This is a genomic window from Bacillus sp. SD075 (assembly GCF_017355165.1).
Lineage (GTDB): Bacteria > Bacillota > Bacilli > Bacillales > DSM-1321 > Peribacillus.
Map to the genome: position 1 here is coordinate 288,358 of NZ_JADILK010000001.1, position 57,671 is coordinate 346,028.

General features: G+C 35.7%; 48 protein-coding genes, 1 pseudogene and 1 riboswitch (1 of these 50 running past the window's edge). Of the genes and pseudogenes, 42 read left to right on the forward strand and 7 right to left on the reverse strand.

The window, feature by feature from the left end:
* From IOC57_RS01350 to IOC57_RS01385, 8 genes are all read left to right on the forward strand, one after another.
* On the forward strand, window positions 1-147 hold the 3' end of the coding sequence (locus IOC57_RS01350) for an ABC transporter ATP-binding protein (RefSeq protein WP_207437021.1). 633 nt of this gene lie to the left of the window's left edge; 147 of the gene's 780 nt are visible here — the last part of the coding sequence; its start codon lies off the left edge, out of view; its stop codon occupies window positions 145-147.
* Window positions 147-854 (forward strand): ABC transporter ATP-binding protein, encoded by a 708-nt coding sequence (locus IOC57_RS01355; protein WP_207437022.1) that lies wholly within the window; start codon window positions 147-149, stop codon window positions 852-854. Before IOC57_RS01350 ends, IOC57_RS01355 begins: the two co-directional genes overlap by 1 nt.
* A gap of 548 nt (window positions 855-1,402) precedes the next feature.
* The gene (locus IOC57_RS01360; protein ID WP_207437023.1) at window positions 1,403-2,581 is read left to right on the forward strand and encodes an ABC transporter substrate-binding protein; all 1,179 of its coding nucleotides are present in this window, start codon (window positions 1,403-1,405) and stop codon (window positions 2,579-2,581) included.
* A gap of 165 nt (window positions 2,582-2,746) precedes the next feature.
* Window positions 2,747-3,625 (forward strand): branched-chain amino acid ABC transporter permease, encoded by an 879-nt coding sequence (locus IOC57_RS01365; RefSeq protein WP_207437024.1) that lies wholly within the window; start codon window positions 2,747-2,749, stop codon window positions 3,623-3,625.
* 13 nt (window positions 3,626-3,638) lie between these two features.
* Window positions 3,639-4,604: a branched-chain amino acid ABC transporter permease gene (locus IOC57_RS01370; protein WP_207437025.1), complete on the forward strand. Its 966-nt coding sequence runs from the start codon at window positions 3,639-3,641 to the stop codon at window positions 4,602-4,604.
* The gene (locus IOC57_RS01375) at window positions 4,576-5,358 is read left to right on the forward strand and encodes an ABC transporter ATP-binding protein (RefSeq protein WP_034308746.1); all 783 of its coding nucleotides are present in this window, start codon (window positions 4,576-4,578) and stop codon (window positions 5,356-5,358) included. Before IOC57_RS01370 ends, IOC57_RS01375 begins: the two co-directional genes overlap by 29 nt.
* A complete protein-coding gene (locus tag IOC57_RS01380) occupies window positions 5,358-6,065 on the forward strand; it encodes an ABC transporter ATP-binding protein (protein WP_207437026.1) in 708 nt (235 codons plus the stop codon). Before IOC57_RS01375 ends, IOC57_RS01380 begins: the two co-directional genes overlap by 1 nt.
* A gap of 700 nt (window positions 6,066-6,765) precedes the next feature.
* On the forward strand, window positions 6,766-8,649 hold the full coding sequence (locus IOC57_RS01385; protein WP_207437027.1) for a S8 family serine peptidase: 1,884 nt from the start codon (window positions 6,766-6,768) through the stop codon (window positions 8,647-8,649).
* 350 nt (window positions 8,650-8,999) lie between these two features.
* On the opposite strand, the gene IOC57_RS01390 is transcribed toward IOC57_RS01385, so the two are convergent.
* The 4 genes from IOC57_RS01390 to IOC57_RS01405 form a co-directional block, all read right to left on the reverse strand.
* Complete coding sequence (locus IOC57_RS01390) at window positions 9,000-9,473, reverse strand: VOC family protein (RefSeq protein WP_207437028.1); 474 nt, start codon at window positions 9,471-9,473, stop codon at window positions 9,000-9,002.
* 125 nt (window positions 9,474-9,598) lie between these two features.
* A complete protein-coding gene (locus IOC57_RS01395) occupies window positions 9,599-9,790 on the reverse strand; it encodes a hypothetical protein (RefSeq protein ID WP_207437029.1) in 192 nt (63 codons plus the stop codon).
* A gap of 201 nt (window positions 9,791-9,991) precedes the next feature.
* A complete protein-coding gene (locus IOC57_RS01400; RefSeq protein WP_207437030.1) occupies window positions 9,992-11,176 on the reverse strand; it encodes an MFS transporter in 1,185 nt (394 codons plus the stop codon).
* 441 nt (window positions 11,177-11,617) lie between these two features.
* The gene (locus IOC57_RS01405) at window positions 11,618-11,998 is read right to left on the reverse strand and encodes a helix-turn-helix transcriptional regulator (RefSeq protein WP_309487655.1); all 381 of its coding nucleotides are present in this window, start codon (window positions 11,996-11,998) and stop codon (window positions 11,618-11,620) included.
* A gap of 301 nt (window positions 11,999-12,299) precedes the next feature.
* Between IOC57_RS01405 and IOC57_RS01410 the strand changes: the two genes are divergently transcribed.
* From IOC57_RS01410 to IOC57_RS01425, 4 genes are all read left to right on the forward strand, one after another.
* Entirely contained in the window at window positions 12,300-12,419 is a 120-nt protein-coding gene (locus tag IOC57_RS01410) for a carbon storage regulator (protein WP_207437032.1), read from the forward strand.
* Between the two features lie 990 nt (window positions 12,420-13,409).
* Complete coding sequence (gene galU, locus IOC57_RS01415) at window positions 13,410-14,294, forward strand: UTP--glucose-1-phosphate uridylyltransferase GalU (protein ID WP_207437033.1); 885 nt, start codon at window positions 13,410-13,412, stop codon at window positions 14,292-14,294.
* A 144-nt stretch (window positions 14,295-14,438) separates the two neighbouring features.
* Window positions 14,439-15,035, forward strand: coding sequence for a serine O-acetyltransferase (locus tag IOC57_RS01420; RefSeq protein ID WP_286184419.1), 597 nt, complete (start codon window positions 14,439-14,441; stop codon window positions 15,033-15,035).
* A 152-nt stretch (window positions 15,036-15,187) separates the two neighbouring features.
* The gene (locus IOC57_RS01425) at window positions 15,188-18,154 is read left to right on the forward strand and encodes a CDP-glycerol glycerophosphotransferase family protein (protein ID WP_207437034.1); all 2,967 of its coding nucleotides are present in this window, start codon (window positions 15,188-15,190) and stop codon (window positions 18,152-18,154) included.
* Window positions 18,155-18,235: 81 nt separating this feature from the next.
* Here IOC57_RS01425 and IOC57_RS01430 read toward each other — a convergent pair whose 3' ends face one another.
* Together IOC57_RS01430 and IOC57_RS01435 are read right to left on the reverse strand one after the other, a co-directional pair.
* Window positions 18,236-19,438 carry a glycoside hydrolase family protein gene (locus tag IOC57_RS01430; protein ID WP_207437035.1) on the reverse strand — a complete coding sequence of 401 codons (1,203 nt, stop codon included), beginning with the start codon at window positions 19,436-19,438 and terminating at the stop codon, window positions 18,236-18,238.
* Between the two features lie 770 nt (window positions 19,439-20,208).
* On the reverse strand, window positions 20,209-20,400 hold the full coding sequence (locus tag IOC57_RS01435; protein ID WP_063232917.1) for a hypothetical protein: 192 nt from the start codon (window positions 20,398-20,400) through the stop codon (window positions 20,209-20,211).
* A 317-nt stretch (window positions 20,401-20,717) separates the two neighbouring features.
* On the opposite strand from IOC57_RS01435, the gene IOC57_RS01440 reads away from it, so the two are divergent.
* The gene (locus IOC57_RS01440) at window positions 20,718-21,548 is read left to right on the forward strand and encodes an SGNH/GDSL hydrolase family protein (RefSeq protein ID WP_207437036.1); all 831 of its coding nucleotides are present in this window, start codon (window positions 20,718-20,720) and stop codon (window positions 21,546-21,548) included.
* Window positions 21,549-21,652: 104 nt separating this feature from the next.
* Here the strand turns inward: IOC57_RS01440 and IOC57_RS01445 are convergent, their stop codons facing one another.
* The gene (locus IOC57_RS01445; protein ID WP_207437037.1) at window positions 21,653-21,952 is read right to left on the reverse strand and encodes a helix-turn-helix domain-containing protein; all 300 of its coding nucleotides are present in this window, start codon (window positions 21,950-21,952) and stop codon (window positions 21,653-21,655) included.
* A gap of 478 nt (window positions 21,953-22,430) precedes the next feature.
* On the opposite strand from IOC57_RS01445, the gene IOC57_RS01450 reads away from it, so the two are divergent.
* The 29 genes and pseudogenes from IOC57_RS01450 to IOC57_RS01585 all read left to right on the forward strand — a co-directional run bounded on the left by IOC57_RS01450 (window position 22,431) and on the right by IOC57_RS01585 (window position 57,308).
* A complete protein-coding gene (locus IOC57_RS01450) occupies window positions 22,431-23,111 on the forward strand; it encodes a YveK family protein (RefSeq protein WP_207437038.1) in 681 nt (226 codons plus the stop codon).
* 28 nt (window positions 23,112-23,139) lie between these two features.
* Window positions 23,140-23,826, forward strand: a complete 687-nt coding sequence (locus IOC57_RS01455) for a CpsD/CapB family tyrosine-protein kinase (RefSeq protein ID WP_207437039.1) — start codon at window positions 23,140-23,142, stop codon at window positions 23,824-23,826.
* 144 nt (window positions 23,827-23,970) lie between these two features.
* Window positions 23,971-24,735, forward strand: coding sequence for a tyrosine-protein phosphatase (locus IOC57_RS01460; RefSeq protein ID WP_207437040.1), 765 nt, complete (start codon window positions 23,971-23,973; stop codon window positions 24,733-24,735).
* Window positions 24,736-25,045: 310 nt separating this feature from the next.
* Complete coding sequence (locus IOC57_RS01465) at window positions 25,046-26,866, forward strand: polysaccharide biosynthesis protein (RefSeq protein ID WP_286184426.1); 1,821 nt, start codon at window positions 25,046-25,048, stop codon at window positions 26,864-26,866.
* A 22-nt stretch (window positions 26,867-26,888) separates the two neighbouring features.
* On the forward strand, window positions 26,889-27,785 hold the full coding sequence (gene galU / locus IOC57_RS01470) for a UTP--glucose-1-phosphate uridylyltransferase GalU (RefSeq protein ID WP_207437042.1): 897 nt from the start codon (window positions 26,889-26,891) through the stop codon (window positions 27,783-27,785).
* 450 nt (window positions 27,786-28,235) lie between these two features.
* Entirely contained in the window at window positions 28,236-28,895 is a 660-nt protein-coding gene (locus tag IOC57_RS01475; RefSeq protein WP_286184427.1) for a sugar transferase, read from the forward strand.
* 66 nt (window positions 28,896-28,961) lie between these two features.
* Window positions 28,962-29,834 (forward strand): NAD(P)-dependent oxidoreductase, encoded by an 873-nt coding sequence (locus IOC57_RS01480; protein WP_309487656.1) that lies wholly within the window; start codon window positions 28,962-28,964, stop codon window positions 29,832-29,834.
* 26 nt (window positions 29,835-29,860) lie between these two features.
* A complete protein-coding gene (locus tag IOC57_RS01485; RefSeq protein ID WP_207437044.1) occupies window positions 29,861-30,676 on the forward strand; it encodes an aldolase/citrate lyase family protein in 816 nt (271 codons plus the stop codon).
* Window positions 30,677-30,692: 16 nt separating this feature from the next.
* The gene (locus tag IOC57_RS01490; RefSeq protein ID WP_207437045.1) at window positions 30,693-31,928 is read left to right on the forward strand and encodes a glycosyltransferase family 4 protein; all 1,236 of its coding nucleotides are present in this window, start codon (window positions 30,693-30,695) and stop codon (window positions 31,926-31,928) included.
* A 30-nt stretch (window positions 31,929-31,958) separates the two neighbouring features.
* A complete protein-coding gene (locus tag IOC57_RS01495; protein ID WP_207437046.1) occupies window positions 31,959-32,990 on the forward strand; it encodes a polysaccharide biosynthesis protein in 1,032 nt (343 codons plus the stop codon).
* Window positions 32,991-33,087: 97 nt separating this feature from the next.
* Window positions 33,088-34,197, forward strand: a complete 1,110-nt coding sequence (locus IOC57_RS01500; RefSeq protein ID WP_207437047.1) for a capsular polysaccharide biosynthesis protein CapF — start codon at window positions 33,088-33,090, stop codon at window positions 34,195-34,197.
* Between the two features lie 3 nt (window positions 34,198-34,200).
* Window positions 34,201-35,328 (forward strand): non-hydrolyzing UDP-N-acetylglucosamine 2-epimerase, encoded by a 1,128-nt coding sequence (gene wecB / locus IOC57_RS01505; RefSeq protein ID WP_207437048.1) that lies wholly within the window; start codon window positions 34,201-34,203, stop codon window positions 35,326-35,328.
* Between the two features lie 6 nt (window positions 35,329-35,334).
* The gene (locus tag IOC57_RS01510) at window positions 35,335-36,411 is read left to right on the forward strand and encodes a glycosyltransferase (protein ID WP_207437049.1); all 1,077 of its coding nucleotides are present in this window, start codon (window positions 35,335-35,337) and stop codon (window positions 36,409-36,411) included.
* 59 nt (window positions 36,412-36,470) lie between these two features.
* Window positions 36,471-37,598 (forward strand): glycosyltransferase family 4 protein, encoded by a 1,128-nt coding sequence (locus IOC57_RS01515; protein ID WP_207437050.1) that lies wholly within the window; start codon window positions 36,471-36,473, stop codon window positions 37,596-37,598.
* 277 nt (window positions 37,599-37,875) lie between these two features.
* Window positions 37,876-38,373, forward strand: coding sequence for an acyltransferase (locus IOC57_RS01520; RefSeq protein WP_286184429.1), 498 nt, complete (start codon window positions 37,876-37,878; stop codon window positions 38,371-38,373).
* A 7-nt stretch (window positions 38,374-38,380) separates the two neighbouring features.
* Window positions 38,381-39,712, forward strand: a complete 1,332-nt coding sequence (locus IOC57_RS01525; protein ID WP_207437051.1) for a lipopolysaccharide biosynthesis protein — start codon at window positions 38,381-38,383, stop codon at window positions 39,710-39,712.
* 318 nt (window positions 39,713-40,030) lie between these two features.
* Window positions 40,031-41,254: a hypothetical protein gene (locus IOC57_RS01530; protein ID WP_207437052.1), complete on the forward strand. Its 1,224-nt coding sequence runs from the start codon at window positions 40,031-40,033 to the stop codon at window positions 41,252-41,254.
* A 130-nt stretch (window positions 41,255-41,384) separates the two neighbouring features.
* Window positions 41,385-42,548 carry a nucleotidyltransferase domain-containing protein gene (locus IOC57_RS01535; protein WP_207437053.1) on the forward strand — a complete coding sequence of 388 codons (1,164 nt, stop codon included), beginning with the start codon at window positions 41,385-41,387 and terminating at the stop codon, window positions 42,546-42,548.
* 2,376 nt (window positions 42,549-44,924) lie between these two features.
* On the forward strand, window positions 44,925-46,796 hold the full coding sequence (locus IOC57_RS01540; RefSeq protein ID WP_207437054.1) for a pectate lyase family protein: 1,872 nt from the start codon (window positions 44,925-44,927) through the stop codon (window positions 46,794-46,796).
* A gap of 487 nt (window positions 46,797-47,283) precedes the next feature.
* Window positions 47,284-47,791, forward strand: a pseudogene (locus IOC57_RS26705) (IS3 family transposase); the annotation flags it as partial.
* A gap of 794 nt (window positions 47,792-48,585) precedes the next feature.
* A complete protein-coding gene (locus tag IOC57_RS01550) occupies window positions 48,586-50,526 on the forward strand; it encodes a lasso peptide isopeptide bond-forming cyclase (RefSeq protein WP_207437056.1) in 1,941 nt (646 codons plus the stop codon).
* Between the two features lie 15 nt (window positions 50,527-50,541).
* Window positions 50,542-50,673 (forward strand): paeninodin family lasso peptide, encoded by a 132-nt coding sequence (locus IOC57_RS01555; RefSeq protein ID WP_207437057.1) that lies wholly within the window; start codon window positions 50,542-50,544, stop codon window positions 50,671-50,673.
* Between the two features lie 126 nt (window positions 50,674-50,799).
* Entirely contained in the window at window positions 50,800-51,741 is a 942-nt protein-coding gene (locus IOC57_RS01560) for an HPr kinase/phosphorylase (protein ID WP_207437058.1), read from the forward strand.
* The gene (locus IOC57_RS01565) at window positions 51,731-52,015 is read left to right on the forward strand and encodes a lasso peptide biosynthesis PqqD family chaperone (protein WP_207437059.1); all 285 of its coding nucleotides are present in this window, start codon (window positions 51,731-51,733) and stop codon (window positions 52,013-52,015) included. The genes IOC57_RS01560 and IOC57_RS01565 overlap by 11 nt, the downstream gene beginning before the upstream one ends.
* A gap of 32 nt (window positions 52,016-52,047) precedes the next feature.
* Entirely contained in the window at window positions 52,048-52,530 is a 483-nt protein-coding gene (locus IOC57_RS01570; protein ID WP_207437060.1) for a lasso peptide biosynthesis B2 protein, read from the forward strand.
* A 236-nt stretch (window positions 52,531-52,766) separates the two neighbouring features.
* Entirely contained in the window at window positions 52,767-54,566 is a 1,800-nt protein-coding gene (locus IOC57_RS01575) for an ABC transporter ATP-binding protein (RefSeq protein WP_207437061.1), read from the forward strand.
* Between the two features lie 422 nt (window positions 54,567-54,988).
* A riboswitch (cyclic di-GMP riboswitch) is annotated at window positions 54,989-55,070 on the forward strand.
* 18 nt (window positions 55,071-55,088) lie between these two features.
* Entirely contained in the window at window positions 55,089-55,193 is a 105-nt protein-coding gene (locus IOC57_RS01580) for an anti-repressor SinI family protein (RefSeq protein ID WP_207437062.1), read from the forward strand.
* Window positions 55,194-56,124: 931 nt separating this feature from the next.
* A complete protein-coding gene (locus IOC57_RS25620) occupies window positions 56,125-56,256 on the forward strand; it encodes a YwzD family small protein (RefSeq protein WP_286184430.1) in 132 nt (43 codons plus the stop codon).
* A 593-nt stretch (window positions 56,257-56,849) separates the two neighbouring features.
* Window positions 56,850-57,308 carry a hypothetical protein gene (locus tag IOC57_RS01585; RefSeq protein WP_207437063.1) on the forward strand — a complete coding sequence of 153 codons (459 nt, stop codon included), beginning with the start codon at window positions 56,850-56,852 and terminating at the stop codon, window positions 57,306-57,308.
* Window positions 57,309-57,671 lie beyond the last annotated feature (363 nt).

Consider the following 57,671-nt stretch of genomic DNA (forward strand, 5'->3'; position numbering starts at 1 on the left):
ATCGAACATGATATGTCACTGGTCATGGGGGTATGCGAACGGATTTATGTCCTTGATCATGGACAGCTTATCGCGCACGGAAAGCCGGAAGAAATCCGCAACGATCCAAAGGTCATCGAGGCATATCTAGGGGAGGAGGTTTCCTGATGCTGAAAATAGAGGACATCAATGTTTATTACGGCAATATCCAGGCGTTAAAAGGGGTTTCCATGGAGATAAACGAAGGGGAGATCGTGACTTTGATCGGGGCGAACGGAGCGGGAAAAAGCACGCTGCTCAAAACGATTTCCGGCCTGTTAAAACCAAAGCAAGGAAAAGTCCTGTTCGAAGGCGATCCGATCGGAGGAAAAGCGGCACAGTCCATCGTGAAAATGGGCATATCCCATGTACCTGAAGGGCGGCGTGTCTTTGCCAATATGACGGTTGCCGAAAACCTGGAGCTTGGGGCTTATTTGCGAAAAGACAAAGAAGGTATCAATAAAGACATGGAAAAGGTCCATGAATTATTTCCAAGGCTGCTGGAGAGGATCAAACAGCAGGCCGGCACTCTTTCAGGCGGTGAACAGCAGATGCTTGCAATGGGGCGGGCTTTAATGGCGAAACCGCGTTTATTACTGCTTGATGAACCTTCGATGGGCCTTGCACCGCTTCTGGTGAAGCAAATATTCAACATCATCCAGGAGATCAGTGAGTCGGGCACAACGATCCTTTTGGTCGAGCAAAACGCCAACCTCGCATTATCCATCGCAAATCGGGCCTATGTAGTTGAAACGGGCCGAATCGTCCTGTCGGGCAATGCCGAGGAACTAACATCAAGTGAAGAAATAAAAATGGCCTATTTGGGAGGCCACTGAACCGCCATTTGGCGGTTTTTTATTTGATTATCGGGATATGCAAAATATACAGGAAGATAAAAAAGCTCAGGTGCTTCATGCATGATTTTATACATCCAGTATAGTATTATTCAATTTTGATATAGGAATTAAGACTAAAAAAGCACGAAAAAACTGGGTTTAATTCCCTATCAATACCCATCTATTTTGGTAAAAATGGTATTAATAGGATGAATGAAATGGGAGAATGAATAAAATTTTTTGATCAATAAATTAGGAATTTGTAATTTTAATATAATTTAATTATCAGTTTTTTCTGATTATATCGCCTATTTTCGCAATATTTAAAATATATAAAGATAAAAATGAAATAGTACTCCCTATGAGAATTCTCCCAGTCAGCGAAATCTTCCCGCAATTATTGTATAGACGGAATGAAAATTATGCGGTAAACTATTTTTCGAAATATTAATTTAATTTGAAACATTTCATCTAATCAATTTTTTTCTGAAGCATCATGAATAAATATTCATGCATCAGAGCTTGATTACAAAATGGGGGGATTATTTATGAAAAAGAAAAAATTAGCAAGTGCATTCCTTTCTCTAACACTTGCTGCAGGAGTGCTGGCGGGTTGTTCTGGCTCTGGTTCATCTGAAAAATCAAGCGTGGATGGAGATACGATCAAAATCGGCGTCAACCTTGAATTATCAGGCGGAGTCGCTTCATATGGACAATCGATTGCAGAAGGCCTGGAGCTTGCTACTGCAGAAATCAATAAAGAAGGCATTGACGGTAAAAAAATCAAACTAATTAAAGTCGATAATAAATCTGAAGCCTCCGAAGCGACAAGCGGAGCGATCAAGCTGACATCACAGGATAAGGTTGCAGCGATTGTAGGTGCAGCGACAAGCACGAACTCGATTGCCCAAGTACAGATTGCTCAAGATAATAAAGTGCCGGTCATCTCACCTTCTGGTACAAGCCCTGAAATCACTTTCAGCAAGGATAAATTGAATGATTACATTTTCAGGACAAGCTTCATCGATCCGTTCCAAGGTACGGTAGCTGCGAACTTTGCCACCACTGAAATCAAAGCGAAAAGTGCAGCCATCTATATTGACAGCGCAAGTGATTATTCAAAAGGGTTAGCCGCAGCCTTTAAAGAACAATTCGAAAAAAACGGCGGAAAGATCGTGGCTCAGGAAGCTTACATTGCGAAGGATACTGATTTCCGTTCCACATTGACTCGTTTGAAATCGGCAAAACCCGATTTCATTTTCCTTCCTGGTTATTATGAGGAAGCTGGTCTGATCGTGAAGCAGGCTCGGGAAACTGGACTTGACGTCCCATTCATGGGCGGCGACGGCTGGGATTCTCCTAAGCTAGTGGAAATTGCCGGTGCAGAAGCCCTAAATAATACGTTCATCACGAACCATTATTCTTCAGGTGACCCTGATGAGAAAATTCAGAATTTTGTGTCAGCATTTAAGGCGAAGTACAAAGATAAATCCCCGGATGCATTTAATGCACTAGGATATGACACAGGATACTTCCTTGCAGACGCGATTAAACGTGCCGGTTCAGCGGATTCAGAAAAAATCAAAGAAGCGCTTGAAAAAACGGCTGACCTTGAGCTTGTAACGGGTACTTTCACATTGGATGAAAAACATAATCCAATCAAATCTGCCACCATCCTTGAATTTAAACAGGGAAAACAAGTATTCAACACAAAAATCAATCCTTAATTTCGGAGAACAACTCCAACCCTTTCGCCGGCCCTTCATTCATTAAGAAGGTGCTGGCGAATTCTCATTTTTCAAGCATACCAGCTCGCTGAACATCCCCTAAGAGGAAAGCGAAGGGCCTGGACTTATCACTTATAAAATATAGATTTTCAAGGAGAGTCGAACATGGAATTGATACAACAGTTAATAAACGGGGTTTCACTAGGAAGTATTTATGCCCTTATCGCTCTCGGATACACGATGGTTTACGGGATTGTCAAATTGATAAACTTCGCACATGGCGATGTATTCATGGTCGGCTCATTCGTTGGGTTTTACTCGATAACGGTATTGGATCTGTCATTTCTGCCCGCCCTCTTAATCTCGATGACGGTCTGTGCGCTGTTTGGGGTATTGATCGAGCGTATCGCGTACAAGCCATTGCGTAACGCAACACGTATTGCCGCACTTATCACAGCCATCGGTGTTTCCCTTTTGATCGAATACGGATTCATCTACGTCCGCGGTGCACAGCCGGAAGCTTATCCGAATGATGTATTGCCGACAGACAAGTTCAATATTTTTGGAGTTTCCATCAATAGCCAATCGGTTTTGATTTTTGGAGTGGCGGTAGTCCTGATGATCATCCTTCAAATCATCGTTCATAAAACAAAAATAGGAAAAGCGATGCGTGCCGTTTCCTTCGATGCGGATGCAGCTAAGCTGATGGGGATTAATGTCAATAACACGATTTCTGCCACCTTTGCAATCGGTTCCGCTTTGGCTGGGGCAGCAGGCGTCATTTTCGGTATTTATTATATTAAGATCGAACCGCTCATGGGTGTGCTTCCGGGATTGAAGGCATTCGTTGCCGCCGTACTTGGAGGGATCGGGATTATACCGGGCGCGATGGTCGGTGGCCTATTGCTAGGTGTCATCGAAGCTTTGGTCAGTGCCGCCGGTTACTCATTATGGCGTGATGCCGTAGCCTTCGTCGTACTGATTCTTATCTTGATTTTCATGCCACAAGGCTTATTCGGTAAAAACAAAAAAGAAAAAGTATAGGGGAGACAAAGCAATGACTACAATTAAGCGAGCAAAAGGTTTTTGGCTCTCGATTTCACTATCATTGATCTTTTTCGCCGTAGTTCAAGTGTTAATCGGCGGCGGATCGCTAAATCCTTTTTATCAAAATACGCTCATGTTCATCGGGATCAACATCATTCTGGCAGCGAGCCTGCACTTGATCATCGGGATAACCGGGCAGTTCTCGATCGGACATGCGGGATTCCTGGCAGTCGGTGCCTATGCTTCAGCCGTTATGACGATGAAGCTGGAAATGCCATTTTATGCGGCATTGATAGTTGGCGGTTTGGCGTCAGCGTTGGCAGGTTTGATCATCGGAATTCCAAGCTTACGCTTAAAAGGTGACTATCTGGCGATTGCGACCCTTGGTTTTGGGGAAATCGTCCGGATCATGCTGTTGAATATTGATTATGTCGGCGGGGCGAGCGGCATGCAGGTTTCCCATTTGACCACTTGGCCGTGGGTATTCGCTTCCGTCATCATTACGATCATCGTCATCCGGAACTTTACTAGCTCGACCCATGGCAGGGCCTGCATATCGATCCGTGAGGACGAGACGGCTGCCGATTCGATGGGAATCAATACGACCTATTACAAAGTTGTCGCGTTTGCGATCGGTGCTTTCTTTGCCGGTATTGCTGGGGGGCTTTACGCTCATAACTTCTATATCATCCAGCCATCGAACTTCGGATTCCTGAAATCATTCGATATTTTGATCCTAGTCGTACTTGGCGGTCTTGGAAGTCTTTCCGGTGCCGTATTGGCCGCGATATTACTGACGGTTATCACGACTTTCCTGCAGGATTATCCGGAAACACGAATGATCATCTACAGTCTTGTGCTTATCGTGATGATGATCTATCGTCCACAAGGTTTAATGGGGACTAAAGAAATAACATCCATGTTCAAACGTAAAGGAGGAAGCAGCCATGAAAAAAATAAAAACACCGCTGCTTAAAGTCGATTCGGTCGGCATCCAGTTCGGGGGGCTCAAAGCCGTTTCTGATGTGAACGTCGAGTTATATCCAGGGGAACTAATTGGCTTGATTGGTCCGAACGGCGCTGGAAAAACAACTTTCTTTAACTTGCTGACAGGAGTTTACGTTCCGACAGAGGGCACGATTTCTTTGGAAGGTGAGAACTTAAGAAAACTGCCTCCATATAAAATCACGCAAAAAGGGATCAGCCGGACATTCCAGAACATTCGCTTATTCAGTGAATTATCCGTGATCGATAATGTAAAAGTTGCCTATCATTCGCTTTCTAAGCATGGCATTTTAAGTTCGATCTTCCGCATGCCGATCCATTTTAAAGGCGAAAAGGAAATGGATGAAAAGGCGATTGAGTTCCTGAAGATCTTCAACCTTGATCAATATAAGGATGAAAAGGCGAAGAACCTGCCATATGGTAAACAAAGACGTTTGGAAATCGCCCGGGCACTTGCAGCCAACCCGAAACTGCTTTTGCTGGATGAACCGGCTGCGGGGATGAACCCTCAGGAAACGCATGAGCTCATGAACCTGATTGCCCTCATCCGTGAGAAATTTGATTTGACCGTATTATTGATAGAACATGATATGCCGCTCGTCATGGGTGTTTGCGAACGCATATATGTACTCGATCACGGACAACTGATCGCTCAAGGAAAGCCAGAGGAAATCCGTAACAATCCAAAAGTCATCGAGGCCTATCTGGGCGAGGAGGTTTCATAATGTTAAAAATCGAGGACATCAACGTCTATTACGGAAACATTCAAGCCTTGAAAGGAATTTCGCTTTCTATTAACGAAGGCGAAATCGTAACCTTGATCGGGGCGAACGGAGCCGGGAAAAGCACGATGCTGAAAACCATTTCCGGCCTATTAAAACCAAAACAAGGGAAGGTCATATACGAAGGGCAATCCATCGGTGGAAAGGCAGCACAATCCATCGTGAAAATGGGCATCTCCCATGTCCCTGAAGGCCGGCGGGTCTTTGCCAACATGACTGTAGAAGAAAACCTTCAGCTTGGTGCTTATTTACGCAAGGATAAGGCAGGCATCAAGCAGGATATGGAGAAAGTCTATGAATTATTCCCGCGTTTGCTAGAGCGCCTGAAACAGCAATCCGGCACCCTTTCCGGAGGGGAACAGCAAATGCTCGCAATGGGCAGGGCACTCATGGCCAAGCCCCGGCTTCTGTTATTGGACGAGCCATCCATGGGACTTGCTCCACTATTGGTGAAGCAAATCTTTCATATCATCGAAGAAATCAACAAAACGGGTACAACGATTCTGCTGGTCGAACAAAATGCCAACTTAGCATTATCCATCGCGGACAGAGCCTATGTTGTCGAGACCGGCCGAATTGTCCTATCAGGCAAATCAGAGGAACTGACCGCAAGCGAAGAAATCAAGAATGCCTACTTGGGAGGACATTAAATTGCTTTATGGCGGTTTAGAGACTGCAGGGAAACTCGATGAATTTCGAGTTTCCCTGCAGTTTTTTTATAAAAAAAGTTCCAGCTTGATTTTTAGAAATCCGCTCCCTTTCCGCCGACTGCCTGCTAAGCCCCATCAAAGCAAGCGCCTGTGGGGGTCTCGGCTAGCCAGTAATTCGGCAGGAGCGCCGCGAATTTCTTCAATCTAGTGTTTCATCCATATAAAAAGTAAAAAACATGAAGGATAAACAAGTCTTCTTTTAAAAAAGGATTCGGGTGAGATACTTCGGCCCCTTTTTTAGACAAAAGTGTTTTTATCTGAATAAGTTGATTGGAACGGAAGGTACGAGACTCCTGCGGGAAAAGCGAGTCCAGGGGAGACCCCACAGGCGCGAATGCACTGCGAAAGCGAGTGCCTGGAGTGGAAATCAAAGTGCAAATTTTAAAGTAATCAATTATTATCAAGTTTGTCTACAGTCAACCGCTTTTTGGTTTAAAATTAGAAAGAACCCATTTTTGTCGACAAACGGAGACCGCTTTATAGCGGTTTTTTGTTTTTTAAATAAGCTATTTTAACTAGATAAAAAGGTTAGTAAAACCATATCACACGGTATACAATCTAGTTAAGGATAATAGTAGAATGGGTTCATGATCAAAATTCATCCATAGCTATTCTTAATCATATTTTTTGGAGTGATTGTATGCACAAACTTATTCAGGTTTTACTGCCGGTATTCTTGCTGTTTATGATTCTTCCAATCTACAAGCCAGATTCTGCTTCAGCAGAAGAGACGCCGCAATCTGATGGTATCATCGTCAAGTATAAAGAGACGAACGATGAGCCGATCAACGAGTTGATAGAAAAGGTGGAGGTTCCTAAAGGGGAAACGACAGACAACTTGATCGAAGAACTTGAAGACCAGAAGAATGTGGAGTATGCGGAACCAAACTATCTTTTCAAGAAGATGGACAGCCCGAACGATCCAGCCTACATAGACCAGTGGCATCATAAAAAGCTTGGTACGAATGCAGCGTGGACAAAATCAATGGGATCAAAAGAAATAATGGTGGCCATCATTGACGACGGCATCGATCGCAACCACGAAGATTTAAAGGGGAAGATCGTCAATGCCTATGATACGATAAACAATCGGAAACATATCCTGCCAAAAGGGGCGCATGGAACGCATATCGCTGGCATCATTGCCGGTTCTGCGAACAACGGCATAGGCGGAACGGGTGTTGCCCCGAACATTAAACTGCTGCCGATTAACGTTTTTGAAGGAGAGTATGCCAATACTGCCGATATCATTGAGGCGATACATTATGCTGTACAGCAAAAGGCAAACATCATCAATATGAGTTTAGGGGACACCAGTTATTCGGAGGCCTTGAACAAAGCCGTCCAAGAAGCCTATAAACAAGGCGTACTGATCGTTGCGGCTGCCGGGAATGAAGGGGACATGGGAAAAAATGTACAGCGTGTGTACCCAGCGGCATTCAGCCACGTCATTTCCGTTGCTGCCACTGACTCAAGCGACAAGCGTCCCAGCTATTCCAACTACCATTCAACAGTCGATATCGCGGCCCCTGGAGATGATATCCTTTCAACCTTGCCTTATGGTAAATACGGCTGGATGAGCGGAACATCGATGGCCACGCCGATGGTGGCGGGTGTAGCGGCACTGATTTGGTCGAATGAGCCCAAACTTAACAAAACGGAGGTCGAATACCGCCTCTATGATTCAGCCGTGGACCTAGGTGCAAAAGGGAAGGATATATATTATGGAAACGGGCGGGTCAATGCCAAAAGAGCACTGGAGATGAAGACGCTGACCAAGCCGTCCGTGACCGCGATTTCCGATAAGGATACCAAAATCAATGGGAAAATCCCGACCGATTTCAAAACGGGGACCGTCTCCATTTATACCGCTAACAAACAACTCGCCACAGTGAAGATCAACGGTGAAAGGACGTTTACAGCGACTATCGCAAAACAAACAGCCGGCACGACGATCTCCACTAGGGTCATCGATAAATCGGGAAATAAAAGTATACCGGTTTCATTTAAAGTGGCAGATAAAACGGCTCCTGCAAGACCGTCCGTCAATACGGTAGGTGACAATACTGTCAAGGTAACCGGCAAAGCGGAAGCGGGCTCTTCCGTCACCGTCAAAACAGGCAGTACGGCTCTCGGCAAAGCAAATTCCAACAGCGCAGGGAAATTCACCGTAACGATGTCAAAAAAACAAAAAGCCGGAAAAGTCCTATCCGTTACAGCAACCGATAAAGCAGGAAATATAAGCTCGACCAAAACCGTGACCGTCGCAGACAAAACAGCACCAAGTAAACCTACGGTCAACACAGTAACGACAAAAACAACAAAAGTAACCGGCAAGGCAGAAGCCAGCTCCACCGTCTCCATCAAAGCATCAGGTAAAGTGATCGGCTCTGCCACAGCAACGGCCAAAGGCACATTCTCGGTTAAAATCCCCAAGAAAAAAGCCGGGCAGAACCTATATACCTATGCCAAAGACAAAGCGAAAAACGTAAGCGAATCAAGAAAAGTAACGGTTAAAAAGTGATGGAAAACAGGAACAGAGGTTGGGACATAACTAAATAAACCATCCTCAAAGACGAATCATTCTTCAAGCTGTAAGAACAAGTTCGTTCCATTGCACTAGAGACACTCGCTTTCCGCGGGGAGGAAGCGGAGCCTCCTCGGCAAGCCTGCGGGGTCTCAGCCTTTCCTCTATTTCCCTTAGTAGTCGATCGTCTTCCGCTCGATTACGCTGGATTTTTAAAAATAGGATTCAAAAAGCAACAAAATCTATGGAAAAGAACCAATAAAGACCCGATCTATTCGTCGGAAATTCCGCTTATAGATCGGGTTTATCGTTGACTGAAATACTTATGTCCCAGCCCCATTCTTGCATCAATCTTTATTTCCATACATCAATTCCGTGCTTCGGCTGTAAAGCTCAATGATATTGCCGAAAGGATCTTCGCAATAAATTAAATAATAGGGCTTATTCTCCCATGTATTCCATATATCGCTGCGCCTTTTACCGCCAGAAGCAGCAATATCAGCAGCCAGTTTTTCAATATCATCCGTTATCAAGCAAATATGAAAAAAGCCCTCATAACCGTGACTTTCACCCTTAGGCATCTTCGGCTCCACAAACTCAAAAAGCTCGATCCCCACTCCATTATCCGCCATCAAATGAGCATTTCGCATCTTTTTAACAGCATCACCAAGCAGATCATTCGTCATATTATGTTCATTGTTCTCACTCGAATCAAACGAATAGGGACCCGCCAATAACCTGAATCCCAACACCTGCCCATACCACTTAATCGCCGCATCCAAATCAGGAACAGCCAAACCAATGTGAGTAATTGCTGTCATATATATCCCCCCTGATAATAAAATACCCTATAATGTCAGGGGCAAACGGCACCGTTTTGGGACAAAAAAAAGAAACAATAGCCAATATTGCTTCTGGTTTACATATATCGACTTCATGAAATTCTTTAAATCTCACCCTCTTCAAGCCTCCTATTATACTCAACTTTACTGATTAATCCCTTTGCATTACAGGTAAGGCAATCCGTATAAATATCGTAAGCACCTGTACCTGCACAAACATGGCATTTAACATGAGTTTCCGGTATATCCTTATGCATGAATGAAAAAGCTCTTCCAATATACTGCAGAATAATCATTCCCAAAACTCCTTTTTTTTCTATCATACAACGAAAAAGAGGGAAGGAAACAGGGAATACAATAACATTACTTAAAACTAATAAAACCATTACATAGTTTACATGGGGTTAAAAAATGTGCAGATGCGAATGCGATAAACTTTTCTACAAAATCACTTCTGCTTTCAGAAAAAAAGAACATCCATAAAGATGTCCCTCCATTTATCCTTCCTTCATTTTTCGCAAAATCCATAAGTAAGCCACTATTGAAATCCCCACAGAGACTGATGCCATTATGTAAATGCTTATATACCCAAACAGATAGCCGATTTGTCCGAAGAGGATGGCACCGAAACCGATCCCAAGATCAAAGAAGGAGTAGAAAGTGGCATTGGCCATGCCTTTTCGGTTTCGGGCAGCGTGTTCAAGAGACCATGCTTGAAGAGCCGGTTGGACGGCCCCGAATCCAATCCCATAAAAAATAGCAGCCATATACAGAATCAGGTTACTTGGCATCCAGGCCAGCAATAGCATCGCCACTACGATAAAAAGGGTAGACGGGATGAAGACAGCTTGATGTCCTTTTTGATCATAGATCTTTCCAGCAAACATACGAGTGAAAATAAGCGCTAAAGCGTAAAGAAAAAAGTATCCTTGAATACCTGTCAGACCTTTTTCGATCGTATAAAGCGGTAAGAAGGTAGCAGTCCCGCCAAAAGTTACTGTAATAAAAAAAACAAGAACGGACGGGGCAACAGCGCTTTTTTCATAAATGTCGAACCGATTAGTTTTAGCTGATGCAGGAGCATGATCTACTTTTGTATAAGTGATTGTTGAAGCCATGATCCAAGCTGCCAGGCTTAATACTCCGCAAAATAAAAACAAATGTTGAAAGGTTAAAACATCCGCTAAGAAAAGCCCGAATGAAGGACCAAAAGCCATCGCCAAATTACCCGATAAAGTGAAGTATCCCATCCCCTCACCCCGACGCTTTGCTGGGATAAGATCGGAGGCAATCGTACCTGATGCCGTGGTCGCATATCCCCAGCCAATCCCCTGTACAATCCTTATGGCGCATAGAAGGAAAATACTCATCATAAATCCAAACGAGCCAATCGCTACAGCCAAAAGAGCTAGACCGAACAGGAAAACAAAACGTCTACCTTTTGTTTCCAGGGCCTGTCCAGCAAAGGGTCGGACAATCAGGGCAGAAAATAAAAACATGCCCGCAACCAACCCAATATACCGTTCATTTCCGCCAAGCTCTTTTACAAAAAGCGGAAGGGTCGGGGTAGTCATCTGAAAGGATAAAAAAACAAAAAAGTTAGCCAAGAAAATCATCATAAAATCTCGCGACCAGATTTTATCAACAACCGGAAGTTCTTCTTTTAACAAAGGTACACCCATAATAGTAATTCTCCTTAACTGATAGTAATTATCATTCTCATTTTACTATAGATATAGAGGATAATCTATAAGAAGACGGAATTCAAAATTAGCGACTGACCATCATCCAAGAAATTTTTGCCTATGATTACGTCAGGATGATAACAATCTGTAGGATATATGGGTGATTGGTTAATAGTTCCTATCATTAACTTAACGATAAGTAGTCGGGGGGAAATGAATTTAATGAAGGCAGGAACGCAGAAGGTAATTGTCATAAATCAGGTGGTTTTGCTTTGCTGGATCGTTTTCAGACTGACAGAAATTCAATAAATCAGATCTTACCGAAATTGCTAGTTGCTTTTCAATCGAAAATACAAATAAGGTGCTGGCAGTATGTGCACCTCAGCTTTTATTAAAATTTCCATAAGCCATGCAATCTCCAAACGACTTCTTCCTGTTTTATTCTTTCTTTGATCGTAACCAGTCTAAAAAGTCATCCCTGAAAACCCTCTTGGACCTTTTTAAACGAATTAAAGGAAAATCGGGATTTCCCATGTATTCATCAGCCGTTCTTTCACTAACTTTTAAATAATCTGCCAAATGCTCGACAGTTAATAATTCTGGCAGTTGTGATATCTCGTCCGTTTCGCACTTTTTTATTTCTTCCTTTCTTTCATGAGTTATGTAATTTAAATGCCCTTCTCCAATGCAAACTGCTACTTTCTTAGAACACTTGGGACACGTCAGTGTATCAATCTTATCTTCCATAACAGACAAACGAGATACTACGCCAAACAAGGTTGGACAATTTTCACATAAATAAGTATAGACACCTTCCACTTTCAACTTGATCACTCCTTTAACTTATCATTTGTTATATTAACAAAATATATAAGTAGCTGATATGAATAGGTTTAAGCGCTTTTCACTAGTCATACTTCTATTATTGTCCTACCTACCCGAAGGTACTCCTCCATTGTTAAAGCCCTTCTCTAAATCGAGAAGGGCTTAATTATTGTTTGTATTAATAAAAAAATTCATTTGTATCTCTAATTTATATATTTAAAACAGTAGACTATTTTAAAAAAAGATTATTCTGATTGGTCTATATTCCCCATTTATCCTCAAGGAGGATGATTTCATGATTTTAGTCATTGGAAGAAACTCGGGCTATTCCGTTTACATAGGTGATGATATTAAGATCACTGTAGTTTTACCTGAGGATGAATGCTGCGTTTTTAGGATAGAGGCACCTAGATAGTCGTTATTGCTTTACTTGAAGAACTACCGTGTGAACATTCCTATAATGACATAAATTAAGATTTGAACAAAAAAGCAACCTAAGCTGGCCAGACATTACAAAAAACTAGGAGGTCCTTAATCACCAGTTATTCTAATGAATTTCATATTACATGCATTTCCCAAGTGATTAGAAATCCCCTAACAAATAAAAAAGGAGGATTTTCACTCATATTCCAAGGAAATTAATATTACAATTATGATGTTTATTAAAATAATGTTACTAATTGTAAAAAATGTGTTAAAATAAATTTTATGTTTAAAAAGACACTTGTTTTTTTAGTAAGTTGGAACAACTAGTACATAGGTATCATCACTAGGGTCTGATGATTCTTAATAAGGAAAGGTAATAAAAATCGCATTATCATGATAGTGAAATACTCTAAAAATTTTGCTATTTATATTATCTACACAAGTTTTTCACCATGAAAACTTGAACTCTACAGAAGTCCACCAAAACTCTCTGCTATAGAAACATCGTTGCTTTGACAATAAGTTTTTTAAACACGAATAATCACCTTTGTTAATAGTTATCTCCATGATAATAAGCCAACATTGGGTAACTTTTGTGATGAAGTCAACGAACTCGATTTGCAGCAGTTGATCGAGTTTCTTTAAGATGCCTTGAAGGACGAATATGCAAACGAAGAAATTTCCGAAAAGTCAACTGTTACATGGATGGCAGGTTTACCCGGCTACCTCAGGACTCACCTGTATGATTTGGTGAAAAAAGTTGAGTTACCTATCTCAAATTCGAGATAGTTTATAGTTTCCATACTCAATTTTGTTTAAGATACCGGGGATATTTTTGAAATCTAAAACAAGATTCTAAAGTAATATACCACCATATTCGAAGTTTATATAACAGCTGAACAATATCTGGGTCTTTTTCCAGGCGAAAGATAAAAAACATTACAATTTTACTTATATAATAGAGAGGGAGAACTAAAAGATGAGAGTTAAAAAAGCTATTATTCCAGCTGCAGGTCTCGGAACAAGATTTTTACCTGCAACCAAAGCCATTCCAAAAGAGATGTTGCCAATTGTAGATAAGCCTACCATTCAATATATAGTGGAAGAAGCCATTGCATCTGGAATTGAAGATATCATTATTGTGACTGGTAAAGGAAAGCGGTCTATAGAAGATCATTTTGATCACGCTGTCGAATTGGAACAGAATCTGTTAGAAAAAGGTAAAAATGACTTACTTGATAAGGTACAAGAATCTTCCACGGTAAATATTCACTATATAAGACAAAAAGAACCACGTGGTCTTGGTCATGCAGTATGGTGTGCTCGTAAATTTATTGGAAATGAACCATTTGCAGTCCTTCTAGGAGATGACATTGTCCAAGCTGAAACACCTTGTTTGGAACAACTCATAAATGAGTATGAAAGAACTTCTTCATCTGTAATTGGTGTACAAACAGTATCTGAAAATGAGACACATCGTTATGGAATTGTCGATCCTCTAGTGAAAGAAGGTAATTGTTACCAAGTTCTTAACTTTGTAGAAAAGCCTTCACCAGGTACAGCACCATCTAATTTAGCGATCATGGGACGATATATATTAACACCCGAAATCTTCATGTTTTTAGAACAACAAGAGGTTGGAGCTGGTGGAGAAATCCAGTTAACCGATGCAATACAACAGTTGAACCAAATACAAAGAGTTTTCGCTTACGATTTCGAAGGTACAAGATATGATGTTGGAGAGAAATTAGGATTTATTCAAACTACAATAGAATTTGCATTACAAAATGAAGAGTTAAAGAAAGAACTTCTTGGATATTTAAAAGGCATTTTGGAAAAAGAAGAGATGTTACAGATTAACTAATGTAATTTATATTTCTCTGTCCCCGCACGAAGACATTCTAGAGGTATTAGGCTAGTTACTACTGGCTTTTTCTTCGTGTGGGAATTAGAGATAAAACGTAAAGTGTAAAGTGAAAAAGTAACCTATCATCAAGGAGAGAGCAGTTTGGCAATTAAGAATCGCGACGATTATTACATTTATCTAGAATCTGATTTAGTAGCAAGAAAATTGAAAAAGTGGAAGTACAGCTATAAAGTAATGCATCCAGAACTTTATTTCCAACGTCTACTTAGAAAATCAGAGTATTTAAAGACTAAGAAATTAAATAGTGCATTTTCCATGTGGAGATATAACAGGTCATTGAGAAAACTTAAAAAGGTAGGATCCATGCTAGGGATATCAATACATCCAGTGTCCTTCGGTCCAGGCTTAAAGATACCCCACAGTGGTTCTGTAATTGTTAATAAGAAGGCTCGGATCGGTAAGAATTGTGAAATTCATTCGGGAGTTAATATTGGAGTTCATAAAGGTCAGGTTCCTAAAATCGGTAATAATGTGTACATAGGACCTGGCGCAAAGATATTTGGGGGTATCAAAATCGGCAACAATGTTGCAATTGGCGCTAATTCAGTAGTAACCAAAGACGTACCTGATAATGTCACTGTTGTAGGCATTCCGGCTAAAATAATTTCTAGCCATACAGAAACTCAAGTTGTAAGAGCATATGACAAAGTGAAAAAGAAATACATGAATAACGAATAATCAATTTTTGCTATCTCTTCATATGATCCAGTGCTAATCAAATCAGAAAATTCAATCAACATGAAGTGCTTCCCTAAACTATTAGAGCTAATGATTCAAAAGATAATGAGTGTGTGGCTATGGGGAAAATAAAGAGGAGTAGGAGTAACGAAATGCGTCAGAAAAAAGAAAATGAACTGGCATTTAATAATGTTACCTGGGATGGGGTAAATCTAAAAATTACTTTTGCTAAAGAAACTTTAGATAATATAGATACATTTCAACTTCAAATTCAAAGTCGGTATAGTAATAAGAAAAGAATTGTATCTTACAAGCGTAAAACGTTTTTAAAGGAGCACATTATTATCATTCCTTTAAAGGAACTGGAAGGGTTGGACAAGGGACGGTGGGACTTCTTTATTGAAGTTGAAAGCAATAAAGGGGTTCATAAGAAAAGAATAGGCCTATATGGTGCACCTGCAGCATCTGAATTGATACGCTATTTAAAGCCTATTATTAATAATGGAACACACGCTATTATTCCTTATCTAACAGAAAAAAATGGTTTATCTATTCACAGTGCTAATATGTTGCAACTGGAAGATATCGGCTATAATGTTGTTCGTCTTTTTAAACAAGTATTGAGTGTGAAAGAAACAGATACAAAAATATTCCTTAACTTTTCTGAGATATTAAATCTTAAAATAAAAGATACGAGACTTGTTATGAAAAGTGGAGACCGTGTTTTTGTTCTTCCCATGAATATAGATAATGATGGAAAAACGCTTATAGTCAGGAAAAAAGACCTTCATTCGGTTTCACTAAAAGGAAAATGGAACCTTTATTTACAAATTACCAAAGGCCATATATTAGAACGCTATGGTGTTAATGTTCAAATGAAATACCAAGATGATGAAATTAAGTTTCTTGTAAGAAAACAAGTAAAACAAATGTCCACGATTATTGAACATATTAAAGGGCAAGTAGATGCAGAAAATCTAAGGGTTGAGGATGGATATATAACATTTGATATACCGTCAAAAGAATTGAAGCATGCAAATAAGGTTGAATTTTATCTGAAGAAAAGACGAGAGCCTGAAATAATAACACTTGATGTAAAAAGGAGCGGATCTGGGGGAAAAGAACAGATCATCATTCCGACTTCACAGTTAAAAGATAAGATTGCAGTGATAAGCCGTTGGGATTTGTATATGAAACTATCCCATGATCACGTGAAAGTAAACAGACGGATAGGAAACTACAACGTTATGCCTTTGTCAGAGAAAGATAAGCATGCAGGGTATTTAATGCTAAATGAAGCCGTAGGTATATCACCATATCGGACAAAAGATAACGAGTTCTCATTCTATTTTTGTACGGAAGAACAGTATATGAATTCAATGTATCCTGCAAAAACAAAACTCCATGAAGTATCTATGAATAAGGAAGGATTACTACAACTTACTGCCTCTATTCATGTAAAAGAAACAAATGATTTTGTAGTAGACCATGTAACACTAAGATTACGACAGGATAAGAGCCAGGTAATTCAGATCCAATGTGCTGAAGAGATGTCACAGGACAAGTATAGTAGAAAGATTAAAGCAGAATTAAATATTAGTCAGTTAGAACTAGAGCAATTTTATTGGGATTTTTTCATTACCATTACTCTGGGTAATGGTGATAAACGCCATGTACGCCTTAACAATGATAATTATTTAATTAGTAAAAAATTGAAACATGGTATGTTTAGATATACTATAAATACCCCGGATGAATATATGATTTATGCCTACATTACTATGAATGATTGTCTGAGTTTAACATATCGGCAAATAGGTGAATTTGAGTCTTTCAAGCATAAGATTAACGAGTATACGGCCTTTTTATTATACATTTTATTGGTTTGGTACTTTTCTTGGAAGCCAATTTGGCTTATTCATGAAAAATATTCCGAAACGGCTCAAGATAATAGTTTCTATTTCTTCAAATATTGTTATGAAAATCATTATAATAAAAAGATATACTATGTGATTAAAAAAGGATCAGCCGATGAAAAAAATTTAGCCCCCTATAAAAAGCGCATCGTTTATTTTATGAGTGTCAAACACCTCTTACTATTACTTGGATCAAAGTTAATTGTATCTTCGGAGACAAAGGGTCACGGGTATGCATGGAGGGTTTCCCAAGGAGCTATCCGTGATTTTTTAAATGAGAAGAAATATGTGTTTTTACAACATGGAGTACTAGGTTTGAAAAGAGTCGATAATACATTTAAAGCAAATTCATCCAACGGTGCAGACCTATTTGTAGTATCCTCTGATTTTGAAAAAGAAATCGTAAAAAGCTATTTTGGATACAATGAAGATAACGTCATTGTTACAGGCCTGTCAAGATGGGATGCATTAGAGGATAAATCGCTTCAACATACAAAAAAAGAGATTTTCTTAATGCCTACATGGAGAAATTGGCTTGAAGAGGTAGAGGATGATAAATTTGTTTTATCAGATTATTATCATGAATATAACAGTTTAATACAATCAGAAAAGCTCTCCCAATTGTTAAAGGAAAATGATATCACATTAAACTTCTATGTCCATCCAAAATTCATGCCGTACGTTGCCAATTTCACTAGTTCTCATGAACATATTAATGTTATACAATTTGGCGAGGCAAAAATTAATGACTTAATTATGCGTTCAAGTTTGCTGATTACAGATTACTCTAGTGTAGCTTGGGAGACATATTATCAAAAGAAACCCGTTCTCTTCTTCCATTTTGATTTGGATAAGTATTTAGAGAATCAGGGTAGCTACATGGATTTAAGAAATGATGTTTTTGGAGAGGTTGCTTACAACTCTTCAGAGTTAGTTGATAAATTGAGAGTATATATAAACAATGGGTTTAAAGAAAAAGAAGAATTTAGTTCAATTAGAAACAACTATTTTAAACATGTTGATCACGATAACAGCTCACGGATTTATAAGTATATCAGTGAACGTGAAAAATCACTTGTTAAATCAGATGGAATTCTAAAAAACTTGAAAAGAAGTTACCTCATTACTCATTTGTGGAGAAAATACAAGAAAAACCCAATTGTTGGCAGGGTTGGCATTAGCATCTTAAATATATTAAGGTGAAAACTTGAAATGCGACCAGTTAAAATGATAACGGCCCCTAGTATTTGTACTAGGGGCCGTTACCTATGGATTAAGGATTGGCTAATCAGCTGCAGTATTTGATTCTAATGACTTTGAGGGTGTATTAATAAATGAATTTGAAGAAGCATTCACGTTCTTTCTAAATTCTATAGTTTTTCCATTTAGAACTATTGGGGAAGCTAATGTATCGACGAATTCATTATTGTGTATTTCAAATTTAGAAATCACTAATGCTCCGCTTGAGCGTTTATCCTTACCATTCTGCGTATAGTAATAGTTACCTATACCATCAATCTGAATTCCTTGTGCACATTCTATGAATTGATTTTCTTTTATAAGAACGTCTTTCCAATTATGTCCTCGTATAGCTGCATATGTCATTTTTTCAAAGGTATTGCCTATAATTTGAATGTTTGTGTACGGTCTATTATGGGACGCTGAATGACTGCCTATGCCAACCCCCCATGGATTCATATTTCTTACGTGCGAATTCCCAAAATAGTTATGTTCTATCCTAACGTTTTTAGTTATAGTTAAGTCGACACTCCCGAACCGTCGAAATGCTTTATCAGATATCATCCCATCAATCTGAATGGCTTCTGTGTAATCATCATTACTCGAACGAGATCCTAAAAACTTACTATTTCGTATGAGAACATTTTTATTACCTGCTAAATCTATTGCATGGCCACCTACTATGTTCTTTAATACGGTATCCCGAATAAGGATATTATGACCATGAGCAAAACCAAACACAGAAGGGGTTCGTAGTTTTATGTCGGCTCCCCCAGCGTCCCAAATCCCACCATCTATAATAATGTTGGAATTACCTTTATAACCGTGGTAAGTTGCCTTGAAATCTCCATTCAACAACATGATGTCTTTATTTGTGTCAGCTTTTCGCAGAATTGTTTTAGAAGGAATTTTAAGCCAAGTATTACTATAAATGTGTAATGATTTTTTCAGTGTGTAATTACCTTTTGGCAAAATTACTTTAATAGGTGTATCCGAATCTCTTGCAGTGTTCAATGCTTTTTGAATCTGTTTACTTGCTTCACTTCCGTGTGGAATGGATACTGGGATTGTCTTATAGTCCTTTTGCAAAAGGTGCAGTATCTCCTCCGTAAAAGGTTTCAGAATGGCAGATTGCTCAATTGTCTTTCCTGAAGACCTATCCGGGGTGGGAGGTGAAAAAGGATTCCATAATTTGTACAGCACTACGGAGACTACAATAATAACTAAGATGACTGATATTCTCTTCAATTTTTTAACCTTCATTCTTTGGGTATGCTACCGGTAATTCCTTGCAGGTTTGGTTTATTGCCTTTCTTTACACTAATAGATCGTATATGGACTTTCATGAAACATTTTGGTTCTTGCTGAAATTTAGGATAAAACGTTTTGTACGATCATGGGCGAAATTGCTTGGCTGAGATAAAGTAGCTTATTTCCAGATTGGTTTACATATCGTTGAAATCAAATAGGGTTTTACGGTCCAAACGGCTTTTTTATGTAAAAATCTTTTCCACATCTATATTAGCAAGAGATATGACAGACACGCCATGCTAATCTACAAAAAAAATATAAAGTTTTACGACGTTGGCTTCTCGGATTGTATATGATATCGTTTTATTTCCAAATTGGATAGACTTCTTCGACCATCTTCCTTTCTTTGGTCTATTATAACAAGAGATTACCCGAATATAACAATAGCTTAATATGGAATTTAAACTCCGATTGTACGATAACGGCTACTTAATTAAGAAAAAGGTTCTTTCAACTGATAAAAAATAATGTTGCAGCATGGACCAATGAACATAACCCACTAGAGGAAGAGAATGCATTTTCTATTTCTGAAAAGCAATCTTCTGCTTCTTAATTGTTCTGAATGGAACGTCAACCTGGGACAAAGAAGGTATTATTTCAAGAAGAAGGCCACCTTTGTGAGGGGCAAACTGTACCGATTTAGACAAAAAAAAGAAGCAATAGCCAATACTGCTTCTGGTTTACATATATCGACCTCATGAAATTCTTTAAATCTCACCCTCTTCAAGCCTCCTATTATACTCAATTTTACTGATTAACCCTTTTGCATTACAGGTAAGACAATCTGTATAAATATCGTAAGCACCTGTACCTGCACAAACATGGCATTTAACATGAGTTTCCGGTATATCCTTATGCATGAATGAAAAAACTTTTCCAATATACTGCAGAATAATCATTCCCAAAACTCCTTTTTTTCTATCATACAACGAAAAAGTGAGAAGGAAACAGGGAATACAATAACATTACTTAAAACAAATAAAACCATTACATAGTTTACATGGGGTTAAAAAATGGCCTGATGGGGAAATTTTAATGTCGAGTGATGTCGGAATAAATTGGAAGAATATTCTTTAACGCAGAAAATTTGATAGTTATAATGAATGAGAGAAAAGTAACCGGGAAATTGAGTTTAGGTAGCATTAATTAAATAAGAGTTTACCTATTCTATAAGACTTCCATGTCAGTCATTAATGTTCAAATATGGGAGGTAAAGATGAAGAAATATGGTTTAATCATTGTCACTGGAATTTGCTTAGCAGTACTGGCTTTTGGTCATCTGCATTGGAAAAACATAAGCCAGGAAGCAGGGGTGGAGGCCAGGGAAGCTGCAGCAAAAGTAAAAGAAAAGGAAAAAGAAGAAAGGGAAGCTTTGATCCAAAGTTTAGAACCGGAAAATAATAAACAGCAGCCGCTAATAGATTACCTGCAGTATAAGTCGCTTACGCAAGAAAGGGTTATTGTATCCCTTGTGGGAAGTAATGGTACGTCCGGAACCGGTGCAAGTAAGACTACCAATAGTTGGACTGGACGCTTAGAGAAGAGTTTGCGGGCCCATGATGATTTGGAAACACTACGTTTCATTAATCATGGACATGAGGGGTATTCAACAGAGGATTTGCTGGAAGGTAAGAAACTGGAGGCGGTCATACAGGATGATCCCGATCTGGTTATTTTTGAAAATTCGCTGATAAACAATCATTATCAATCACTTAGCCTGGAACAGACGGAAAAAGATTTGGAAAGCATCATGACAAAGTTAGCAAAGGAGCTGCCGAATGCCAAAATTCTAATCATTTCACCCAACCCAGTCGCAAATGGTAAAACGGAGAATAATTTAGGGTTGAATTATTTGCATTATATTCAAGCTTCCGAGCGGGTCATCAAAACGAATAAATGGACTTATATGAATAGCAAAGAAGAAATGGAAAAGAAGCTAAAGGAAAAGAATATGAGATTGGCTGATATCCTGACGAATGATAATACCCATCCAAATGATCAAGGGCATTACATATGGTTCGAGGTTTTTCAGGAATATTTCAGGTGAGAAGTAAAAGGGGGAAACGTGGTTATATCCACGTTTCCCCCTTTTAAAGTTACTGATTGCACCTGAAAGAAAGCGGTATCATAATTTCTCAATCCTTAAAGACATCACTTTCTATCCTGAATGAATTCACGCATTTCCTCTTTCGATATTCCTGACCCGATAACATCGTGCATGATTTCCATCCACTCTTCATCCATGCCCTTGTCTGCTTGCTCATTCAACAGAGCATCGACCTTAATACAAAGTATTCTAGAAATTTTTTCTAAAACTAATATAGTGGGGTTTGTTTGAAGGTTTCTTTCCAGTGAGCTTATATAGGATTTGGCAACGCCGGATTTTGTGGAGAGTTCACTAATGGACATTTTCCTTTCCTCCCTAAGTGACTTAACTCGGTAACCTATCATTTTGACCACACCTAACCATTAAAATGAAAATTATGTATTGATTTAAACTAGTACTTTTAGTTTACACATTTTCCTATCATTTTTAATGATAACTAGGCACTAAAATACTTGACACAATTATATGCATAAACGGATTTTTCTGTTTTGATAGGCATTTAGTTAGGTTTTCTTTTAGTAAATATTGTAAAACGAGTCAATAGACTGGCGAAAATTGGGAATGGGTATATACTTAGGTTTATTAAAAATTTAAATCAAAAATATGCTGGCAGATGGGTGATATATAAGTGAATAATGCAATATTTAAGAATTAGAAATTATTTCCTTTGTATTCCTGTCTCCTTTTTTTGTAAAATTACTTTTGCATTTGAAAAGTATTCTTTGATTGTAAGATTCATGAAAATTTCCTTGAAAATACATAAAAATAGGTAATATTATGGTATAATGCAATAGGTCATTTTTAACATATCAGGAGGATGAAATGGAAGAAACTATTAGTATTCAAGATATTTTTAAAACATTAAAGAAACGTTGGAAGCTAATCATGCTGCTGACACTAATTGCCGCTTTGATTAGTGGATCAATTTCTTATTTCCTATTAACACCCGTTTATCAATCTTCAACACAGATCCTGGTTAATCAGAAACAATCGGAAAACCAATTGGATTCCACTCAAATCCGATCTAATATCGACATGATCAATACATACAGTGTGATCATAAAAAGCCCGGCGATTTTGGAGAAGGTCATTGATGAGCTTGAACTAGATCAAAGCGTAGAACAACTTAGTGAAAAAATCACGATTAACAGCCAAGAAAATTCACAAGTCTTTTCATTAACGGTTCAAGATAGTAATCCGGCCAAGGCAGTTGAGATTGCCAACACGGTTTCTGCAACTTTCCAAAAGGAAATCAAGGATATCATGAATGTCGATAATGTGAGCGTTCTTGCCAAGGCAGAAATCAAGGAAAATCCTGCACCTGTTAAACCTAATCCATTATTGAATATCGCCATTGCAATTGTAGTGGGATTGATGGCTGGAATAGGCCTGGCATTTCTACTGGAGTATTTAGACAATACGATTAAGGATGAGGATGATATAGAGAGACTCCTTGACTTGCCATTACTCGGATCCATTCAAAAAATATCGCAGCATAAATAAAGAACAGATAGTGACATGAAGAAAGGAAGTGGGATTTTTGAGAAGTAAAGATGAAAAACAAGTGAATTTAATTGCGCAGACTAATCCTAAATCGCCTATTACTGAACAATATCGATTAATTAGGACAAACATTCAATTCTCTTCAGTGGATAAAGAAATCAAAACGATTGTGGTGACTTCATCGGAGCCTAATGATGGGAAATCGACGACAGCTGCCAACCTAGCGATTGTGCTTGCTCAAGAAGAGAAAAAAGTATTACTTGTGGATGCGGATTTAAGGAAACCAACGGTTCATTATGCGTTTAACCTTAGTAATATACATGGTCTTACTAGCGTATTGACCAAGAAAATGGACTTAAGAAAAACTATCTTGAATTCAAATGTTTCAAATTTAGACATTTTAACAAGTGGGCCGATACCGCCTAATCCTTCAGAGTTATTAAATTCCAAAGCGATAGAAACAACGATTGATGAACTAAAAGAAATCTATGATTATATCATTTTTGATACACCGCCAGTACTGGTTGTGCCGGATTCCCAGATTGTAGCCAATAAAAGTGATGGCGTGATCATGGTAGTGGCAAGCGGCAAGACAAACAAACAAAGTGCGGTGAAAGCAAAGGACCTTTTAGTGAAAGCTAACACATCCTTGCTTGGAGTCGTTTTGAATGGCGTTGAAACGGATAACAGCAATTATTATTACTATCAATCTTAAGGAAAAGAAGACAGAATTCGACAAAATACCACCCTGTTTAATAGCCATATTATATGCTACTATTAATCAGGGTAATAATTCCTATCTGTTTTCTTAGTGATTAAGTCTATTATCCCATTTGTTTATAAAGGAAGTGTGTGAAATTTGATCGATATACATTGCCACATTCTCCCTGGTGTTGATGATGGAGCAGCGGAAATGAAGGAAAGCATGAACATGGCAAGAAAAGCGACTGAAGCAGGAATCACCCATATATTTGCCACGCCACATCACTTAAATGAGAAATACGTAAATGTGAAGAGTGACATCATGGATCGTGTTGTGAGGTTAAATGAGAGTTTTCAATTAGAAAATATTCCTCTTACCATTCATCCTGGACAAGAAATAAGAATACACCGGGACATATTTACTTCACTTGAAAAGGAAGAAATCCTAACACTGGACGATCATGGTACATATTTGCTGCTAGAGCTCCCGTCGGGAAGGGTTCCTACATACACACAAGAAGTGATTTATGAACTGCTGCTTAAAGGAATCACACCGATTATCGTACATCCGGAGAGAAATAAAGAATTGATAGCCAATCATAAACTATTATTTGAATTGGTCCAAGAAGGCGCGTTAACGCAACTTACCTCTGGCAGTATCATTGGAAACTTCGGCAAAAGTATCCAATCATTTTCAAAAAAAATCATCGAACATAATCTAACTCATTTCATTGCCACAGATGCCCATAATATAGGATCCAGAGGCTTCACGTTACAACAAGCCTATGAAGCAATTACAAAGGCATACGGAATACAACGTACATTTTATTTTAAAGAAAACGCTCAGCAGCTAATAAAGGGACAAAGTCCTTCCATTGAAAAGCCCGTGCCGTTCAAAAAGAAAATCTTGGGGATCTTTTAGAAAAGCAGAAAATTAGGTAACGCTTACATTATTATAAAAAAAATTTGTCTTCATGTAAAGTTTCAGGTGTGTAGTTATGGGGATGAACTTATAGAGTGATACATTACCTCCTTTTTGGTAAGTAGCTTGTTAAACGACAAATATCCCTTGGACTATAAGGACATTTTAACAAGTTGCAAAGGAAATATACAGAATAAAGCATTCTACTAGTAAAAATTAAATCATGTGAAATAGAATAGAATACTTTAAAACTAACTGAACTGTATTTTAATAGAGAGTAAATCAAACAATATTAAAGGGGGAAATGTGGTTGGCCTACCGAAAACGATTGACACTTCTGGCCCTATTAGACTCATTAATAGTCTTATCTGCCATTTATGTAAGTTATTTATTCTTGTATCCCTATTTGGAAATATTTAAATTACCAACACTCTTAGTCACATCAGTCTCTCTATTAATCAGCCATCATTTTTTTGCTTCTATTTATAAACTATATAAGAAGGCCTGGGAGTATGCAAGTGTTGGAGAGTTACTGTCCATCGTTAAAGCCGTAAGCCTATCGATTATCACAGTCATCGCCATCCAGTTAATGGTTTTTCAGGATGTTTATGTAAGGGCTATGGCCTTGACGTGGATGATGCATGTCATCCTTATTGGCGGTTCCCGCTTTTCGTGGAGAATGCTGCGTGACCGTTTGATACATAAACAAAAGGAAACCAGAAACACCTTGGTAATCGGGGCGGGATCGGCTGGAACCATGGTTGTACGTCAGCTTCTAAATAACTATGATACGGAGCTTAAACCAGTAGCATTCATTGATGATGATCCAAAAAAAGAAAAGCTAGACATATTAGGAATCCCTGTTGTCGGTAACTCCAAACATATACCCGAAATGGTGGGAAAATACCATATAGATAATATTGTCATTGCGATTCCGTCATTAAGTAAAAAAGAAATGAAGATCATCTTTGATGAATGTGTGAAAACGAATGCAAAAACACAAATCATGCCGATGATTGAAGATATTATGTTGGGGAAAGTAGCGGTAAATCAGTTTAAAGAAGTGGAAGTGGAAGATCTGTTAGGAAGAGAACCCGTTGAATTGGATATAACCAGTATATCTAAATATGTAACGGGCAAAACCATCCTGGTTACAGGGTCTGGGGGCTCAATTGGTTCCGAGATTTGCCGTCAGATATGCAGATTTTCACCCGGTAAACTCATTCTCTTAGGACATGGGGAAAATAGCATTTATCAGATTGACATGGAACTGAAAAAGTTATACGCCGATCAAATGGAGATCATCCCTGTCATCGCAGATATTCAAGATCGAGATAGAATATTTGAAGTGATGGAAACGTACCGACCAGATGTTGTTTACCATGCGGCTGCACATAAACATGTTCCACTAATGGAATACAATCCACGTGAAGCGATTAAGAATAACGTTTTTGGTACAAAGAATGTTGCTGAAGCGGCAGATACGTTTGGTGTAGGGGCATTTGTGATGATTTCATCCGATAAAGCCGTTAACCCAACAAATGTCATGGGATCGACGAAGCGTATTGCTGAAATGATCATCCAGCAGTTAGCAAAAAATAGCCCGACAAAATTTGTTGCGGTTCGTTTCGGAAATGTTTTAGGCAGCAGGGGAAGTGTCATTCCTTTATTTAAAAAACAAATCCAGGCAGGTGGACCAGTAACGGTCACCCATCCAGATATGACAAGGTATTTTATGACCATTCCTGAAGCATCCAGATTAGTCATTCAGGCAAGTTCTTTGGCCAGAGGCGGAGAAATATTCGTTCTTGATATGGGTGAACCAGTTAAGATTGTAGAATTAGCGACAAACCTTATCCAATTATCAGGTTATTCCATAGACGAAATTGGAATTGAATTTTCAGGAATCCGTCCAGGTGAAAAAATGTATGAAGAACTATTAGGGGAGAAAGAGGTCCATAGTGAAGCTGTATTCCCTAAAATCTTTATAGGAAAAGCGGTACTGGAACAGGAAGAGGAAATACAGTATCTTTTAAACTCCTATGATGATTTTTCCATACCAGAACTAAAAGAATTCGTAATCAATTTAGCTAATCGAAGAAAGAACAAAAATTTCTCGATAGTTAAATAGCCATAAGTAGGAGGACTAATAAGTGAAAAAAATCACAAAAGCAATCATTCCGGCAGCAGGATTGGGTACTCGTTTTTTGCCAGCCACAAAAGCGATGCCAAAGGAGATGCTGCCAATCATTGATAAACCAACGATTCAGTACATAGTTGAGGAAGCCGTTGCATCTGGAATAGAAGATATAATAATCGTTACCGGAAAAGGGAAACGTGCGATTGAGGACCATTTTGATTACGCTCCAGAACTCGAACAAAATCTATTGGAAAAAGGAAAAGTAGAGTTACTCAATAAGGTACAATATTCCTCTAATCTTGCTAATATCCATTATATTAGACAAAAGGAACCAAAAGGGTTAGGTCACGCTGTATGGTGCGCACGTAAATTTATTGGTGATGAACCATTTGCCGTACTATTGGGTGATGATATTGTTCAGAGTGAAACTCCTTGCCTAAAGCAGTTAATTAATCAGTTTGAGGAAACTAACCATTCAATTATCGGGGTTCAAACTGTACCTAAGGAAGAAACAAACCGCTATGGGATAATAGACCCTGCCTTTCAAGATGGACGACTTTATCAAGTGGAAAACTTTGTAGAAAAACCAGCTTTAGGTACAGCTCCTTCCAATTTAGCCATAATGGGAAGGTATATCCTTACTCCTGAAATCTTCAGTATGCTAGATCAGCAGGCAGCTGGTGCAGGCGGGGAAATTCAGTTAACAGATGCGATTCAACAGTTAAACCAGACACAGCAAGTTTTTGCTTATGATTTTGAAGGTAAGAGGTATGATGTTGGAGAAAAAATTGGTTTTGTGAAAACTACGATTGATTTTGCTCTTCAAAATCAGGAGCTTCGAGATGAAATCATTGCATATTTAAAGAAAACAGTACTAATTAATGAAAACAAATTGGTTTTTAAAAATTAAATATAGACGAGAAAGTTATATACCAAAAATGGTGGACTTTCATATAAAACCAAAAGATTTTCAAAGGTGATATTGTTAAATATTATTATGACGTAGTCCTTAACCAAACATAATTTATAATTCTATTTAATTATAAATTATGTTTGAAAAAGTTGCTTCTTAAAGTAATGAAGCAAAAAAAAGGTTTTTATACCTTTAAGTCTGAAATAGTGATAAATCTAACTGCTTAACTGCACTGCTCAATACTCTAGAAAATCCGTATGTATAAATTGGATCTAATTTAATTAGAATTACTAATATCCAGAATTGAGCTGCCACCATAAAATAAACATCAAATTTATATTTCAACAGGTTATCTTGTGTAAAATATATTGTTTTGCAGAAAGTAAAATTAGTTCAAAGTTTTGTAATTAGAGTAGCATAAAATTCAAGTAAATAAGGATGTTGCTTATGAAGCCATATTTAGTTCTTAAAAGAATATTTGATTTAATTTTTGCGTTAACTTTACTTATTATAATATCACCAATTTTGATTATAGTAGCAATTGTCATAAAGCTAGAATCTAGAGGGCCTGTCTTTTTTTTGCAAGATAGACTTGGTCGAAATGGACGGACGTTTAAGATATATAAATTAAGATCGATGATTGTCAACGCTGAAAAAATAGGAACAGGTGCTTATTCATATAAAGGGGACCCCAGGGTTACAAAAGTAGGTGCTTTTATTCGAAAAACCAGCATTGATGAATTGCCACAACTTTTCAATATTATTAAAGGTGAAATGAGTGTTATTGGACCACGTCCAACTCTTTTATATCACCCGTGGCCTATAGAGGAATATACAGAAGAGCAAAAAAAAAGATTTGATATGCGCCCTGGAGTAACAGGTCTAGCACAAGTAAATGGACGGAAAGAAGTACCATGGCTTGAGAGAATCAAATTGGATGTTGAGTACGTTAATAAGGTTAGTCTATGGGTAGACACAAAAATTTTCTTTAAAACCATTATCAAAGTATTATTTATGGGTGACAACTACAATACAAATCAGACAGCTAGTAATGTAACTCCTAAAGATAATATAAGTAAGCTATCTAAAGTTAAAAAAAAAGCATAAGGAGGAGTTAATATAAAAGCGCTACTTACAAATGCATATACGTTCAATAATGAACAACTCCTTCAAATTAAAAGTTTAGGGTACGAAGTCTCTTTATGGGAAAGTGAACTTGAACCATTACCTGAAGAGTTACTCGATTCTGAAGTAGTAGTATGTAATGGACTATTTCTATATAATGATATATCTAAATTTTCTAAGCTTAAATTAGTACAACTTACAAGTGCAGGACTTGATAGAGTCCCTATAAATGAAATAAGAAACAGAGAAATCAAACTTTTGAATGCACGAGATGTGTATAGCATTCCAATGTCAGAATGGGTAATTCTTAAAATTCTTGAAATATATAAAAATACGCGTTTTTTTGAAAGAGCCCAGAGTCGATGTGAGTGGGTTAAAAATAGAGAATTATTAGAGTTAAATGGCAAAACTGTAGGAATAATCGGAACCGGTAGTGTAGGCATTGAAGTAGCAAAACGAGTTAAGGCTTTTGGTTGTAAGGTCCTTGGGCTTAATACTAGCGGTAGTAATAACAAGTACTTTGATGACTGTATGTCTGTTAACAATATCACCCGATTTTTAGGTCAAATTGATATAGTAGTTTTAACCTTACCATTAACTGATAAGACATTAAACATGATAAATCAAGAAACGTTAAATAGTATGAAAGATGATTCGGTACTAATAAATGTCTCTCGTGGGGGTATTGTAAGCGAAAATGATTTACTTAGATGTCTAAATAATGGAAAAATAAGAGGGGCTGCTCTTGATGTATTTGATGAGGAACCACTTTCTAAAAATAGTGTCCTTTGGAAACATCCAAGAGTGGTAGTTACTCCACATAATTCATTTGTTTCAGATAATGTATCCGGCAGAATGTTCAAATTGATATATGGAAATTTAGAGCGTTTTATTAATAAAAGGCCTTTAAAACATATTTAATACAGAGAAGAAAGTGTAGGATCCATATGAATTTAAAACTTATGTATATAACAAATGAACCTGAAACGGCAAAGGCTGCTCAAGAAGCAGGAATTGACAGGGTCTTTATAGATTTAGAATTAAACGGAAAATACGAACGTCAAGGACATTTAGATACACATATTACCACTCATAAAATAGATGATATTAATAAAGTACGTAAAGTTTTAGATAAGTCTGATTTGTTAGTAAGGGTTAACCCTATATATAAGAGCACAAAGGATGAAATTAATAGAGTTATTGAATATGGTGCTGATGTTATTATGCTTCCAATGTTTAAGAATGATAGAGAAGTTGAAAGGTTTATTAATTTAGTAAATGGTAGGGCTAAAACATGTCTACTTCTTGAAACAGCACAAGCATTGGTTCGTATAGATGATATTTTAGAAATTGATGGTATTGATGAAATTCATATAGGACTTAATGATTTGCATATAAGTATGGGGCTTGACAGTATGTTTGAATTATTAAGCGGAGGCATACTGGATTACCTAAGTGAAAAAATCAAGAAAAAAGGGATTTGTTTTGGGTTTGGAGGTATCGCAAAAATTGGTACAGGAGTTATCCCGGCAAATATGATATTAGCTGAACATTATAGATTAAAATCGGAGAGTGTTATTTTATCTCGTGCCTTTCGCAATAATTTAAATGATGTCTCTGTGCAAGGGACAATATTAAAAAATGAAATTGAGAAGATTCGTAATAAAGAGTATGAATATAAAAAGTGGACAAAAGATGATTTTGAAATAAATAGAATTGAATTAAAGAAGATAATAAAACAATTAAATTATACTCTGACTTGAATGGCGGTAAGGAAATATGAAAATTCTTATGTTTAGACCCAGCTATTACCCAGAAATTTCTGGAGGTACTCATCTAGGTATGGACTTAGTTGAGGACATAATTAATGCTGGACATGAAGTAATACTTGTTACTCCATCTCCATGGAGAACAGATAAAGAAACGAGACTAAAATACAAAAATAAAAAAGTTGAGACACAATATAATGGCAGACTTACTATCTACAGAGTCTATGTTTCTGCGAATGAAAAGTCAATTTTCTCTAGAGCATTGAGAATGCTTTTCCTTACTTTAGGAATGTTAATTCGAGCTTGGAAAGTGAAGGGGATAGATTTGCTGATGAGTCATTCGATGCCTGTTTTTATTGGACCAACTAGTGTACTATTTGCACGGTTTAAAAAGGTGCCTGTTTTATATTTAGAAAATGATGTTGCATCCGAATCATTGATTTCTACTGGAGTTGTTCAAAAAGGATTAAAGAAGAAAGTTTTATATTCGTTCGGGAAGATATTAGAAAAAATATCTCTTAAAGGAAGTAATTTCACCATTACTATATCCGATTTATTCCGTAAAAGGAATATAGAAAGTGGACTATCGAAGGAAAAAATAGGTGTAATTTACAACTGGATAGATACTGAAAAAATATTCCCAATATCAAGAGATGATAATTATTTATTTGACAGGTTGAATCTTAACAGGGATATGTTTTACGTTACTTATTGTGGGAACATAGGGTTACCACAGAATCTTGAAATTTTTATTGATGCAGCGAAAGATTTACAACACATTAAGGAAATTCAATTCGTTATAATTGGCAATGGAGTTAGAAAGGAAGCTATTAGAGGTTATATAGAAGACTCAAAAACTACTAATATTAAACTATTTCCATTACAACCTCTAGAAGAAGCTGCATCTGTATATAGTATAGGTGATGTTGGTATAGTTATTGGGAAAAAAGGAACATCAAAGAATGGGTTCCCAAGTAAAACATGGACCATGATGGCTGCCGGTCAGGCCATTATTAGCTGTTTTGATTTGGATAGTGAACTGAGTAAGTGCATTTCAGATGGGAAATGTGGAATTCCAGTACAGCCAGACTCGAGTGATGAACTTAAAGAGGCTATTTTAGAAATGTATAATAACAGGGAGTTTACAGAACAGTGTAAAGTCAATAGTAGAGAATATGTCACTCAAAATTATTCAAGGAAAATAGCTACCAAAAAATATCTTGAAGTGATAGAAAGATTAAAATAAAACTTATATAAGTATAAGGAGTGTAAAAATATGTTTAAGAACAAAACCTTATTAATTACCGGGGGAACAGGGTCGTTTGGAAATGCAGTTATGAAAAGATTCTTAGATACTGATATAAAAGAAATTCGTATTTTCTCACGTGATGAAAAAAAACAAGATGATATGAGAAAGCAATATAAAAGTAATAAACTTAAGTTTTACCTTGGAGATGTTAGAGACTTGGCTAGTGTCAAAAATGCTATGCATGGTGTCGATTATATTTTCCATGCTGCTGCCTTAAAACAAGTTCCGTCTTGTGAATTTTTCCCACTAGAAGCCGTTAAAACGAACATTTTAGGTACGGATAATGTTTTAACAGCAGCTATAGATTATGGAGTCAAAAAGGTAATTTGCCTTTCAACTGACAAAGCAGCCTACCCAATTAACGCAATGGGGATTTCTAAAGCCATGATGGAAAAAGTTTTTGTTGCTAAAGCAAAAACTGTGGATCCAGAAAGAACGCTAATCTGTGGAACTAGGTATGGTAATGTCATGGCCTCACGTGGATCTGTCATCCCGTTATTTATTGAACAGATAAAAAGTGGTCAGCCATTAACCATTACGGATCCTAATATGACAAGGTATCTCATGAGTCTTGAAGAAGCTGTTGAACTAGTTATATTTGCGTTCCAAAATGCAGCAGCTGGTGACATTATGGTACAAAAAGCACCTGCAAGTTATATTGGAGATTTAGCTCAAGCAATTAAAGAATTATTTAACGCAGATAATGAGATTAAGGTTATCGGTACAAGACATGGAGAAAAATTATATGAAACCCTGCTTACAAGAGAAGAGTATGTAGTTGCAGAGGACTTAGGTGGTTTCTTCAGGGTACCTGCAGATAATAGAGATTTAAATTATGATAAATATTTTGCAGAGGGTGATAAAAAGCTATCATCAGAAGAAGAATATAACTCTCATAATACGCAAATCTTAAGTATAGAACAGATTAAAGAAAAACTACTTGAATTAGAGTATGTTCAAAATGAACTTAAGGATATGAAGGTACTTTCTTCAAAATAATAATACATGAATTAATTATTTGACTTTATCCTTGTTCAGGCATTAGCTTCAACTATTATATTTTCTTTTTAGGTACTTAGAAAGGTTGGTTTATATAGTGAAAATACTCGTTACAGGAGCAAATGGATTTGTTGGAAAAAATTTAATTGCAGAATTAAAAAATAAAGGATATGAAGATATTCTTATGGTTACTAGAGAAACAGAACCATCCTTATTAGATACTTATACAAAAGAATGTGATTTTGTTTTTCATTTGTCGGGAGTAAACCGTCCTGTTGATGAAAAGGAATTTATGCAAGGTAATTTCCACTTTACTCTTGGATTACTAGAGCTATTAAAAAAACATAATAATAAATCACCTGTGCTTAGTACCTCGTCTATACAGGCTGAAAAAGATAATCTATATGGTAGAAGCAAAAAGGCTGGTGAAGATGTCCTGTTTGAATATAGTCTTCAAACCGGAGCAGAGGTATTCGTATACAGACTCCCTAATTTATTTGGAAAGTGGAGTAAACCTAATTACAATACCGTTATAGCAACGTATTGTTATAATATTTCTAGAAATATGGATATTCAAATTAATAATCATGATGCCGAATTAGATCTCTGCTACATTGATGATGTTCTAGAAGAGTTTATAAATGCTTTAGAAGGAAATCCGACAAAAAAAGGACAATATTGCTTTGTGAAAACAACACATACTATTAAATTAGGGGATTTAGCTGAACGTATAAAAAGCTTTAAAGATAGTAGAGTAGCGTTAAGTATTCCGAATATGGAAGACGCCTTAATAAAGAAGCTTTACAGTACATATTTAAGCTTTTTACCAGAAGACAACTTTTCCTATGATTTAAAAATGAATTGTGATAACAGAGGTTCTTTTACAGAGTTTATTAGAACTCCTGAAAGAGGGCAAGTGTCGGTAAATGTGTCAAAACCTGGCATTACCAAAGGAAACCACTGGCATCATACTAAAAATGAAAAGTTTTTAGTCGTAAGTGGAGAAGGACTAATTAGATTTAGAAAGATAGATTCAGATGGAATTATTGAATATAGAGTAAGCGGTGAAAAGTTACAAGTTGTAGATATACCTACTGGATATACACATTCCATTGTAAATGTAGGGGAAAGCGATCTTGTAACAGTTATGTGGGTTAATGAATGTTTTGATCCAGAAAAACCAGATACTTACTTCTTGGAGGTATAATTAATGAAAAAATTAAAAGTTATGACAGTCGTTGGTACAAGACCAGAGATAATAAGACTATCAGCAGTGATAAATAAATTAGAAGACTCAAATGCAATAGAACATATCCTAGTTCATACGGGTCAAAATTATGATTATGAATTAAATGAAGTGTTTTTTAATGATTTTAAACTTAAAAAACCTACTTATTTCCTTGATGCTGCAAACGGAACGGCAGTAGAAACTATCGGGAATATTTTGATTAGAATTGATCCTATTATGGAAGAAGTAAAACCTGATGCTATATTGGTACTTGGTGATACGAATAGCTGCTTAAGTGCTATTGCAGCTAAGAGGAGACATATTCCTATTTTCCATATGGAAGCAGGCAACAGATGCTTTGATCAAAGAGTACCAGAAGAAACTAATAGAAAAATAGTAGATCATACAGCTGATATAAATTTGACCTATAGTGATATTGCAAGAGAATATTTGTTAAGAGAGGGACTACCTGCAGATAGAATAATAAAAACTGGAAGTCCAATGTTTGAAGTCCTCAATTCAAGAAAAGATGACATTGAAGAATCAGATATTTTAGAGAGATTAAACCTTGATGAGGGAAATTATTTTGTAGTGTCAGCTCACAGGGAAGAAAATATTAATTCAGAAACTAATTTCATGAATTTAGTTGATAGTTTGAATTCAATTGCTGAGAAGTACAAGATTCCAGTAATTGTGAGTACACATCCTAGAACTAGAAATATGATTAATGCTAAAGGGATAGAATTTAACTCTTTAGTGCAAACGATGAAACCATTAGGTTTTAATGATTATGTGAAGCTTCAAACAAAAGCGAAGGCAGTTCTTAGTGATAGTGGAACAATTAGTGAGGAATCTTCTATTCTTGGATTTAAAGCATTGAATATAAGACATGCTCATGAGAGACCTGAAGCAATGGAAGAGGCCTCGGTAATGATGGTAGGTTTAAAAAAGGAAAGAATATTACAAGGGCTAGAGATATTGAAGACACAAGAAAAGGATACACTAAGACTTGTTGGTGATTATAGTATGCCTAATGTATCTGATAAAGTTTTAAGGATTATACTGTCTTATACGGATTATGTGAATAGGGTTGTTTGGGGGAAGGTTTAATCTACTATGAATATTATGGTTTTTGATGTTCCAGCTGAAAAAGGTGGTGCGCTATCTGTTTTAAATGATTTTTACGATGAAGTCGTTGAGAGTGAGCATGCAAACATTAATTGGATATTTGTGTTAAGTAACCCAATATTGAACGAGACGGAAAATATTAAAGTTCTAAGGTTTCCATGGATAAAGAAAAGTTGGGGGCATAGGCTTTATTTTGATCAAGTCATTGCACCTAAATTAGTGAAGAAATATAAAGCGGATAAGGTTTTTTCTCTTCAAAATATCACAATTCCTCGTGTGAATTGTGAGCAGATTATTTATGTGCATCAATCATTACCTTTTGTCGAGTATAAATTCACATTCAAAAATAATAAACTGTTTTGGATAATTCAAAATATTATTGGGAAAAACATTATCAGTTCAATAAAAAAAGCAAAGAAAGTAATTGTTCAAACTGAATGGATGAAACAAGCTTGCGTTCAAAAAGCTAATGTGGAAAATCAAAAAATCGAAGTCATTTCACCAGCAATTAATTTTAAAATTAATAAATACTTTGTACCAGGTAATGAATCGCAAACAACATTTTTCTTCCCCGCGAGTGGTATGCAGTATAAGAATCATCAAGTAATTATAGATGCTTGCAAAGAGTTGAAAAATTTAATTCATTTAAAATATGAGATTATATTCACTCTAACAGGTAACGAAAGCCAATATGTTGAAGGACTTTATAATCAAATAAAGGAAGATCGATTACCGATACATTTTAGTAAAGCAATGTCTAGAGCAGATGTTTTTGCTATGTATGCAAAATCAATATTAATTTTCCCCTCTTATATTGAAACTTTTGGATTACCAATTCTAGAAGCTAGATTACACAAAGGAATTATTTTAGCTGCAGATACTCCTTTTGCGCATGAAATATTGGATGATTATGCAAATGCTTATTTTTTTAATCCTTTTGATTCTAATGAACTAGTTATATTAATTCAAGATATACTAAAGAATAAGATTAGCTATAGAGCTCCATTGAGTTCAAAAACAGAACTAAGTCAAAATAGAAAACTCATTAAAAGTGTTTTGCAGTAAGGTTTGTTTTCATTTGAATAAATAAAAAAACATCCAATTGTTGTGAAGGATCTGATGTTATGAAAGTTTTATATTTAACAAATATCCCTGCGCCGTATCGAGTTAGTTTCTTTAATGAACTAGGGAAAATGTGTGACTTGACAGTCCTATTTGAGCGTTCAGATGCAAATGATAGAAATAATCAATGGTTTGAAAATAAAAATGATAATTATAAGGCTTTTTATTTGAAAGGAAAGAAACTTAGAGCTGACTCCGCAATAAGTATTGAGGTTCTTAAGTATCTGAAAAAAGATTCTTATAATCTAATTGTTGTAGGTGGATATTCAACTGCTACAGGTATGTTAGCTATTAATTATATGAAGTTAATAGGAATTCCGTTTATTATCAATGCAGATGGTGGATTAGTTAACCGAGAAGAACATTGGTTTAAAAGAGCTATAAAGAAATATTATATTTCTAGTGCAGATTATTGGTTAAGCACAGCCAACGAAACAAGTGAATATTTAAATTATTATGGAGCAGATTCAAAAAGAATATTTTTATATCCATTTACTTCTATTCAAGAAGAATCAGTTCTTAGAACTCCTATTGATCAGAAAATGAAGAAAAGGTATAAACTTAAACTTAATATTAGTGAAGAAAAAAACATTTTATCTATAGGACAATTTATCTATAGAAAGGGCTTTGACGTATTATTAAATGCCTGTGTAAGTCTTCCAAAAAACTATGGTGTTTATATTATAGGTGGAGAGCCAACGAAGGAATATCTTATTTTAAAAGAAAAGCTAAATTTGTCAAATGTTCATTTTATTAATTTTAAAACTAAAAAAGAGTTAGAAGAGTATTATCTTGCAAGTGACTTATTTGTATTGCCTACTAGAGAGGATATATGGGGACTTGTAATTAATGAAGCTATGTCTTATGGCCTGCCTATCATTACTACTAATAAATGTGTAGCTGGACTTGAACTAGTAAAAAATGGTGAGAACGGTTATATTGTACCAGCTAATGATATTGGCAGGCTTGCGAAAAGAATAAACGAAGTTTTGGAAAGTGATATAATATCAGAAAACATGTCTAATAATAATTTAAATAAAATAAAAGGATATACCATTGAAAATATGGCCATTGAGCATATTAACATTTTTAAAACTATAATTAATAATAGGAAGAAAAGTGATAAATAAACGGCCTACTCCTATGGATTACTACAGGTAAAAAATTAAAGAGTATATTTTAGTGATCTATGAATTTATTATTAATTCAACATTTTAAAAAGGACAGGTTGGTCGATAGTAAGATACTTGTAATATTGGGCTTTTTTATAAAACTACTACCGGATAAATAAATCTTCATTATAATCATTGGGTTCCGTTCCCTTTTATATAATTTGAGATATTTAGTAGGTTCGATGAACTGAGTAGTTTGGGGAAGATAAATGATTTTAGGGTGAGGAAGATTGTCATGAAAAAGATTTTGTTTTATGTAATTCTTACTATACTTAATAAATTCTTTAAAGGAAGTAGATTTTTTGGTGTGAAGAATTTCCTGTTTTCGATTATTGACGTGGAAGTTGGTAAAGGATCTAAAATAGTTGGGCCGATTTATATTAATTATGGAAGTAAGATAAAAATAGGGAATGAGTGCTGGATAGGGAAAAAATTTACTGTGGATGGTAACGGTGATGTTACCATTGGCGATAGATGTGATTTTGCTCCGAATATTACAATAAATACTGGGGGTCATCAATTAGGAGACAGTCATAGAAGAGCTGGATTAGGATTGAAATCTAATACAATAATTGAAAGTGGAACCTGGATAGGGACGAATGTAACTATTGTAAATGGGGCTGATATAGGGGAGTCAGTAGTAGTCGCTGCAGGGGCGGTAGTAATAAATAATATAAAAAAAAATACTCTGGTTGCTGGAGTACCAGCAAAAGTAAAGAAAGAGTTGAGTTAGAGCCTTTATGAATTTCAAGATTAATTTAAGAGAACATTTAATCTTTGGACCTGTCATAAGAAATATATTTGGAATAGGGGTATTTCGAGCCCTTGGAGTCTTAACAAATTTTCTTCTGATAGGACTAGTATACCGGTATTTTTCAAACGATGAAATAAATGGAATATGGCTAACGATTTCATCAATATTAACATGGATGACCTTTTTTGATTTTGGAATGGGAAATAGCCTAAGGAATAAACTGACCGAATCTATATCAAAAAATGATAGTAAATTATCAAACATGTATATAAGCACGACCTATATATTGATGATAATACCTACTATAATAATTATTATAAGTGCTTGTATCTCTGCCCATTTTATTGATTGGATAACATTGTTTGGAATTGATGACAATATAATTTCTAATGAATACTTAATTTTATTTGTTTGTGTTGTATTTATTTTATATTCTATGAACTTTTATTTATCAATAGTATTTGCCATTTTACATGCTATATATAAATCATATATAATCTCTGGCGTACAAACCTTAGTCAACATAGTAAATATATTTTTTATATTTGTTCTGTACTTATTGAATGTTAATGATTTAATAATCTTAGGTTGTATATACATTGGAACATCTGTTGTAGTATTAGTGTTAACCACAATATGGATATTTAAAGTGAATAAACAAAATTTAACCTTTAGTTTTAAATACTTTAATAAATCATTAATTAAAGATATATTTAATGTAGGCTTGAAATTTTTAGTATTACAATTATCTATAATAGTATTATTTAATACTGATAATTTTTTGATTAGTAAATTTATAGGTGTTGAAGAAGTAACATCCTATCAATTGCTATATAAATTACTAAGTGTAAACACAATAATACTTGGAATAGTCCTTACCCCTATATGGACTAAAGTACTAAGAGATGTAACTGATAATAATTTAAATGAAAATAAAAAAACATTTTCCAAGTTATTACTAATATTTTCTTTATTAGTTATAGGAGTCATTGTTATGGGGTTTTTAGCACCTTTAATAATAAATGTTTGGACAGGATCTAACATTATAATTCCCAAAATATTAACGATATTAATGGTTGTTTTTACAATTTTTCACATGTGGTGCAATATATTTCAAAATATGTTAAATGGACTAAATAAGTTAAATATACAGATACTGTGCTATGGGATAGCTACAATTACAAATATTCCATTATCTATATATTTAGTTCAGTATACGGATTTGGGGGTATCTGCAATTATATTAGGGACTATTTTCTCACTACTCGTGCCAAGTATAATATTGCCGATTTATACCTTTAGATATTTTAATAAATAAAGTTTGTAATGGCTAATAATATAGTATCCTGTGTGCTGTTCTACTATCTGAGTTTATAGCGAAAATTCTGGGAATTAATCAAATCTTATAACAATGTTAAGAAAAAATTAGCCAATTACTTGTTTATGCGTATAAAAAAAGCAATATATCCTATAAAAATACAACAAGTAGTGTGCAAAAAAAATATCCGGAGGTTACTAAATTTTGAAACCTGTTGGTGTTTGGCGGAAGCATGCTTGATTCTAAAGCGATTATTACTCTTTGTAAGATAAAGTATTTAATCTAGAAAACCTTTTGGAATGGAGGGGAGTTTGAAAATTGGAAGTGCCTTTAGAGGAAAGAGGAAAGAATTTTTTTAGTTATAAAGACATAATATACTGCTTTTCAATTGCAATATATTGCTCAAATTTTCTTGATATAGGAAGTTATATTCCAATTATTTTTTTGCCATATATAACATACTATATATTTAAGAATAGATTTAACAGAGTATTTTATGCAACATCATTTGTTTTATTGTTTTTTAGTATTATTTACGCTTCAATGTTGTATTTTTACAAATTCGCGACATTACCAGCTATTATTGGTCGAGTCTATTATCCAATTTGTTTTTATATACTAGGAGATATGCTAGTTAAAAATGACTACCACTACAAGAAAACTTTTAGATACTTTTACTTAATAATAGTTTCAAGTACTATGTACGGGTTTCTATCTTTAATAAAAACTATCTGGTTGTATGGAGACATGACTTCTGCAATTGAATCAGAAGGACGTATGGTCATTAATCTTTGGGGGAATAACGTTATAAGTGCTACAGGTATGAATGCATATATTTCTTTAGGGTTAGGACTACTACCAATTTGTTTTTTATCTGATAAATACAAAAGCCAAAAATTAAAGATTGTTAGCATTATTTGTTTTTCTGCGGCCGTTTATACAACCTTAAATTTAGGAAATAGAACTGGGTTAGCCATTATTATATTATCTAGTTTGATGGTGATTGTGTTTACTGGAAAAATAGGGATGAAAAAAATTCTCAGATTAATTTTAATAATATTTTACTTATTGATCTTATACATTCTATATATTCAAAACTTTTTTGGAGTAAAGAATGCCTGGGAAAATACTTTAATGTATTCCCGTTTTACTACATCTGATTTAGGAGATGACCCAAGGTTTACTGCATGGAAGTCTACATTTATGGGTCTATTTGAAAATCCATTAGGTGGCAGACAAACAAATATAGAAATAGGTTATGCTCATAACTTATGGCTAGATATCGGTTATGATGTTGGAATTTTACCTAATATATTATTGATGATATTTACTTTAATTTCAATAATTTCTGTTATGTCTTTTATTACGTTAGAACACCCGATGTTTGTAAAAGGATTAATTATTGCATTGTATACGTCCTTTTTTATTACCTTTTTTGTCGAACCAATTCTACAAGGGCTAGTTGATTATTTTACTTTTTTCTGCTTTGTAGTTGGCGCTATCCAAAGGCTTAATTATGATTTTAAACGATTAAAATTCTAAATTAACAAAAAAATATTAAGTTTTTGGATTAAAAATCCGTTAATTAGAACTTACTAGGTATCTAAATTTTGAAATTGTTCTGTTTTTGGAATTACTTTAAAAATTAATGGTAATTTATAAGGAGAAAATAATGGATTACAATTTAAGTCTAAACTTGTCTTTCATCTCTAAGGAATTAAGGTTATTACTAGAAATTTTAGGAACGGAAAATGGTAAAATAGAGACATTTAAAAAGGAAGAAATCAGGAATATTGATTGGGATAATTTCCTTAAATTAGCTATACATCACCGCGTTTTTCCAATTGTATATTTAAAGTTAATTAAATTAGAAGAATTAATACCTTCAAATGTTATTGAGGCTTTGTACCAAAAGTTCAAAAGAAATACTTTTCAAATGCTACACTTAAGCAGTGAAATGGGGCAATTAGGTAAGTTGTTTAATGAAAATCAAATTAGAGTTCTTTTTTTGAAAGGGCCTGTAATTGCGTCTGATATTTATGGAGATATTTCTTTAAGAACTTCAAAGGACTTAGATATTTTAGTTCCAATAACTGACCTAGAAAAAGCAGAAAAAATAATTTTAAACTTTGGTTATGTACGAATGGGAGAAACCACTTTACAAAATGAGGTGAAATGGAAGGGGTATCACGTAGCTTATTTCAACCCTAAAAAGAAAATACTACTAGAAGTACATTGGCGGTTACAACCTCTTCCGTTGAACGTACCAAGTTTTAATGAATTGTGGGAAAGAAAAAGAGTAAGCAATATAACAAGCATTCCTGTCAATATGTTAGGGGAGGAGGATTTGTTTTTATATCTTGTTTCTCATGGTGCTCGTCATGGGTGGTTTAGACTTCGTTGGTTGTTAGATATTGATTATATGTTAAGAAAAGGATTTTATCTAGATCAATATAATACACTTTTGAAAAAATATCAAATCCCACATATAGTAGGACAGGCGCTAATTTTATCTTTACAGCTATTAAAATCTCCAATCAAAGAAGAAATGAAACCACTGATGTTAGAAAATCATTCAAAAAAGTTGGCTCAAAATACAATATTCTTTATCAGGGAAATGGTTCCATTACATATTATTACGTCCACATATAATTATAAGCGTTATCTATTCTCTTTAAATACATCATATTTGCAGAAAACTATCCACATTATTCTATTGTTTTACCCTAATACTATGGACGAAAAAACATTGAAGTTACCTAAGTCTATTTATTTTTTGTATTTTCCGTTACGGCCCTTATTATGGATCTGGAGAAAGAGAAAATGTACCACTTAAAGTAGAGGAGCTGGTGAGATCCCTTAAGATAAAACTGAACACTATACCCTTATAAAAAGGATAGTAGGGTTGGGAACTAGTAGATGATGCTTTCTCTTTCAAGTAGATAATAAATTAGCTAGCCTTATACAAACCAGCCTTAGTTCAGAGTTCAACGAACTAAGGTTATTTGAATTTTTGAATCGTTTATAATTGTAATTGGGATACACCAGAGTTCTTCATACAAGTTGGAGGATTTGTCCTTTATTAAGAAACTCTTATCTGTAAAAATCGATTATTTTAAAGTCGTTAAAAAATCTCATTAGTAATGATTATATAATTTCTATTTATAGACATCATTTACTGGATATTGTTGAACTCTTAAAAAGAATGCTCTTTATGCAGAATAAAAATAAATAGCAGCTGTCAGTAATCATCTTTGTAAAACTCTTGATTTTATATATTAACAATAATGTCCATTCATTGATATACTTGTAAATCTGATAATTATAAGATTGACATAAAAAAATAACTCCATGTTCAATGTTGTATTTTTCTATAGAACAGTTTTACTTTTTCTATCAAACTTTGTTTCTTTCATAAAACTTGTCAACCTTTAATATGGAATTTTTTAAAAGTAAAATCATCAGATTCTTTGTTATCTAAATGTCTACACCTAGTTATTATTCCTCATTTTCACCGAAATAATAGCTCCCACAAAATTTTTTCTCAATTACTTTGGAAGTGAAGATTCTTGCATTAAGATTCACCTTTGTGTGAAAAAATGGTGAAGTGATGAAGACGAGGGTCTAGATTCGCTTTAACTAAGACATCATGCCTTTCAATATTTAGGATTCTAGACCCATTTACATATCGCTTGAAGATTATCTGAAAAAGATATTAATCGAAGGTTCATCAATAGGAAAGTATCCAACTACATCGTTTGATGATGAGTATATGACGCAGCTTCTGGCTTCAGATTATCTCTATACTGAAATTGTGAAAAATCAAGATATATACATTATTTTTAGATCCATTCTCTAAAAGTTCATATAGTTGGCTGTACCCTGCCAACTAAGATTTTATAAATGCTCTTTGAGTTGTTTCTTCATACAGATTCACCTTCTTCGGAGTTACATAAGAAACTAGTGAACACGTTTCAACAATAGTAATAGGGAAATGAAGAATCTTGGCCGCCAAACCAGTGGGATACTTGTGTTACTGCCATTTTTTTAATTTTGTGTAATCTCATAAAGCTCATTAGAGATTTATGTTTTATAATCCAATTTTACTTTTACCTTTTGGTAGGCATACCGTAAAGCGAAGGAATAATTTTTTCTTGAATAAGAGATCAAACAATCGGGCATGCTCTGTGATCACTGTTTTTATATCTTCATAGAGAATCTGTTTAGGAGGATATTAAAAAAAGCAAAGGCATTCATATAGCATTTCATCAGTGTTTCTAATTCTAATTCCGCCGTCGTAAATCTCACATACTTCACTCTGGAATAACTTAAAATCATGATACATCATAGAGTAATTTAATTAATTTAATGAAACCTCGAAAAGTGGTAGTTTTCTCCTCATATTCTATGGATTTCCTCAAAAGGAATTGGAAATTTGTCTTTCTTGAATTCTTTGAGAAACGCAAAGCTAAAATTCCTTCAATCTACTCTCCTTTGCCTCGTTTAGAGGATTGAAGTACTTGTTCTTCTCTTCTGTATTACTATTACTCACTGGTTACGAGCAAAATCCGTTTTTTCAATAATATATGTTTTTGTACACCATTTTTGTTGTAATTCTAATCATAAAAAATTCTCTAATCTTTAGTATCGCTCAAGACTCCAACTTTATCAGTGATGAGATGAGTATCTGTTATTTATTGGAATCTCAACCGTTAAGATGGGTTACTTAGTATAGATTTAGAAAGTAGTATAGAAAAAATCTTTTGAAATGAAGGCAATGCAATAATAATTACAAGAACTTCCAGAGTTCAATTTAGATTTTCTAATACAGGTTATAATTATCCTTATTAATTTTAAGACAATTTGAGATGTAACCACCAATGATATAAATGAATATAATAGTATATCTTAATTATTTGCCATACAGATACCGCTACAAGTTTTTAATTTTACTTTATACGTTTTTCGCTTTCTTTTAGTTTTCTTAGACTTTACACAGCTATTAAGTCTGTAGTCTAATTTTCTATATTTCTGACTAGATAAGTGTAGCCAATCCAACTATACACAATAAGAAGTAAGTGATAGAGCTCTAATGTACAAGTCTTGGAACTAAAAAACTAAAGTGGAAAAAATTTAAAGTAAAGTAAAAGGGAATATTGTATGGTAACTCTTTGTTTAATCTATATTACCAGAGGAAGGATGTAAATTATAAATGACAGAACCATTAAAATATAATGGACTTGGGACAGATAAAGAAATATCAATCAGTATTGCTTTCCCAACTGTAACACTAGCAGAAGTGCAGTTACTAAATTCCTCGGCCACTTTAACTGATACAGCTGACTGGTATGTTCTTCAAAAAATGATACATGATGCAACTGTCTATAAAAACACTCGGCTATACTTCCCTCAAGGGACATTCCGGATAAGCAAACCTATTAATTTTACACAAAAGATGGGAATAGGTTGGTTTGTTGAGGGAACTGGATGTACGTTAAAGGCTGCAACTAACTATGGAGGAGACATGGTAATTTTAAGTCGTGGTAACAATTATGGGACTTGTAGAAATGGAAGAATTAAGGGACTTGCTGTTGAAGGAAACTATACAGCCGAAACAGGTATTAAAATTAATGATGCTCTTGAATGGTTCTTAGATAATGTTCGAATCTACAGATGCTTTGTGGGTATGCAACTGTCAGACACTTACTATGGAGAAATTAGTGGAGAGTGTGTAATACAGGATTGTTTATCCGGAATTAAAACTGTTCCTGGTAGTTCTAATGAAGTAAACAGTATTGAGTTCAATAACGTAAAAATAAACTTTTCTCCAGTAAAAACTATTTTTATTCCTAAGAATATTGGGGAGGTTGATGTAGACTACAACATAAGGGTAAAGTCTATAGGTGTTGAATTAACCACAAGAATTATGGGGTGTAAATTTAGAGGGTTAACCATAGAAGGGGTAGATTATGGATTTTACGGAAGTAAAAGCGGAGTTAAAAACAAATCTGATACTTCTATTTTCCAAATCCAAGATTGTTATTTTGAATCTATCAAAAAGGAAGCGGGACGACTCATTTCTTTTGAACATCCCGACGGTTTTGCTAATCACGATTTTTCAGTGTCACTGGTAGGTAATAGATTCTTTGGTAATCCAATATTTAGTATTGGTCAAGGGACTTGGAGAGTTTATGGAAATGAAAAAGACTCTTTCACATTGAAAATTGTTCATAATGGTTCTTATAGAACTATGCTTAGTTCAGATTTATCGAGTGATAAAATTGTCTCTAAAAATGAAAACACTGTGACATTCATAAAAAACGATTATATTCCGTGGAGCGCAAATGCAAATAAGTACAATGATTACGGAAATCCTAGTACTTATCCAGATGAAAAAAACATGCTCCCAACTATTAATGATTATCATGGGCTTGAGTATAAGCCTAGATTAAGAAATGGAGAAAGAGCTTCAAGTCCTTATGTACTTGGTGTTCATACAAAACCCCTAACATTTGCAGGAAATGAGCATCCTGCCGCACCTGTAATTAAGGGTGAAAATGGCAAGTATTATATGATAACAACAAAGGATGGTATAGGAATTGTATTAAAAGAAGTAACTAATATGTTTTTCTTAGAACCACCCGTAAACTCAAAATCAGCTAAAGAACTTTGGAGCAGGGAATCATCAGAAGGTGATTCGTTCTTTTGTATAGAACTTCAGTGCCTAGTTGTTTTTACTAATGGAAAATGGATTGCCGGTAAAGGAACAGATTCTGCAGTACATGCAATAGGTAAAGGTTTAAACCTGGCTTCCGCTTCACCTGTAAACACAGCTAAATGGAACTGGCCTTTTGTGTGGAATGTTCAAATTAATCATGGCTATGTTTGGCAAGGAAGCTACTGGGCATGGGGGAATAATGTTCTCGGTACAGGGAGAACAAATATAAGAGCAGTTGGAACACTCACACAGCGACCTGTAATGCCTAATATTGATGAGTTTATTTATTATTCAACAGATAAAGACAAGTATTATAAGTGGGATACTTCATCAAGTTCTTATTTAATATACACACCAATTTTTTAATTATAACTATTACCCAGAACCAACTATATATTAATATAACTAGGAAGTACTACCTGTGTATATCTAACTTTGTATAATTATATAAACAAAAATATATGATTGGAAACCGTGTTAAAGGATACATTATATCAGTCCTAAAATTTAAAGCTAAAAGAGTTGGGTCCTTCTAGGTAAACATAATGGCGTCCATACGTATCATTATACAAATTTATTGGTCGGTTGAAGAAAATAAAAGAGCTAAAATGTTAAGAATTTGTAGTTTTACCGCGGATTTAAGAGTCAATAATGGTAATGTGATGTATTTTTTATTTTTTTAATATTCACCTTTTTAGATTAGATACCATTTAAGTATAGAAATTGAAATGACCGTAAAGTCTTTTTATATTTTATAAATAAAGTGTAAAAAGACTTTATATTTTTCCTTGAAGGGTTAGCAATATTATTACAAATAATATTTTATTAGATTATTAAGTGATTTGGAATTTAAGCAAGCTGCGCTGTTACTAGGACGAAAGTAAATGTGATCCGGAATAACTAGTATAAATACTGATATCAGCAATGTGTGAAGTCCTTCAATTGCCAAGAAGCACCTATTATTATGAAGGAAAAGAAAGGTCACCGGTAGATGAAGTAACCTTAGAATCATAGCAATCTTTCAGAACAGCCGCCAAAACTATGGTACGCTAAAGATTAAAATGGAATTAATAAAGCGTGGTCTAATGGTCTCCATGTTGACGGATTGGGCGGATCACGAAAGAACACGGCCTCTTCTCTACCTGCTATTAGGCATTTTCATCAATCAAGGTAGACCTAAGTAAGATTCAGCTATTTCATACGGACTGAGGAACGCAATTTAAGAATTAGCTAATAGATGATGCTTTAAAGCATTTAACATTCAACGTAATCTAAGCATGAAGGGCTGCCCGTACGACAATGCCGTAGCAGAAGCTACGTTCAAAATCATCAAAACAGAGTTCGTTAAGGGTCACCATTTTGAAACACTGACGGATCTTACAAGAGAGTTATAGGACTATATACATTGATTTAATCATATTCGTATTCATGGAACACTTGGCTATTAAGTCCGATTGAGTATAACTTGAACACCTTTAGAAAGTTGTCTAGTCCAGTGTTGACAATCCAAAGACTTTTATAGCTCCTTTTAGGGAATGTATATGTAAATAAAAGGTATTGACATAGGGGTAATTAGGTGGTAAATTCAGCTTATGTTATTCGTTATAAAGAACAGTGAGTTCTTTATAGAGGTGAGGTTAAGGTTTCTAAATGTAACAACCTACTCAATATATTAATTAAGCTATTACACAATATGAAATTTAGTTACATTACCTTATTTTCAAAAAAATTGAATGAATAGTGGCTGAAACCATATGGCTTCTGAACTAAGAATAAATTAAAAAGAATCACTACTAAAGAGTATGGAAAATAAAACATTTAAAAACTTAATAGGTATTTGATTATTTTAAGAGATATAAATTACTTAGAAGAAACAATTAAATGACACAATAACAAAGCAATAACTTAGTTGTTAAAGAAAGGATGAAAAAAATGCCTCTATTACAAATGAAAGAAATATGGACACCTTTAAAGTTAGTTGGGGTGAAATTTTTTAAGTCAGATGATAGAAGTATTTTCATCAAGGTAATGAACCAACGGAGGAGAAAGATAAAGTAAGACTACTCCGTGATATCCTTAAATTGTGCATATATAAAGTGAGTTCAAAATGATTATTATCAACAACCATACATAACAAAACAATCAGGGGGAAAACATGAGTGCTATAGCCGGTATGTATCATTTTAATGAAAAGCCAATAAATCTTCAACAATGCCATAATTTGATGACGGCTTTACAAAAGTACCCTGCTGATGCTATCCAAATGTGGCATTCAGAAAAGATTTTTCTTGGTTGTCATGCTCAATGGATCACGCCTGAATCTGTTGGAGAGCAGCTCCCGCTTTATGATTTTGAAAGGCAATGTACGATTACTGCTGATGCTATTATTGATAATCGTGATGAGTTATTTCAGAGGTTACAAGTTAAGCCATCTAATCAAAAGGGCATGCCGGATAGCGAACTGATTCTCCTTTCCTACTATAAATGGGGTGAAGATGCACCCGGATTTTTAGTTGGGGATTTTGCTTTTGTCATTTGGGACGAAAAGAAACAGAAGCTGTTTGGAGCAAGGGATTTTTCGGGAAGCAGAACGCTTTATTATCACCAAAACCACCAGAAATTTGCCTTTTGCACGACCATAGATCCTCTTTTGTCATTACCTTTTATTGAAAAAAGGTTGAATGAGCAGTGGCTTGCGGAGTATTTGGCCGTATCGGGAATGATTGATGCAGTAGATTCTTCAATAACGCCATATACTGCCATAAACCAAATACCACCATCCCATAGCTTAATAATAGAAAATAATAGGGTGTCTTTAAAACGATATTCCTATTTAACTCAAGAAGATAAGTTAAAACTTAAATCTAATGAGGATTACATAGAAGCATTTCAAAGTGTCTTCCAGGAAGCTGTAACATCAAGATTAAGGACACATCGGAAAGTTGGCGCCCAGTTGAGTGGTGGGTTGGATTCCGGGGCTGTTGTTGGCTATGCTATGAATAAATTACGGCAGGAAAGCACTGAACTACATACATATAGTTATATTCCTCCCGAAGATTTCAAGGATTTTACTCCTAAATATTTTTTGGCGGATGAGCGGCCTTTCATCAAACCGACGGTAGGACATGTTGGTGGCATTATTGATCATTATTGTGACTTTAATGGGAAAGACTCCTATTCTGAAATCGAAGACTTCCTTGACATCATGGAAATGCCCTATAAGTTTTTTGAAAATTCTTTCTGGTTGAAAGGGATGTTTGAAAAAGCGAATGAGGACGACATAGGTGTTTTGCTTAATGGGGATAGAGGCAACTTTTCGATTTCCTGGGGATTCCCCTTAGAATATTACTCCCTTCTATTAAAAAGATTAAAATGGATTCGGCTTTATCAAGAATTGGACCATTATAGCAGAAATGTTGGTGGATCTAGATTGCGAAAGGTGAAAGCTATTGCTAGAATCGGCTTTCCAATCATTGATCGGTTCTTCCCGGAAGGTGCTCCATATAAAATCCCTTCCTTAATCAATCCAAGATTTGCAGAAGGAACAGGGGTATATGACAGATTTAAAGGATTCGGCATGGATGAAACAGGCTGGTATTCGAATTCTGATATTTTTAATGAAAGAAGAAAGCATTTTGAAGATATCTTTCAATGGAATGCAGGGAATACTCTTTCCACAAAGCTCTCCTTACGATATAAGTTGTGGAAGCGAGATCCGACGAATGATATCCGTGTTATTCGCTTTTGTTTATCACTCCCGGAAAGTCAATATGTACAGAATGGAATGGATCGTGCCCTGATTCGAAATGCTACAGTGAATGTCTTACCGGATAAGGTACGGCTAAACCAACGGTACAGGGGTGTGCAGGGAGCTGATTGGGTTCACCGTATGCTTCCTAAATGGGGTGAATTCATAGAGGAGATAAAGCAGCTGAGCACGGATGATAAAGCTCTGGAATACCTGGATGGTCAAGCGATAAAGAATGCATTAGTAACGATAAAAAAAGGAACTGGACCAGAACTTGCTACAAATCCCGACCATAAATTCCTGATGCGGAGTTTAATTGTGTATCGATTTTTAAAACGATTCAATTAAAAGGAGGTGAATACTATGAAAAAGGAATGGAAAAAACCTGAATTGGAAATTCTTGATGTTAATCAAACGATGCTTGGAACTGACGGGGAATATACAGATGCTGCTTTCCCATCAAATACACCTAAAGGTGAGATAACTTTCAGTTAACCTTTTTTACGCTAATAAGTCTGTTAGGATTCCCCTAAGCCCCTATTTATCCAGTTAATAGGGGTATGACTTATACATTAGAGCAAGTCTAATAAAGAAACGTTATTTATGTGCGGGGGTATTTATATGATCGGCATCAAAATAAAGGCTGTATATGTAGCATATGGTTTAACCGTTACAAGCGATATAGCTTTGCCCGAATTGCTACCTATTAATATAGAGGATGATAAAACGGATATCATTATCGAAAAAGTGGATCTTCATGCATTATGGTCTGAGCATTCAGTTCCTGATGATGATTTTGTCATTAAGAAAGACTGGATCATGTTCCATGTTTCCAAGACGGCGATTTTCTTGATTCAAAGCGGAAATAGAATAGAATTTTCTCCAATTGATGAGGCACAAGAGGATGAGATTCGTCTTTATATCCTCGGAACATGCATGGGTGCCATTTTGATGCAAAGAAAAATCCTTCCTATACACGGAAGTGCGGTAGCCATAGATGGAAAGGCCTATGCCATTGTTGGTGATTCTGGTGCTGGGAAATCCACTCTTGCTTCAGCTTTTTTAAAAAGGGGCTATAAGCTCATGAGTGATGATGTCATACCAGTAACGCTAAATAATGAAAATGTACCAATTGTTACTCCTTCATATCCACAACAAAAATTATGGTTGGAAAGCTTAAAGCATTTTGAAATGGATTCAAATAACTATCAGCCACTCATAGTTAGAGAAGATAAATTCGCTGTTCCGGTTCAAGATCAGTTTATTACCGAACAACTTCCGCTCGCAGGTGTATTTGAATTGATCAAGGGAGAAAATGACGAGATAGATATTAAGCCTATACCATCTCTTCAAAGATTTTATAAATTGTATCATCATACATACCGTAATTTTTTTATCCAAAGATCCGGATTGATGGACTGGCACTTTAATACTTCTGCCAAAATGATTAAGAAAATCGAGTTTTTCCAATTACGCAGGCCAACAAATCGATTCACGGCGCCAGACTTATCGGAAATCATTTTAAACGTATTAAAAAGGGAGGAAAGAGTTCATGATCACTAATCAACTTGATACGAAATATAGCCAAAGTCCAGGAAACATAGTAAGTGATATGGATGGAGAAAAAGTCATGTTAAGCGTTTCTAACGGAAAATATTATAATTTAGGTGAACTGGGAGGGGAAATATGGGAGTTAATGAAGGAACCCATTACAATTCAAGAGTTAGTTGTAACATTACAGTCACAATATACTGTCGATCAAACCGATTGTAAAGAGCATGTCACGGACTTTCTAAGTCAATTGTTAGAACAAGGTTTAGTTAGCGTCCATTCCTAGTATCATGAATCTTTAGTCTAGGAGGCTAAAAAATGAATATCGTAAAGAAAGCTCGGACTTTTCTACGTTTGAATTTCAAGACAAAGCTGCTGTATATCGAAGCGGTTTTACATTTAGGCAGGGCCCGTTATCTTAAAAGCATTTCCTTTTCAAAAGTTGCCCCAACACTTGGTGAACAGATGAAAGAGTCATCATATGAATGGAATGCAGGTAATAAAGAGATTTTAGCCAATGTATCGCGAGCCATAAATATTATGAGCCGTTACACCATTTGGGAAAGCCAGTGTCTTGTTAAGGCAATGGCGGCTATGAAGATGCTGGAAAAACGAGAGATTGATAGCACACTTTATTTAGGTACAGCCAAAGATGAGAATGGAGGGCTCATTGCACATGCTTGGCTACGCAGTGGACCTTTTTATATAACCGGAGCTGAAGTGATGGATAGGTTCACTGTTGTATCTAAGTTCTCTAATGAGAACGAATATTCAAGTCTGAAAGAACAAGAATCTAGTTAACAATATGATATTAGGAAGTTCATAAATATGAAAACATTTTATTGTAACCAAATAAACCCTCAAAGATTTATCCAGGAGTCCACGCGTCACCAACCCCACTTATACTCTTTTATATCTTCATTGAATCATAATTTTTGAAAAGTGATACGCAAAACCTTTCCTTCCATTTTCGAGATTTATCATCAGTAACATGGAGGAAAACGATCAAATACGGCCTGAAAATGGAGGATATGGTTATGAAGCATCTTTTACTTTTTTCGAAACAAATACATGATTATTCGGGGAAAATATTATATATCAATCTTATTTGTATGATTTTAATAGGCTTTTTAGAAGGTATAGGAGTTTTCTTATTGATCCCATTGATTGGGTTGACTGGTGTAATGGATATAAAATCGGATGACGTTCCTTTCTTAAGCTGGGTTAATGGATTATTCACAGGAATTCCGGAAACGCTCAGTCTATTAATAATACTTGGCGTTTATGTGATATTAATGGTTGGACAAAGTGTATTTAAGCGGAATCAAACAATCTTGGGAGTGAAAATCCAACAAGGTTTTGTTAGAAAGTTAAGGGATGAGGCGTATGGCAGTCTGCTGCAGGTTAATTGGGGATTTTATCTAAAAAAGAGGAAATCCGATATTATCAACATCATGACAAATGAAACCTTCAATGTAAGTGCAGGGATTAATTTGTTTTTACAGTTTATATCTTCTCTTATTTTTACTTTGATCCAAATCGGAATAGCTTTTTATTTATCTGTTCCAATGACGAGTTTTATCATAGCCTTTGGGCTCATTCTTATTTTTTCTTCCCGAAAATTTGTGAAAAAGTCTCAGTCTATTGGAAAGGAAACCTTTCAGCTCACGCAAACCTATTTAGCGGGCATGACAGATCACCTTAATGGAATGAAAGATATCAAAAGTAATTCACTAGAGGAGTCTCATTTGAATTGGTTTCTTTCCTTAAGTGAGAGAATGGAAAAAAACAGAATCAAGTTAACGACTTTAAATACGACGTCGCAAATGATCTTCAAAATTGTATCTTCACTATTAATTGCCATCTTTGTGTTTTTTTCGATAAAGATGTTCATGGCCCAGCCAGCACAATTAATGCTGATCATGGTCATTTTTTCAAGATTGTGGCCAAGATTTACTAGCATTCAATCCAATTTAGAGCAGATAGGATCTACGCTTCCATCTTTTAAAGCGTTGTCGGATTTACAAAACGAATGTAGAAGAGCAAGAGAGTTATATGAATCTGATTATAAAAATATTATGTCTGTTGAGATTAAAAGAGGGTTAGAGTGCCGTAATGTTTATTTTAGTTATGATCAAAATGAGAGCACTTATGCCCTTGAAAATATAAGCATACATATTCCCTCTAACCGAATGACGGCTATTGTAGGACGATCAGGGGCCGGGAAAAGTACCTTCATAGATATATTAATGGGATTGAATCAACCTATTAGAGGCGAAGTCAGAATAGATGATATTCCGCTTACTAATGACCGATTATTATCACTGCGGAGGTCCATTAGTTATATTCCGCAAGATCCATTTCTCTTTAATGCAACCATACGGGAGAATTTGCTGATCATTGACCCTGAGGCAAGTGATGAGTCCATATGGGAGTCTTTAGAGTTCGCTGCAGCTGCTGATTTTGTCAGTAAGCTTCCACAAGGTTTGGATACACTCATCGGTGATCGGGGTGTGCGACTGTCAGGGGGGGAAAGGCAGCGCCTAGTGTTAGCCAGAGCGGTTTTACGCAAACCAGCCATCCTGGTATTGGATGAAGCTACGAGTGCTTTGGATACGGAGAACGAAGCGAAGATTCAATCCGCTATTGAAAGACTAAAAGGAAAAATGACCATCATCGTCATAGCTCATCGATTATCGACGATTCGTAATGCCGATCAAGTGGTGGTCATGGATCAGGGGGAAATCATTCAGGTCGGTGAATATAACCAGTTAGCGAATGAAAAAAGAGGGATGTTCAGCAATTTATTAGGTATCCAAATGGAATCAAGTGTGTGAATATTTTACTAGAGTTACAGTCAGGATGCTGCCATATTATGGTTTGGAATGCTGGCTTTTTTTCTTGGGAAATTAAAATAAAACTGAATCACTTAGCCAACTTAACTCAAAAAATTTTTTCGGAATAGTAAATCCGTGCTTATTATAGCTATTATAAATCCACTTTTAATAAAAGAATTCTAAAGAAAGCGCATGATAACAGTATTTTTACAGTATAATGTCACTTTTTGATGAATGATGTTGAAAAATGACAGAAAAAAACGAATAGTATTAAGAGCTATTGTTACGTTTTTAAGTATAATTAACATTAATATAGTTTTATTTCAGGGTAAATTTTTTATGACATGATGGTTTATTTAGTACCATGGACACAGGGGAAGCAAGAGATTTATTAATCTTGGGGAATAATTAATGTGAAATATTCTTGAGAAAGGCAAACCTATTGAAAAGTAGGGACGCAAAATTACAGGTCTAAGGCTTTGCTAAGACGGCTGTGTTACCACAAGTTGGGTGGGATTTGTCATGGAAGCTAACAATGAACGGGAAGAATGGTTTTATCTAATTTTAGAAGCTAAAAATATAGGATTATCTATTGAAGAAGTGCGGGAGTTCATCAAAGGAAAATGAACGGGAAAAGCAGATATTAGGGGTTAATAAAATTTCGTTAGGGAAGGCTGTTATACAGTCTTCTTTTTTTATTTTCATTACCGGAAAACACCGTAATAGGTATCCAGAAAAAAGAACATGGAGACAATAATAAAAAGGCAAACCTAATTGAGAGGGATTTTTATTATGGATGTACCTGTTGCGTTTTTGAAGGGATTGATATGGGGAACTTTAATCAGTATACCGTTATGGTTGTCATTTTGCGGTTGGATAAAAATAATCATGAATTTTATAAAGTAAACGCTTAAAAAATTAAGATTAAAATGATACCTAGGCAGGATTTGACATGGTGATCATAGAATTTAGTTAATGTACATAATGCGTTAGTCGCACCTCTTACGATATAGGATATATATCCTGTAAAAAATCGTTAATAATACTTAAATCTTTTTAGTTGTATGCCGATACTATATATATAGATCAAGCAAAGTGACTTCGCTTAAGGCGAAGCCAGATAGCAGTCATCAAAATACAAGGAGAAATTGATGTCAAAAAACAAATTCATTACATTCGAAGAAGTTTATGAAAAGAAACAGAGAAGCAAGAAAATTTTTATTGGGACATATATTACTATAATCCTAGTTTTGATTTCATTTATGACTTATTTTATGGGTCAATCTTAATGTGGGGTATCGTAGGGGCTGAGGAATCGGTCCTTTTTTTGTTATATCCACACGTATTTACTTAAAACTTACTAGTATTCACCCATGAGAAATGTTTCAGAAATGTCAAAATTGGAAAAATTCTTGGTTTTTAATCTAGGTTCTGCTTGCCAATTTCCACTTTATATGTGATTATCAATTAAATGAGCTAAATTCCTTATTTTTGAAAAAAGGATTAGGACATCGGTATGAAATGGTGGCTCAATTATATAGTGGAGTGGAAATTTCTTATGGATTTTTTTGATATTTTAAAAGACACTTTTGCAAAAGGAGAGTCTGGGCAGGATGTTACGGTAAATGAACTTGTGGAAGAGATTAAGGAGAAGTTAAGCGTGATCATGGAGCAACCTGAAAGAATATGATCCGTAAATACTTCTTCCCCATTTTGCTTGTTTTATGGGAGATGGTCATCTCTTTTTTTCATCGCAGACGTATGAGGAGCAAAGCATGACCCCTTTTTTAGCGAAGTTCAATACGCCATATTGGCATGATAAGCTAAGTGGCATTTCATTTATGTATGGAGGGGTTGAGGTGCACCAATTGATCTAAAGTAATCATTTCAAGTTGATCTCGCTGAATAGAATCATGTTTAGAAAGCATCCTCATCACCTCAAGTTTTAATCCTTCTATTTTAAAACAAAAATGACTCTAGGCAAAAGTGTTCTATCTAAAAGGTAAAACAAAGTTGATTGGAACGGAAGGTACGAGACTCCTGCGGGAAAAGCGCGTCTAGGGGAGACCCCGCAGGCGAAAGCCGAGGAGGCTCCCCGACCGCCCGCGGAAAGCGAGTGCCTGGAGTGGAAATCAACGTCCAAATTGTACAAGCCATAAAAATAGACAAACTCGATTTTCATCGAGTTTGTCTACAGTCTGGGAGCATGTCTAACAACATGCTTCTTTTTTATGGTTTTCCATTATATATATAAATGAAAGATAACCTATGAGGGTGATGAGGGTGAGGAGACAAGGGAAGATTCCAATAGGAGTATTGACGGTTATTCTCATGGTTTTAGCTGCAGGTGCGTGTATCATTTTTCTTTTTCCGAGCGGATCAAAAAGCGTGGTTGAAGATTTCTATGAGTATGAAAGTGAAGCGGAGTTCGGGGAATCCTGGGATCTATTAAGTTCGGAAATGAAGCAGCGGTTCCCGAATCGGGCAGATTATGTGCAAAACCGGTCACATGTATTTTTACAGCATATGGATGTGGAGACCTTTCAGTATGATGTAGGCCGTTCCAAGAAGGTGAAGAACTGGAAGTTGGATAAGAAAGGAAGGCTGCATAAAACGGCCTATGAAATTCCAGTTACACAGGTCTTCAATTCTCGCTATGGGGTGTTTACTTTGGAACAAAATTGCTATGTCGTGAGAGAAAAAGGCGAATGGCGTTTGTTATGGGATTATCAGTTTGAATAGATTCCTCTCCTTTTTCAGGATCAAGTTCGTTTAATTGAAAAGGGAGAGGCGATGCTCTCATGTAATGCCGAATGGATCTACTTCTCATGAAACATATTTCATTCTTGAACGGTCACTGATGGCTTTCAGTATAAACAATTTGTCCTGTGTGCTTAGCATAGCCCAGCTGCCTGCTTTGATTTTCATGTAAATCCACTCCTTTTGTTTAGGATTATTTAATGATAGTTGATGAATGATGGGTGATGGAATTCCGGGTCCAAAGAATATTAGTGTCAAGTGATTGAAAGGGGCAAGTGGAAGATGGATTTGTCAGCTCATATTAGATTATACCGTCTTTTTATGCCTAATAAACAACAAAAATTC

What these genes read in the sequence shown, in the direction of transcription:
- IOC57_RS01360 (WP_207437023.1), top strand. Translation starts at nt 1,403, where the DNA reads ATGAAAAAGAAAAAATTAGCAAGTGCATTCCTTTCTCTAACACTTGCT.
- IOC57_RS01555 (WP_207437057.1), top strand. Translation starts at nt 50,542, where the DNA reads ATGAAAAAGGAATGGAAAAAACCTGAATTGGAAATTCTTGATGTTAAT.
- IOC57_RS01560 (WP_207437058.1), top strand. Translation starts at nt 50,800, where the DNA reads ATGATCGGCATCAAAATAAAGGCTGTATATGTAGCATATGGTTTAACC.
- IOC57_RS01535 (WP_207437053.1), top strand. Translation starts at nt 41,385, where the DNA reads ATGGATTACAATTTAAGTCTAAACTTGTCTTTCATCTCTAAGGAATTA.
- IOC57_RS01440 (WP_207437036.1), top strand. Translation starts at nt 20,718, where the DNA reads ATGAAGAAATATGGTTTAATCATTGTCACTGGAATTTGCTTAGCAGTA.
- IOC57_RS01425 (WP_207437034.1), top strand. Translation starts at nt 15,188, where the DNA reads ATGCGTCAGAAAAAAGAAAATGAACTGGCATTTAATAATGTTACCTGG.
- IOC57_RS01365 (WP_207437024.1), top strand. Translation starts at nt 2,747, where the DNA reads ATGGAATTGATACAACAGTTAATAAACGGGGTTTCACTAGGAAGTATT.
- IOC57_RS25620 (WP_286184430.1), top strand. Translation starts at nt 56,125, where the DNA reads ATGGATTTTTTTGATATTTTAAAAGACACTTTTGCAAAAGGAGAGTCT.
- IOC57_RS01490 (WP_207437045.1), top strand. Translation starts at nt 30,693, where the DNA reads ATGAAAATTCTTATGTTTAGACCCAGCTATTACCCAGAAATTTCTGGA.
- IOC57_RS01435 (WP_063232917.1), bottom strand. Translation starts at nt 20,400, where the DNA reads ATGATTATTCTGCAGTATATTGGAAAAGTTTTTTCATTCATGCATAAG.
- IOC57_RS01410 (WP_207437032.1), top strand. Translation starts at nt 12,300, where the DNA reads ATGATTTTAGTCATTGGAAGAAACTCGGGCTATTCCGTTTACATAGGT.
- IOC57_RS01495 (WP_207437046.1), top strand. Translation starts at nt 31,959, where the DNA reads ATGTTTAAGAACAAAACCTTATTAATTACCGGGGGAACAGGGTCGTTT.
- galU (WP_207437033.1), top strand. Translation starts at nt 13,410, where the DNA reads ATGAGAGTTAAAAAAGCTATTATTCCAGCTGCAGGTCTCGGAACAAGA.
- IOC57_RS01520 (WP_286184429.1), top strand. Translation starts at nt 37,876, where the DNA reads ATGAAAAAGATTTTGTTTTATGTAATTCTTACTATACTTAATAAATTC.
- IOC57_RS01370 (WP_207437025.1), top strand. Translation starts at nt 3,639, where the DNA reads ATGACTACAATTAAGCGAGCAAAAGGTTTTTGGCTCTCGATTTCACTA.
- IOC57_RS01445 (WP_207437037.1), bottom strand. Translation starts at nt 21,952, where the DNA reads ATGATAGGTTACCGAGTTAAGTCACTTAGGGAGGAAAGGAAAATGTCC.
- IOC57_RS01395 (WP_207437029.1), bottom strand. Translation starts at nt 9,790, where the DNA reads ATGATTATTCTGCAGTATATTGGAAGAGCTTTTTCATTCATGCATAAG.
- IOC57_RS01355 (WP_207437022.1), top strand. Translation starts at nt 147, where the DNA reads ATGCTGAAAATAGAGGACATCAATGTTTATTACGGCAATATCCAGGCG.
- IOC57_RS01390 (WP_207437028.1), bottom strand. Translation starts at nt 9,473, where the DNA reads ATGACAGCAATTACTCACATTGGTTTGGCTGTTCCTGATTTGGATGCG.
- IOC57_RS01540 (WP_207437054.1), top strand. Translation starts at nt 44,925, where the DNA reads ATGACAGAACCATTAAAATATAATGGACTTGGGACAGATAAAGAAATA.
- IOC57_RS01475 (WP_286184427.1), top strand. Translation starts at nt 28,236, where the DNA reads ATGAAGCCATATTTAGTTCTTAAAAGAATATTTGATTTAATTTTTGCG.
- IOC57_RS01375 (WP_034308746.1), top strand. Translation starts at nt 4,576, where the DNA reads ATGAAAAAAATAAAAACACCGCTGCTTAAAGTCGATTCGGTCGGCATC.
- wecB (WP_207437048.1), top strand. Translation starts at nt 34,201, where the DNA reads ATGAAAAAATTAAAAGTTATGACAGTCGTTGGTACAAGACCAGAGATA.
- IOC57_RS01485 (WP_207437044.1), top strand. Translation starts at nt 29,861, where the DNA reads ATGAATTTAAAACTTATGTATATAACAAATGAACCTGAAACGGCAAAG.
- IOC57_RS01550 (WP_207437056.1), top strand. Translation starts at nt 48,586, where the DNA reads ATGAGTGCTATAGCCGGTATGTATCATTTTAATGAAAAGCCAATAAAT.
- IOC57_RS01515 (WP_207437050.1), top strand. Translation starts at nt 36,471, where the DNA reads ATGAAAGTTTTATATTTAACAAATATCCCTGCGCCGTATCGAGTTAGT.
- IOC57_RS01510 (WP_207437049.1), top strand. Translation starts at nt 35,335, where the DNA reads ATGAATATTATGGTTTTTGATGTTCCAGCTGAAAAAGGTGGTGCGCTA.
- IOC57_RS01400 (WP_207437030.1), bottom strand. Translation starts at nt 11,176, where the DNA reads ATGGGTGTACCTTTGTTAAAAGAAGAACTTCCGGTTGTTGATAAAATC.
- IOC57_RS01580 (WP_207437062.1), top strand. Translation starts at nt 55,089, where the DNA reads ATGGAAGCTAACAATGAACGGGAAGAATGGTTTTATCTAATTTTAGAA.
- IOC57_RS01385 (WP_207437027.1), top strand. Translation starts at nt 6,766, where the DNA reads ATGCACAAACTTATTCAGGTTTTACTGCCGGTATTCTTGCTGTTTATG.
- IOC57_RS01565 (WP_207437059.1), top strand. Translation starts at nt 51,731, where the DNA reads ATGATCACTAATCAACTTGATACGAAATATAGCCAAAGTCCAGGAAAC.
- IOC57_RS01570 (WP_207437060.1), top strand. Translation starts at nt 52,048, where the DNA reads ATGAATATCGTAAAGAAAGCTCGGACTTTTCTACGTTTGAATTTCAAG.
- IOC57_RS01450 (WP_207437038.1), top strand. Translation starts at nt 22,431, where the DNA reads ATGGAAGAAACTATTAGTATTCAAGATATTTTTAAAACATTAAAGAAA.
- IOC57_RS01575 (WP_207437061.1), top strand. Translation starts at nt 52,767, where the DNA reads ATGAAGCATCTTTTACTTTTTTCGAAACAAATACATGATTATTCGGGG.
- IOC57_RS01525 (WP_207437051.1), top strand. Translation starts at nt 38,381, where the DNA reads ATGAATTTCAAGATTAATTTAAGAGAACATTTAATCTTTGGACCTGTC.
- IOC57_RS01380 (WP_207437026.1), top strand. Translation starts at nt 5,358, where the DNA reads ATGTTAAAAATCGAGGACATCAACGTCTATTACGGAAACATTCAAGCC.